46 protein-coding genes, 3 tRNA genes and 1 pseudogene are annotated in these 48,673 nt (G+C 68.2%); 7 read left to right on the top strand and 43 right to left on the bottom strand.

The window, feature by feature from the left end; all coding sequences use genetic code 11:
* Window positions 1-188 (top strand): annotated as a pseudogene (locus N801_RS21375) (IS3 family transposase); the annotation flags it as partial.
* Window positions 189-231: 43 nt separating this feature from the next.
* Window positions 232-555: a hypothetical protein gene (locus N801_RS20715; RefSeq protein WP_156996689.1), complete on the top strand. Its 324-nt coding sequence runs from the start codon at window positions 232-234 to the stop codon at window positions 553-555.
* 4 nt (window positions 556-559) lie between these two features.
* Here the strand turns inward: N801_RS20715 and N801_RS10685 are convergent, their stop codons facing one another.
* Window positions 560-925, bottom strand: a complete 366-nt coding sequence (locus tag N801_RS10685) for a hypothetical protein (RefSeq protein ID WP_035937487.1) — start codon at window positions 923-925, stop codon at window positions 560-562.
* 956 nt (window positions 926-1,881) lie between these two features.
* Between N801_RS10685 and N801_RS10680 the strand changes: the two genes are divergently transcribed.
* On the top strand, window positions 1,882-2,541 hold the full coding sequence (locus N801_RS10680) for a hypothetical protein (RefSeq protein WP_156996687.1): 660 nt from the start codon (window positions 1,882-1,884) through the stop codon (window positions 2,539-2,541).
* 328 nt (window positions 2,542-2,869) lie between these two features.
* Window positions 2,870-4,051, top strand: coding sequence for an IS110 family RNA-guided transposase (locus N801_RS10675; protein ID WP_035937483.1), 1,182 nt, complete (start codon window positions 2,870-2,872; stop codon window positions 4,049-4,051).
* 279 nt (window positions 4,052-4,330) lie between these two features.
* Here the strand turns inward: N801_RS10675 and N801_RS20710 are convergent, their stop codons facing one another.
* The 24 genes from N801_RS20710 to N801_RS21365 form a co-directional block, all read right to left on the bottom strand.
* Entirely contained in the window at window positions 4,331-6,667 is a 2,337-nt protein-coding gene (locus N801_RS20710; protein ID WP_156996685.1) for an AAA family ATPase, read from the bottom strand.
* A 260-nt stretch (window positions 6,668-6,927) separates the two neighbouring features.
* Window positions 6,928-7,572: a hypothetical protein gene (locus N801_RS10665; RefSeq protein ID WP_035937479.1), complete on the bottom strand. Its 645-nt coding sequence runs from the start codon at window positions 7,570-7,572 to the stop codon at window positions 6,928-6,930.
* Window positions 7,569-9,017 (bottom strand): type IV secretory system conjugative DNA transfer family protein, encoded by a 1,449-nt coding sequence (locus tag N801_RS10660; RefSeq protein WP_035937476.1) that lies wholly within the window; start codon window positions 9,015-9,017, stop codon window positions 7,569-7,571. The genes N801_RS10665 and N801_RS10660 overlap by 4 nt, the downstream gene beginning before the upstream one ends.
* Window positions 9,014-9,463: a hypothetical protein gene (locus N801_RS10655; protein ID WP_035937472.1), complete on the bottom strand. Its 450-nt coding sequence runs from the start codon at window positions 9,461-9,463 to the stop codon at window positions 9,014-9,016. The genes N801_RS10660 and N801_RS10655 overlap by 4 nt, the downstream gene beginning before the upstream one ends.
* 92 nt (window positions 9,464-9,555) lie before the next feature.
* Complete coding sequence (locus tag N801_RS10650) at window positions 9,556-9,978, bottom strand: hypothetical protein (protein WP_035937468.1); 423 nt, start codon at window positions 9,976-9,978, stop codon at window positions 9,556-9,558.
* A complete protein-coding gene (locus N801_RS19745; RefSeq protein ID WP_052112854.1) occupies window positions 9,975-11,522 on the bottom strand; it encodes a peptidoglycan DD-metalloendopeptidase family protein in 1,548 nt (515 codons plus the stop codon). The genes N801_RS10650 and N801_RS19745 overlap by 4 nt, the downstream gene beginning before the upstream one ends.
* Window positions 11,523-11,543: 21 nt before the next feature.
* The gene (locus N801_RS10640) at window positions 11,544-13,058 is read right to left on the bottom strand and encodes a putative type IV secretion/conjugal transfer ATPase (protein ID WP_035937500.1); all 1,515 of its coding nucleotides are present in this window, start codon (window positions 13,056-13,058) and stop codon (window positions 11,544-11,546) included.
* Window positions 13,055-13,369 (bottom strand): hypothetical protein, encoded by a 315-nt coding sequence (locus N801_RS10635; protein ID WP_035937465.1) that lies wholly within the window; start codon window positions 13,367-13,369, stop codon window positions 13,055-13,057. Before N801_RS10635 ends, N801_RS10640 begins: the two co-directional genes overlap by 4 nt.
* Complete coding sequence (locus N801_RS10630; RefSeq protein WP_035937461.1) at window positions 13,366-14,871, bottom strand: SCO6880 family protein; 1,506 nt, start codon at window positions 14,869-14,871, stop codon at window positions 13,366-13,368. The genes N801_RS10635 and N801_RS10630 overlap by 4 nt, the downstream gene beginning before the upstream one ends.
* Window positions 14,872-14,891: 20 nt before the next feature.
* Window positions 14,892-16,328 (bottom strand): TrbL/VirB6 family protein, encoded by a 1,437-nt coding sequence (locus N801_RS20705; protein ID WP_035937498.1) that lies wholly within the window; start codon window positions 16,326-16,328, stop codon window positions 14,892-14,894.
* Window positions 16,329-16,333: 5 nt separating this feature from the next.
* Entirely contained in the window at window positions 16,334-17,137 is an 804-nt protein-coding gene (locus N801_RS10620) for a hypothetical protein (protein ID WP_035937459.1), read from the bottom strand.
* The gene (locus N801_RS10615) at window positions 17,137-17,445 is read right to left on the bottom strand and encodes a hypothetical protein (protein WP_035937458.1); all 309 of its coding nucleotides are present in this window, start codon (window positions 17,443-17,445) and stop codon (window positions 17,137-17,139) included. The genes N801_RS10620 and N801_RS10615 overlap by 1 nt, the downstream gene beginning before the upstream one ends.
* Entirely contained in the window at window positions 17,442-18,239 is a 798-nt protein-coding gene (locus tag N801_RS19740; RefSeq protein ID WP_052112853.1) for a hypothetical protein, read from the bottom strand. Before N801_RS19740 ends, N801_RS10615 begins: the two co-directional genes overlap by 4 nt.
* A 211-nt stretch (window positions 18,240-18,450) precedes the next feature.
* Window positions 18,451-19,245, bottom strand: coding sequence for a hypothetical protein (locus tag N801_RS10605; protein ID WP_035937455.1), 795 nt, complete (start codon window positions 19,243-19,245; stop codon window positions 18,451-18,453).
* A gap of 507 nt (window positions 19,246-19,752) precedes the next feature.
* Window positions 19,753-22,221 carry a DEAD/DEAH box helicase gene (locus N801_RS10600; protein ID WP_084108693.1) on the bottom strand — a complete coding sequence of 823 codons (2,469 nt, stop codon included), beginning with the start codon at window positions 22,219-22,221 and terminating at the stop codon, window positions 19,753-19,755.
* Complete coding sequence (locus N801_RS10595) at window positions 22,218-24,209, bottom strand: site-specific DNA-methyltransferase (RefSeq protein WP_035937450.1); 1,992 nt, start codon at window positions 24,207-24,209, stop codon at window positions 22,218-22,220. Before N801_RS10595 ends, N801_RS10600 begins: the two co-directional genes overlap by 4 nt.
* A gap of 143 nt (window positions 24,210-24,352) precedes the next feature.
* A complete protein-coding gene (locus N801_RS10590) occupies window positions 24,353-25,171 on the bottom strand; it encodes a nuclease-related domain-containing protein (RefSeq protein ID WP_035937447.1) in 819 nt (272 codons plus the stop codon).
* A 740-nt stretch (window positions 25,172-25,911) separates the two neighbouring features.
* On the bottom strand, window positions 25,912-26,184 hold the full coding sequence (locus N801_RS21980; RefSeq protein ID WP_439330536.1) for a DUF7669 domain-containing protein: 273 nt from the start codon (window positions 26,182-26,184) through the stop codon (window positions 25,912-25,914).
* Window positions 26,185-26,204: 20 nt separating this feature from the next.
* Complete coding sequence (locus tag N801_RS10585; RefSeq protein WP_035937445.1) at window positions 26,205-26,741, bottom strand: hypothetical protein; 537 nt, start codon at window positions 26,739-26,741, stop codon at window positions 26,205-26,207.
* Window positions 26,742-26,992: 251 nt separating this feature from the next.
* On the bottom strand, window positions 26,993-28,108 hold the full coding sequence (locus N801_RS10580; protein WP_035937444.1) for a DUF4062 domain-containing protein: 1,116 nt from the start codon (window positions 28,106-28,108) through the stop codon (window positions 26,993-26,995).
* Between the two features lie 303 nt (window positions 28,109-28,411).
* Window positions 28,412-28,672, bottom strand: a complete 261-nt coding sequence (locus tag N801_RS10575) for a hypothetical protein (protein ID WP_035937441.1) — start codon at window positions 28,670-28,672, stop codon at window positions 28,412-28,414.
* Between the two features lie 371 nt (window positions 28,673-29,043).
* A complete protein-coding gene (locus tag N801_RS21820; RefSeq protein WP_342666917.1) occupies window positions 29,044-29,166 on the bottom strand; it encodes a hypothetical protein in 123 nt (40 codons plus the stop codon).
* 826 nt (window positions 29,167-29,992) lie between these two features.
* A complete protein-coding gene (locus N801_RS21815) occupies window positions 29,993-30,430 on the bottom strand; it encodes a uracil-DNA glycosylase (protein ID WP_342666918.1) in 438 nt (145 codons plus the stop codon).
* Between the two features lie 54 nt (window positions 30,431-30,484).
* Complete coding sequence (locus tag N801_RS21365) at window positions 30,485-31,168, bottom strand: uracil-DNA glycosylase (protein WP_211254711.1); 684 nt, start codon at window positions 31,166-31,168, stop codon at window positions 30,485-30,487.
* 68 nt (window positions 31,169-31,236) lie between these two features.
* On the opposite strand from N801_RS21365, the gene N801_RS10565 reads away from it, so the two are divergent.
* A complete protein-coding gene (locus N801_RS10565; protein WP_156996683.1) occupies window positions 31,237-31,608 on the top strand; it encodes a hypothetical protein in 372 nt (123 codons plus the stop codon).
* 67 nt (window positions 31,609-31,675) lie between these two features.
* Here the strand turns inward: N801_RS10565 and N801_RS21770 are convergent, their stop codons facing one another.
* The 17 genes from N801_RS21770 to N801_RS10485 all read right to left on the bottom strand — a co-directional run bounded on the left by N801_RS21770 (window position 31,676) and on the right by N801_RS10485 (window position 45,203).
* Window positions 31,676-35,053 (bottom strand): AfsR/SARP family transcriptional regulator, encoded by a 3,378-nt coding sequence (locus tag N801_RS21770; protein ID WP_035937435.1) that lies wholly within the window; start codon window positions 35,051-35,053, stop codon window positions 31,676-31,678.
* Window positions 35,050-35,484: a pilus assembly protein TadG-related protein gene (locus tag N801_RS10555; protein WP_035937432.1), complete on the bottom strand. Its 435-nt coding sequence runs from the start codon at window positions 35,482-35,484 to the stop codon at window positions 35,050-35,052. Before N801_RS10555 ends, N801_RS21770 begins: the two co-directional genes overlap by 4 nt.
* A complete protein-coding gene (locus tag N801_RS21765; RefSeq protein ID WP_035937428.1) occupies window positions 35,481-35,915 on the bottom strand; it encodes a TadE/TadG family type IV pilus assembly protein in 435 nt (144 codons plus the stop codon). Before N801_RS21765 ends, N801_RS10555 begins: the two co-directional genes overlap by 4 nt.
* Entirely contained in the window at window positions 35,912-36,235 is a 324-nt protein-coding gene (locus tag N801_RS10545; RefSeq protein ID WP_245618358.1) for a TadE/TadG family type IV pilus assembly protein, read from the bottom strand. The genes N801_RS21765 and N801_RS10545 overlap by 4 nt, the downstream gene beginning before the upstream one ends.
* Window positions 36,236-36,363: 128 nt before the next feature.
* Window positions 36,364-36,552: a hypothetical protein gene (locus tag N801_RS10540; RefSeq protein WP_035937422.1), complete on the bottom strand. Its 189-nt coding sequence runs from the start codon at window positions 36,550-36,552 to the stop codon at window positions 36,364-36,366.
* Window positions 36,553-36,650: 98 nt separating this feature from the next.
* Window positions 36,651-37,562 carry a type II secretion system F family protein gene (locus N801_RS10535; protein ID WP_035937420.1) on the bottom strand — a complete coding sequence of 304 codons (912 nt, stop codon included), beginning with the start codon at window positions 37,560-37,562 and terminating at the stop codon, window positions 36,651-36,653.
* Entirely contained in the window at window positions 37,559-38,419 is an 861-nt protein-coding gene (locus N801_RS10530) for a type II secretion system F family protein (protein ID WP_035937416.1), read from the bottom strand. Before N801_RS10530 ends, N801_RS10535 begins: the two co-directional genes overlap by 4 nt.
* The gene (locus tag N801_RS10525) at window positions 38,416-39,957 is read right to left on the bottom strand and encodes a TadA family conjugal transfer-associated ATPase (protein ID WP_211254710.1); all 1,542 of its coding nucleotides are present in this window, start codon (window positions 39,955-39,957) and stop codon (window positions 38,416-38,418) included. Before N801_RS10525 ends, N801_RS10530 begins: the two co-directional genes overlap by 4 nt.
* Window positions 39,954-40,751 (bottom strand): CpaE/TadZ family protein, encoded by a 798-nt coding sequence (locus N801_RS10520; RefSeq protein ID WP_211254709.1) that lies wholly within the window; start codon window positions 40,749-40,751, stop codon window positions 39,954-39,956. Before N801_RS10520 ends, N801_RS10525 begins: the two co-directional genes overlap by 4 nt.
* 41 nt (window positions 40,752-40,792) lie before the next feature.
* Window positions 40,793-41,476: an SAF domain-containing protein gene (locus N801_RS10515; RefSeq protein WP_084108686.1), complete on the bottom strand. Its 684-nt coding sequence runs from the start codon at window positions 41,474-41,476 to the stop codon at window positions 40,793-40,795.
* A gap of 25 nt (window positions 41,477-41,501) precedes the next feature.
* Window positions 41,502-41,960, bottom strand: a complete 459-nt coding sequence (locus N801_RS19735; protein WP_084108683.1) for a hypothetical protein — start codon at window positions 41,958-41,960, stop codon at window positions 41,502-41,504.
* Window positions 41,961-42,418: 458 nt separating this feature from the next.
* Window positions 42,419-42,967: a hypothetical protein gene (locus N801_RS10505; protein WP_156996681.1), complete on the bottom strand. Its 549-nt coding sequence runs from the start codon at window positions 42,965-42,967 to the stop codon at window positions 42,419-42,421.
* Window positions 42,968-43,227: 260 nt separating this feature from the next.
* Window positions 43,228-43,428 carry an excisionase family DNA-binding protein gene (locus tag N801_RS20205; protein WP_084108680.1) on the bottom strand — a complete coding sequence of 67 codons (201 nt, stop codon included), beginning with the start codon at window positions 43,426-43,428 and terminating at the stop codon, window positions 43,228-43,230.
* 314 nt (window positions 43,429-43,742) lie between these two features.
* Window positions 43,743-43,814, bottom strand: a tRNA-Val gene (locus tag N801_RS10500).
* 20 nt (window positions 43,815-43,834) lie between these two features.
* Window positions 43,835-43,905, bottom strand: a tRNA-Cys gene (locus tag N801_RS10495).
* A gap of 26 nt (window positions 43,906-43,931) precedes the next feature.
* Window positions 43,932-44,004: transfer RNA gene (locus N801_RS10490), tRNA-Gly, on the bottom strand.
* Window positions 44,005-44,084: 80 nt separating this feature from the next.
* On the bottom strand, window positions 44,085-45,203 hold the full coding sequence (locus N801_RS10485; protein WP_035937401.1) for a YihY/virulence factor BrkB family protein: 1,119 nt from the start codon (window positions 45,201-45,203) through the stop codon (window positions 44,085-44,087).
* Window positions 45,204-45,317: 114 nt separating this feature from the next.
* On the opposite strand from N801_RS10485, the gene N801_RS10480 reads away from it, so the two are divergent.
* Window positions 45,318-46,961 carry an acyl-CoA dehydrogenase family protein gene (locus N801_RS10480; protein ID WP_035937397.1) on the top strand — a complete coding sequence of 548 codons (1,644 nt, stop codon included), beginning with the start codon at window positions 45,318-45,320 and terminating at the stop codon, window positions 46,959-46,961.
* Between the two features lie 3 nt (window positions 46,962-46,964).
* Here the strand turns inward: N801_RS10480 and N801_RS10475 are convergent, their stop codons facing one another.
* On the bottom strand, window positions 46,965-47,834 hold the full coding sequence (locus N801_RS10475; protein ID WP_035937392.1) for a polyphosphate kinase 2 family protein: 870 nt from the start codon (window positions 47,832-47,834) through the stop codon (window positions 46,965-46,967).
* Between the two features lie 51 nt (window positions 47,835-47,885).
* Between N801_RS10475 and N801_RS10470 the strand changes: the two genes are divergently transcribed.
* Window positions 47,886-48,569 carry a dihydrofolate reductase family protein gene (locus N801_RS10470; protein ID WP_035937388.1) on the top strand — a complete coding sequence of 228 codons (684 nt, stop codon included), beginning with the start codon at window positions 47,886-47,888 and terminating at the stop codon, window positions 48,567-48,569.
* Window positions 48,570-48,673: the final 104 nt, after the last annotated feature.

Below are 48,673 nucleotides of genomic sequence, written 5' to 3'. Positions count from 1 at the left end.
TTCTTCTCCCTGCTTCAGAAGAACGTGCTTGATCGCCGCTCCTGGGCCACCCGGCAAGAGCTGCGAATCGCGATCGTCACTGGATCGAGAGGACCTACCACCGCCGCCGCAGGCAAGACGCCCTCGGCCGATTGACCCCCATCGAGTACGAGACCATCATGACCACACCAGCCACTCAGGCTGCTTGACCCAACCTGTCACCTATCGGTGCAGCAGTCCCAAGTTGCGTCAATGGCACTGGACGTGGAGGGCTCCGTCCCGACGCCGCCCACAGCCCCAAATAGACGAGGTGTCGAGTGGAAGGTCACTTATGTATCGCCCGGGCTCTACAGGCTGGTCAACTCCGGTGACGCGACTGCGGAGGACGTGAGCTGGGAAGCAATTTACAGCTCTTTCTGGGCCGACTCGCCCGCGGGAGGCAAGTCTGAGGTGGGGCCTGGCGAGAGCCTCGACCTCAACGTGAAGGAGCAGAAATTCACCGGATCTGTCAGCGTGGACTGGCGGGATAGAGGACGCGTTATTGCCGAAAAGTTGGAGGCGACGGGCCGCCCCTGAGTGGTCAGTCCATTTCGCCCCTCGCGCAAGCCATGACGGCCAAGGTGACTGCATCCGCAATGTGTCGAGACGGGTAGTCGCTTGCAGCCATGGAACCGCAACTGCACTCATAGCCCAGCACAGTCTCTCCAACGAGGCCTGTGGGCTTGACCCTGTGGTGCCTCAACACCTCCCATGTGAGGCTGTGCAGGAGGCTCGATCGCGCTTCACCAAGTAGGCGGGTAGCGACCTTGTCTTGCTCCTCTGCCTTCAAGGCGTGAAGTTCCGCTTGGTGCTCACGGGCGCGCTTTTCGGCGAACTGCCTAGCCGCCTTCTGCATGGTCAGGCTGAGCTGCAACAGATCGAAGGCCGCCTTGAGTGTGGGATCCATGGTCGGACGATAACGGTGGTCCGCTTAGCCGTTCGGTTGCAGGTCCGCGTTCACATAAGCGCTAGCGCAGTGGCTCAATGCTTTCCGCACGATGAGTCCTCACTTCCGGGTGGGCACCCGCAGTCGAAGGGTGTGACTGCAGCGACCGTCTAGAGCGAGGCGACAGGATCTCGACCTTCACCTTGGCACGCCGAGATCTTAAGTAGAAAGCCCAGGATCCTGGCGTGTGCGAAGCACTTGCTCACCGTCAGCGGAGACATTTTGCCCTCAGGGCCACCGCGCATCAGACTGAAAGAACCGCTGCACCACGACCTCGAGGACTTCGCGGCTCAGTCATCAACACGCGAGGCGGGCCATGCAATACACAGCAGAGGTTGTAGCGGCACCGCAGGTTGCCCCTGAGAGCGAGCATCTATGCCTGTGATTCTGGCCTAGCCAGCCCCGAAGGTGGGCATACAAGCTTCGAGGCCGAACTCGTCGTCGCTGAACGTCAGCGCCTCCTCTGACGTCGTGGCCCTCACCATTCCGGAGTACGTCCGTCGCCAGGCATGCCTCTTCAACGAAACTGGAGAAACTGCACCTGATGAACCGGAGTCCTCTTCCCTTTGTGCGGTAGGACTCACCCACCTCGAGTACGTGCGTTCTGCTCGAGTTGGCGGGCGGCCAAGGTGACTACAAGAGGTCCGAAGGTTGACCCAGGCTAAGTCGCCGGCCAAAAGGCTAACAGCCGTCCTTGCTTGCCGATCTGTACCCACCCGCGCGGTTCAAGTGCACCCGGACAAGGACCTGCGCGGTGTCCATGTTGACCGGTAGCGTCTGCGCTGCCGCCGTTGTCGTCGTTTCGCCGCGGCAAAACGAGGGGGAGGGTGAAGATGGGCACGCAGGAGGGGACCGGGGCTTGGCAACTCCCACGCGACCGGCTAGCGATGCGGTGGATCTTGGTAGGGGCAAGTTGCTTGGCCACCGCGATCGTGGCGTTTGCGCTCTTGATGGGGCGCGTCGGCGTTGAAGACTCCGCCGGGCCGAACAACGGGTGCGTCTCCGACGCGACCGCGATGTACGGGTCAGAAGCGGCGAACCCGGGCGACATGATGCACGAACAGTGGGTGCAGTACACATGGGCGTGCACGCGGGTGGTTGAGCAGGCCCAAGGCACCGACAGCGACAGGGACAGCGAAGCGGCGCAGTTACCCACTTCAGAACCCGTGACCGCCACGCCTGCCGCTCCGTCGGCATCGACCGAAGCCAGTCCTCAATGGACTCCCGATTTCACCACCGGCTACGCAACTGGCGAACGGGTTACAGCAGACGTTCCCCCCTTGCCGGCGCTTTGGGTGCAGGCGGCAGATGGCTCCACCGAGTTGGAGCAGTGCTTCGCGGCGATGCTTGATGGTCTCCCCCGCCTCAAGGGAGGGGAGATCTCGGGCGTTCGCAGCGACTACAAGGACGCTCCGACCTTGGTTCGGAGCATGGAGGAGACCATCGAGTTGGTGCCAGCGACAGGAGAGCACGCCACTCGAAAATGGCTAAATGCGCCCGCAGACGAGAGCGAGGCTGGTTTCGACGAACCGCGCGCACTTGTGGGACAGGTCTGCATTGGATGGCTGGGTTGGTAGCGCCAAGCTGTCCCTTTCCTGTATTTCGCTCGCACCTCAGCGTTAGCCGACCTTTGACCCAGTCTCCAGGTGGTGTCATATCGGCTGAGACACGGACACTCGGGGCTACTAGACGATTCCCTTAGGACCGGTGTCCGGCCAGACTCGGTCCAGGTGATCGGCGGGAAGCTCTCCTTGCGGCTGCCCACCCGCGATGGGTGTGGCTCATCTTCGGTTTGCGTTCCCGCGGATCACCGTGCTGGAGTGTGGCTCCAGAGGGGTCTGCCCTGCTCTCAGTAGCAATGCCCGCCCGGCGTCTTCATTTGGTCACGACGGGAAGGCGAAGCTCATGGCGAGGGTGTTCATCGGGGTCGATCCCCACAAGCTGTCGGCGACGATCGAGGTTGTCGACGACCGCGAGAACGTGTTGGCGACGGGACGGTTCGCCACGGACAAGGCCGGGTACGCCGCGATGCGCAAACACGTCGCGTCCTATCCGGAGCGGACTTGGGCGGTGGAGGGCAGCAACGGCGCCGGCCGGCCCTTGGCGCAAAGGCTGTTAGCCGACGAGGAGTACGTCGTGGACGTGCCAGCGAAGCTGTCGGCGCGGGCTCGGCTGTTCGACACCGGACACAACCGCAAGACCGACGCCCACGCCGTGGCGGTGGTCGCGGTGCGCACCCCAGCCCTGCGGGTGCTGGCCTACGACGTGCAGCTCGAGGCACTGCGGTTTCTGGTGGACCGGCGAGCTGAGCTGAGCCGGGCCCGGATCCAGTGCGTGAACCGGGTGCACCGGCTGTTGTCGGAACTCGTTCCGGGACAGTCCAAGCGGGACATCACCACCGGACAGGCCGGGAGGATCCTCGCGACGGTCAAGCCTCGCGACGTGGCCGGCAAGACCCGGCGCCGGCTCGCCGCCGAGCAGATCGCTGAGCTCGTCACGATCGAGAAAAAGATCAAGGCGCTCACCAAGGAGCTCAAGGAGATGGTCTTGGCCTCTGGCTCGACCCTGATGGAACTGCCCGGTGTCGGGCCGGTCGTGGCCGCCCGCACCCTAGCCGACACCGGCGACGTCGCCCGCTTCGCCGATCGCAACCGGTTCGCGTCTTGGACCGGCACCGCCCCCATCGAAGCTTCCTCCGGCGAGGTCATACGCCACCGGCTCTCCCGTGCGGGGAACCGGCGGATGAACCACATGATTCACATCGCCGCAGCCACCCAGATCCGCCTCGACACCGAAGGCCGGGCCTACTACCGGCGCAAGCTCGCCGCCGGCAAGTCCCGCCGCGAGGCGATGCGCTGCCTGAAGAGACGCATTTCCGACGCGCTGTACCGCCGGCTCCGCGCCGACGCCGCCGAGGCGGGCCCGGGAGGGCACAGCGGGGCGGCACTTCAGTCCAGCGCGGCCGGCTTCAACCCGCACACCGGCACTTCGGATCAGCCACTTCCCGGACCCGCACCAACGACGCTACCCGCGCCGACCACGACACGGAAGACCACGACACCAAGGGCCCTTCAACCCGCCCCTTGACATCAGAGGGGTGCCGGAGTGACGCTGATCGCAGTGGCACTGGTGAAGGGGAGTCGCGTCTTGGCGGCTCGAGCACCCGGTGCCACTCCTGGATGGCTGTGCATAACGGTCCCGCCCGTGGTCACGCGGAGGCACCAGTGCACGATCGCGATGGCATCCACGTAGTGTTCAAATCTTGGATCTCGAATTTTGCCCTGGCTGCCCACGGTGGACATACTGACTGCTACCCCTGGCTATTACCTGCTGTCGCGATGGGCGTGTTCGGCCCGAAAGGCTGGGTCATTGGGGGGTCGCGCTTCGGCCCTCGTCTAGTTGGGTTAACAGCTCACCCAGGGATGGATATTTCGGAGCTCGCCTTGACGCTTCCTCGCGTGCGTAGACGTCGTCCGGCATCGCTTTGAGCCAGTTGATGATTCGCCGTTCCGTCTTTCTGGTTGCACCAAACACCGAGGAATTGAGCACTGACGCCCGATGAGCCTTGCTCAAGTAGTAGGGGTGTTCGTTATTCGCAGTCCCAAGGCGGATCGCTCTATCGAGATGCCGATCCGCCTCTCCGACCGCTTTCCTCGCCAACTGCGTCTGCAAACTTCGGTGGAGGTATTGTGCGTTTTGACTGTGAGCGAGTCCGGCTGCAAATATAAGGCGAACGTCGTCAGCGCGGCAGTTGCGCAGACCCTCTTCAGCGGCGAACGCCATTGACGCCCACTGCCTCTGCGACTGCTCCAGCGTCGCCCAACTCTGATACATCCACGGTTCGCCAAAGCGCAAGTCCGATGCCCTCTTCCACGCCTTGACTGCATCCACGCCCCGCTTCGGCTGCATCTCTGCAAACGAACGTCCAAGAAGTGCCAGGAGCGTGGGGTCTTCGGTGCACTCTGTGAGACCTTGTTCGATCGTTCGGCGGGCTTCATCTGGCCGTTTTGCCCGAAGCAGTAATTTAGCTTGACGCTCAAAACTTCGAACTTTATGGTTGTGTGCATCGTCGAACCCGAGCCCCTGGAAGGCCTGAAGGGCATTGCGAAACTTCTTTTCATCCGTCTCATTTAATCCCCGTTTGACCAGAAGTGCCAGGTTCTGATTTACGTGGAACGTTGGGTCTCCTTCTTCGGGTCCGCTCAATACTAAGTGCATTCGTCTAAGTTCATCGATCGCTGCGACAATCGAGTGCTCGACGCGATTTGCCACCGTGGACAGCGCAGGAATCGTGAGTGGTGTGGGCGATAGAGAACAAACCGCAAGAACCTCTTGCGCTAGGTCAGTAAGCATTTCTTGTTCCCGACGCAACGCGTATTCTCTCACAGTGTCGCCTTGCGTGTCCGCCCAACTCTTCAGGGCGGAGACGGGTCCCAAGAATTTTGAAAGCCGGATCAACTCTTCAATGTATAGCGGGCTCCCCTCGCATGCTATCGCTGCCTTCCTGGCCCAAGACTTGTCCGGAACGTCTTCCTCCAGCCCGTACATCGCAAGGCGCGTCCGCACGAACTCAAGCGCTGCTTCTTCATCCAGACCCGCAACGACAGTCTTGGTGCTTCCCATACCTGCAAAGTCACGCCGACTGGTCATCAGAACCTTGCTCGCCGTCATTGCTACTTTGAGGCTGAAAAACTCGACTACATCCTCATCTTCCGTCTGTACGGAATCTAGGTCGTCGAGAATGATGAGCACTGGTAACGTGTCAAGCAGCTCAAGGAGCACATCTTGCTTCGCAGGTAAGTCCTCGCTAAGAAGCTCAGAGAAGCCGTAATTTACTAGCAGTCGATTCACGGCGCTCTCAAGGTCCACGAAGTCGGGGGAACGGAGAGCTTGAATGTCGCCCGCGACAAAACGTCGCCTCTTCGCGGAGATCCAGAAGGCTCCAGCTAGCCCGTCAGGCCGCGCGTCTCGGACCTCGACGGCGAAGCGGTAGGCCAGAGACGTCTTGCCCTTTCCGCCCTCCCCCACAAGCAGCCATCTCGGCCTGTCTGGCGACCTAAGCCAAGCCCGCAGCACCTGCAATTCGCTGTCGCGCCCCACGAAATCCGTAACGATCGTCTCAGGTTCGGGGAGTGTGTCATCGAACGGTGCAAGGTTGTTCGGAATCGGCGGTTCGGCGGCCCTCAGGACGAGTTCTGCGTGCACCTGTTCCAGACTTGCGATTAGGGACTCGGCCAATTCCAATCGCTCGCACAGACGCAGAGCACTGTCGATCACTCGCATGGCGTCACGCACGCTCATGGGCTCTTGACCAGGGTGCGCTGTGGGATCACGCACATCCTTGAGTTCTTTGATCAGAGTCAGAATCGTCCGCGTGCGCGCCTTGTCAAGAACGACCGACCCGGTGCTTGGAGCTAAAGGCACCTTGCCTTGTTCCACAAGCTTGTGAAACATCGAGATGTCGAGGAAGTCAAACAGATCCTGGCGCCCTCGCTGTACGACGCTTGTCTCCCCGCTCGACGCGACCAACTCCTCAGCACGCGCCAGCTCGGCGCCCAAGACTCCCCGGAGACGGTCAGCGGATTGCTGCCCGTGGGTGAGTTGGTAGCGGTCGCGTGCGTGGTCGACGAGCCCATGACGGAGGTCAAGGAAAAGAGCTTGATAGACGAGGGTGTCCGTGCGCATGTCGAGGCCTGTAGTCACGACCGAAGAGTACGTCGGGTCGTCACGGGACTGCGCTGTTTGCCACTGCAGAGGGTCTCGTTCGCTGTGACACCCATCGACACAGGCACCGGCTCCCTTCGTTGAGAGGTTGCTGGCTGTGACGACCTTCTGGGTGCAGTACTTCGGAGGGCCGTTTCGGTTCGCGAGGGATGCACACAGTGGGCGAAGTGACGCTTCTCAAACGTGAAGGTCCTTGCCGGCCAGTGCTACTCGTTGGGACCGCGAACACTGCGTTGTGGCTAGAGCAGTTCGCCGCTCTCGTTGTCGATCAGGTTTCCATCCACGACGCTCAGTCGCGGTGGCAGGTGAGCTGCTTGGGCCGGGCCGGGTGGTACTTGCGCGTCATCCTTGAAGGCGCGGGCGCGTCTACTGCGGTGGGGGTCGCCGCTGTGGCGGGCGTGGCGTCCGGTGGACGGCCAGCTTTGGTGGCCGTTCTCGCAGTGGGACTTGAGTCGCTGGCGCATGCGGTCGAGAAAGGCCGGGAGGGCGTAGCGGTGCCAGTCCTCGAGGGCGTCGCTGGTGTTGGCCATGCCGGCGCGGCGGCGCTGGTCGGCGAGGACGGCGAGGTCGTGGACGAGGTGGGGGTGTTCGGGCCAGCACGAGGGGATGTAACCGTCGGTGTCCCAGATGTGTTCGTGGTTGATCCACGTGACGACGTCGTCGAGCCAGACCCAGATTTCGAGGCGCAGGTCGGGGTGGGTGCAGGTGGGTGGGTCCCAGGGTTTGGGGAGTCGGCGGAGGTCGCCGAGGGCCTTAATCTGTTCGGGGGTGCCGTTGGCGGCGATGCTGAGCTCCCAGTAGGCGTGCTCGACGAGCCGCCCAGGGGGAGGAAACGGTCGGGCCAGAATTCGCCGCTCCGGGCCGGGTGTCGGTTCGGTGCTCATGGCTTACCGCTTGGGTCGGAGCCGAGTCCGTGGCGATTGGCCTCGACGAGGGCGGCGGTCGCGCGTGCCTCCGGGGCAACCTCCCGGTTCCGGGTACGGGCGAGCCGGTCCCGGGCCTGTCGTTGGGCGTCGAGCAGGGCGCGTCCGGGCTTGCCGTCGATGCAGCGGCTGAGTCTGGCGATGAGGGGCTTGCCATTCTCGGCGACAACGAGGGCGTGGCGTTCCTTCAGTTGTCGGACTTCGGCGCCGGTGAGGATGGGGATGTCCTCGCCGGTGACGGATCGGTGCGACCGTCCTGCCTGCCAGGTGGTGCGGGCGACCCGGACGGAGCCGAGGAGGTCGGAGATCTCTTGGTTGAACGCGACGTCCTTGGACCCGCCGAACAGCACCAGAGTGTTCGTCAGCCCGAGCACGGCCCGGGCCTGGTGCTCGCCGAAGATCTGGGTGAGCTGGGCGCGGGTTTGGGCGGCCCAGATGAACGAGATCCCCAGCGCGCGTTCGTTGGCCATCCGGGTCTGCAGGGTGGGCAGCGGTGCGGTGGAGGGCAGCTCGTCCAGGCAGGCAAGCATGGGCGGGCACAGCCGCCCCCACCGGGACCGGGTAGCGAGGGTCAGCGCGGTGTCGAGGACGTGTTCGGCGATCGCGGTCATGAGCGGTGATGCAGACTCGTACGGGTTCTCCCGGCCGAGCAGGTAGATCGTGCCGCCTGCGTTGATGATGTCGGCGATGTTCGTGGCGGGGCGACCCGGTCCGGGGACGCAGCGGCGGCGGATCTCCTCCTGGAAGAACAGGGCGAGGGCCTGTTGGACGGTGGTGATGGTGTTGCCGGCGGTGCGGTCGTCCCCGCGCAAAGCGCCGTGGAGCAGTCCGTGCCAGAACGGGGCTGCATGCGGGTGCTCGCGCAGTATCTCGGTCGGTTCGACGGCGGCGACGGGGTTGGCGACCCAGCGCAGCACGTCGTCGAGGCTGCGTCCGGTCAGCGCGGCGGCGTGGAAGTAGCCCTGGATGACCTTGGCGGCTTCGGCGGCGTAGAACCGGGCGGCGTCGTCACCCTGTCCGCGGGCACCGGCTCCGTTGACCGTGCCGGCGGTGAAGGCCTTGGCGCGCTTCTCGGCGACCACGGGGTCCACGCACCCGGCGACGGGGTCCCACACGAGCTCGGGCAAGCCTGGGGCGAGCCCGAACGGGTCGAGCACGACGCACGGTCGACCATTCGTGGAGCGGTGTCCGATGGACAGGAGGAGGTCGTCCGCCTTGGTGAGGGTGACCAGCGCCGCGCCGGGTGCGGCGAGCAGGGCGGGGATGAGCAGGTCCAACGTCTTGCCGGAGCCTTGGGGGCCGATGACGCCGGTGGTGCGGTCCCACGGCACCCACAGGTCGCCGCCGCGGGGTTCGTGCGCGCGTCCGAGGCGCCACCCGACCTGGCGGGGATCGCAGCGGGTCATCGCCGGGGCTCCTTGCCGTGCAGGTCGGGGCGGACCAGGGGCGCGACCCTCCGCAGGCGTCGCACGCCAAGGAGGGTGTCGGCTTCGACGCGGGTGGCCATCCCCCGCACCCGTGCCGGTCCCCACTGGCGGATTCCGGCGATGGCGGCCCAGACGATGAGCGCCACGGCGACGACCTCGACGAGAACCAAGCACGTGTAGAGCAGCCCGGGTGACGCTGCGGCGCCCGGGTCGAGGCCGGCGCGGCCGTCGCCGCCCAGGATGCCCGGGAGTGCGGTGAACAGTTCGCCCTGGGGGCTGAAGTCCCAGCCGGCGCCGGCGGCTGCGTTGGCCAGGCTTCGGGCGGTGTGCGCGGCGAGGACGAGGACGAGCCCGATCGTCAGGGTTGCGGCGAGGGGGATCTCCCAGGTGTACGGATACGGGGTGGTGCGTCGTGACTGTTGCATTGCCTTGCTCCCTCTCGAGCTTTGCTACGAAGTTGTTGGGTCGGGCCTTCCGGGCGGCGGTCTGTCCAGTTGGGGTCGTGGGGTCGGGGCCCTCACCGTGGCCTCGCGGGCGGCGGACGCGCACTGCTCGGCGGTGTCCGGTGCCAGGCATCGGCGCTTGCGTGGAGGCGCTGCGCCCCGGCGACATCCGCGTCGAGGATGGTGGGCCCGGTCGTCGGGGCTGCCAGTTCCTGGCGGCGCTCGAGCTGTGCGTGGGCGTACCTGCGGACGGCAGCGCTGACGTCACCGGGCGTCGTGGGGACGTCGAAGTGGTCGGCGAGCCGATCGTGCAGGTCAGGCCGGTGCTGCGCGACCTGGGCGAGCCGCGCCTGCAGTAGGGCGAGGGCTCGGTCGAGCAGGCCCGATGCGAAGTACGGGGAGGTCGTGCGGTCGCACGCGTCACGAACGGCCCTCCCGATCTCACTCTCGACCAGAGCGACGATGTCCGGTTCGGGCCGGGCCGGGTGCGTGGTCACCGGGTGCCTGCGATCGGGGTGCCGGGCCGCCAGATCTCGAAGATCGAGTGGCCGGTGTAGCTGTACGTGAAGGTGCCCACCCCGGCGCGGGTGCTCTTGGCCTCAACGGTGGTCCGTCGGGCCGGGTTCGCGACGATGACGACGTGCCCGATGGCGTTGGGGCCCAGGTAGCTGTCCCAGAAGATCAGGTCACCGGGGCGTTCCTGCCCGGGTGGGATCCGGGTGCCGCCTCCGGCGGCGAGCCAGTCGCGTTGGGCACCGGCGGTGCGCGGCAGGGACACTGCTGCCTGCCGGTAGGCGGCCTGGGTGAAGGACGAGCAGTCCCACGCGTCGGGGCCGTTCGCGCCGTACACGTACGGCTCACCGGCCTGCTGCCCCGCCCAAGCCAGCACCGCGGCGACCCGGTCGCCGGGCAACGGAGCCGAGTCCGGGTTGCCCTCTCCCCCATCGCAGCTGGCCGGGTCTCCCAGGACAAGCCCACCACCGTAGGCGTGGGCGTAGTGCAGGACGTCGTTGACGTACCAGGTGGCGCGGTTGTACGCGAACAACGCGGCGCGTACCCCGGCCACGCCCTTGGTGACCCCGGACCTGGTGAGGTAGTTCGCCGCCGAGAAGACGCTGTCGGCGTCGCTGGTGATGCTGGCGCGTCCGTCGCCGTCCCCGTCGACGCCGTAGGCGGCGAACGTGGCGGGCAGGAACTGCATCAAACCCCGAGCGCCAGCCGTGGAGGTTGCGGTCGTGGCGCCGTGGGCGCTCTCTTCCATCCCGATCCCGGCGAGCAGCGTCCACGGCAACTGATACCTCTCCCCCGCCGCGACATAGAGGACCTTGATGGTGGCCGGGATCGGGGCGGGCGGTGTGTGCAGGGAGTTCAGGCGGGGAGTGCCGGCCGGGGGCAGGTCGAACCCGATCCCGCCCTCCACTGCCGCCGGGACCGGGTGGGTGGGGACGGGTATGACGGCGCGTCCGTCCAGGGGGGCACCGCGCTCGGCCATGAACGGCACGGGGTCGACCGGGGTGCGCTCGCGCAGGATCTCGAAGTGCAGGTGGTTCCCAGTGGCCGTTCCGGTGGCGCCCTCGGTCCCCAGGACCTGCCCGACGGTGACAGTGGCGCCGGGGCGGATCGCAGGGTTGATCCGGGCGAGGTGGGCGTACCGGGAGACCAGGCCGGCGCGGTGGTCGACGTCGACGGCGTTGCCGTACCCGCCGCGGGGCCCGGCGGCAGTGACCGTGCCCGCCGCTGCGGCAACGACCGGTCCGGGGCCGGGCAGGGAGACCAGGTCGACCCCGGTGTGCAGCCTCCAGTGCCGGTGGATGGGGTGCAACCGCATCCCGTACACCGAGGAGCGCACATAAGCCTGCCGGAACGGTGGCCGCCAAGGCCCGCTGGCCGCCACGGTGGTGGCGCAGTCCAGGCGGTGCTGCGCGGCGACGGCCGGGGTGAGCACCGCAGCGAGGACCACCGCGGCACCGAACGGCCCAGCGAGCAGGACCAGGGCCAAGACGGCGACGACCCACCCCACCCGGCTGCTGCTGTTGCCCATCTCTGGTCCCCTCCTGGACTTCTATGCCGCGCCGGTGATGGCGTCGTTGGTGAACGTCAGGTGCGCTTCGAGGGGGTGCAGGACGGTTTGGACCTTGTACTGCTGGTCCCCGACGCACCACAGGGCGCGGCCCTTGCCCTGCATGGCCCACCGGGTGACGACGTCGCGGGCGATCGGCCCCAGGCCGAGGAGGTCCTCGAGGTCGGCGGCGACGCCGTGGTCCTGGCCGTGGAGGATCTTGACGTCGGTCAGGTGCAGCAGGTCCTTGGCGATGGTGACGGCCTGGGAGCCGGCGTCGCCGACGGAGAGCAGGTCTGCGGGTTTGTGGGCGTTGGCCCACTGGATGTCCCCTGCGGCGCGGGACAGGCGCAGGTCCTGGTCGAAGGACTTCACCGCCTCTGGGCCCAGGCGCATCTGCTTCCACACCTCGTCGCGCACGTTGATCCGCAGGTCCCCAGATCTCGCGTTCTCCCGCATCCCCCGCCCCCACGAGGACAGGCAGGTCAGGGCGATGCCGACGGCTTCGTCGCCCAACGGCATGAGCCGGGACAGTGACAACGAGGCGATGGGGGCGTCCCAGTCCATGTCGATGGTGGTGTGGGTGTCGAACAGCCCGGCCAGCGCCCCGTCGACGAGCTGCCCGAGGGCATCGCGCAGCAGCCGGCTCTCGTCGAGGAACTGCCGTGTGCTCGCGTACCGGCACTCCTCGATCAGCTGGGGTGTGGGGGTGGTCAGCTGGTGCCACAGGGCGGGGATGGTGGTCTCGACCAGGTGGGTGGCGCCGGTGGCGTACCCGGTCAGGGCCCGCAGGGCGGCCTTGACGACCTGCTCCTCCACGGGCCCGAACGGCACCGGGGTGGCGCCGACGCGTTGGGAGCCGACCAGCCCCCGGATCAGGGTGAGCCAGCGCCCGAAGACGATCCCGGCGCGGGTGTGCGCGCCCTGCCGGTCCAGGGTGTCCCACCCGCCCGCCAGGGGCCCGAACGACAGCGGGTTGATCCGGGCGGGCAGGCCGGGGCCGATCGCGATTGGGTCGACCCCGAAGAAGGCGCACAGCGGTTCGTACTCGTCCTTAGGGTCGCCCAGGACCAAGGCGCGGTACCCGAAGTCCATCATCCGCAGGAGGAACGCCTTGGTGGTGGCGGACTTGCCCCGGCCGGGTTTGCCGAAGCACATGACGTTGGGGTTGGTGACCGGGACGTCGTCGCGCAGCACCCACCCGAACGGGTCGGCGAAGAAGGACCCGCCGGACAGCACGTCGATGCCCATCTGCGCACCGGTCGGGGGCAGACCGGGGGTGGCGATCAGCGGCCACAGCACCGGCACCTGGTCCGAGGTCATCCGCCACGACGACACCGGCGCACCGGGTGAGGCCGCCCAGCCGCGCCCGGCCCGGCGTGGCCCGCGGCGCGAGGCCCGGGTAAAGAGGCGGGGCTCCTTGGCCTGTGCAGGCTCGGCGGGTGTGGCCGGCAGGTCGTGCCCGAAGTCGGCGAGCAGCCGCGCCACATCGCGGCCCGGGCCGCGCTGGCGTATCACCGCCCCCACCTCGGGACCTGGCCGTCATCGTCGAACAGGTCGTGGTCGACCAGGTCGGGGTCGAACAGGTCCGGGTCGTCCCGGTCGAGGTCGTCCCGGTCGAAGATGGACCGGTCGACCGCGCGGCCCGGCTGGCCCGGCTGGTCAAGGCGGTCGGACTGGGCGCGGGCGCGTTCGGCGGCTTCCTCGAGGTCGACGGCCTGATGGGGCAGTCCTTGGTTGCGCAGGATTGTCGCAGAGGCCACGCAGGCGGTGGCGTAGCGCTCCACGGCCCGGTCGGTGTCGCCGTACCGGTGCGGGTAAGCGGTCATGATGCCCCCTTACGGGTCAGCGAGGTTCCCAGCGGGATGCTGGACGCGGCGAACGCGGCGTCCTGGGACAGGTCCAGACGCAGTGGCGCGAACCCGGCTGAGCGGATCGCGGCGTCGAGGCGTCGGCCGTGCTCGGCGACCCGGGCGGTCGTGGGCACGGTGACGGTGCACACCGCGTAGGGGCGGGTCAGGGCGTTGCCGCGGGCGAGCTTGCGGTCCAGGCCGCGGACCTTGTCGGCCTCGTCGGCGGAGCGGGTGCGCTGCTTGACCTTGGCCTTGTCGCGCAGCCCGTCGGCCATGTCGGCCTTCCACTGCGAACTGGAACTCTGCCGGTCGGCGTCGCGGCCGGAGATGATCGGGTAGGCGACCATGAAGCAGCGCCGCTCCCCCGCCCCCGGGATCAGCACCGGCGCCAGCGCGCCCATGACCGCGCCCTTGACGGGGAGCTTGAGCGTGGCCGAGATCGAGTTCCACGCGTCATGGCGGTAGTGCCGCACCACCGCGCAGGCTCCGGACGGGCCAGCCATCGCCCACGGCACGTCGGCGTTCACACCGGGGCCGGTGGCGGCCGCGGCCAGGGCGTCGATGATCCCGACCCGGTCGCCCGGCGCGAACCCGGTGCGGCAGGCCGCCGCCAACTCCGGGGAGGTCAACCAGGACACCCCGGTCATACCGAGGCCGCCGCGCAGGTGCGCCTCCACCTCGCCGGTCAACGCGGCCAGGACGCGGGCGCGGCCCTCGAACCCGCCCCCGCACTCGCGGGCGTGTGTGGCAATGCGGGACTCGGGCACGACGACGGTGACGAACACCTCGGTACGCACCGACGCGGACGTCAGGGTGGCCTGCAGGTCGTCGTTGACGGCCCGGGCCGCTCCGGGTGCGCCCGCTCGGCGGTGCCGGACGATCCACTGGTCCCGTTCGGCGCCGTCGTCGGGGACGGTGCGGACCATGACGATGATCTCGTCGATGAGCTCGGTGCGAGCGGCGGCCTCGAGCAACGCGGACAGCCCGTCGCCGTACCGGTCGCGCTCGGCTGGCCCGGCCATCCCGATGCCGGGGTGGACCGCGGCGGCGGTGACCGCCCAGGTCCGGGCGGCGTGGTCCTGGATGAGGGCGACCCGGCGCTGCTCGGGACCGGTCGGGGGTGCGTCGTGGACCTGAACCGCTGCCAGGACCCCGGGCAGGTCAGCAACGTGCAGGTCGTCGGCGGCTCCCCGGGCGGCGCGGGCGGTGAACCGGCTCCAGCCGGTGATGCTGCCGGCGGTCTGGGCGGTCACCGCGAGCAGCCAGCCGGTGGCCGAGCGACCCCTCACCGGGGTCACCACCAATAGCGTGAGGACCACCCAAGCCAGCAGGCAGCCGCCGGCGGGCACCCACGCGCCCCGGCTGGCGTTGACCAGCACCGGCAGGCCCCCGATGGTGACGGTGGCGAGCTGCCAGGCGGTGAGGCCGAAGAAGAACCCGATCCGGGCCTTGGTGTAGTCGGCGTAGACGTGGCTCATGAGCGTGTACCTCCTGCGGCTCAGACGGGGACAATCGGGACGCCGGCGGCCGCACCAGCACCCGCAGCGGCGTCCGCGCCACCACCGGCGCCAGCAGCGGGCGGCGCCCCGGCCGCCGGGACTACCGATGGCGGGGTCGCGGTGGGTGGGCCGCCGGTGTCGCCGCGGATGTCGGGGGCGTGCTGGTCGGCCGGTCGTTGGCTGCTGCGGCGGGAGCCGCTGAAGTCGGGGACGTACGTGTTGTGGCCGACGCCCGTCAGGTTGGTCGTGTCGGCTGCGACCGCGGCGCCGGTGGTGCCGATCGCCGCCGCCGCGCCCAGGGCCGTGGAGGCGGCCGCGCCGACCGGGCCGGTGACGGCCCCGAGCAGCCCTCCGACGGAGTGGGCGAACCGGGCGCTGGTGGCGTCCTCCCCGGTGGACTCGCCGCTGGCACGGCCGGTACTGTCAGCGCTCGACGCGGCCCCACCGCCGCCACCGGACGCATCGGCTCCGCCGCCGAGGAGGCCCTGGACGCCGCCGACGGCGGCCATCCCGGACCGCATCGCGGCGCCGGAGCTGGTGCCGGGGTCGACGAACGCGAGCAGCTTGAACAGCGCCAGCGGCGCGAACGTGGAGACCAGCAGCAGCATCACCCCGGGCACCGCGGTGCCGATCGCCGCCGACAGGGACGCGGCGTCCTGCGTGACGACAGCGGTGCTGAGCTGGGTGCCGGCCCCGATGACCAGCGCCATCAACGGTGGGGTGAACGCGGCGGCGTGGGTCCAGCGCACGCTCTTCCAAAACCAGGACTGCCCGACCTCGGAGACCAGCCCGGCCGCGGCGATCGGCGCGGTCGCAGTCAGGATCACCAACGCTGCGGCCCGGGTCAGCATGACGACCAGGTGTCCGATCGCGGCGAACAGCACCACGAACCCCATCACCCCCACCACGGTGGCCAGGGTGGCGTCGCTGAGGTCCTCCACGGAGATCTTGCCCCAGGGCTGCCACGCCGACCAGGTGTCGACGCCCATCGTGGCCTGCATGAGCGCCTTGGTCAGGCCGGAGCAGGCGTACAGCAACACCAGCACGTAGGACACCCAGGCCGCCCAGACCATGACGAACTGGGCGGACCCGACCAGCAGCCGAGCCACGGAGCGGCCGTCGCGGCGAAACGCCGCCACCCCGGACTGCACCACGGTCAGAGCGACCACGAGGGTCACCGCGACCCACAACGTGGTCCGGTAGGTGCTGCCCACCGGCCCGGACTCGCGAAGGTCGGGGGTCAGGAAGGTGTCGACGAACCCCAGCACCAGCTGCAGGAACCACAGCCCGGCGTTCCAGAACGACAGCATCGCCGCCGTCCAGGCGTCGGCGGCGACCTTGCCGGCGGCGTTACCCAGCGCGGTGAACGGGTTGACCAGGTCACCCCAGCCCTCCACCGGCAACGCGACAGTGACCGGCGGGGCGGTGACGGGCATGGCGTTCACCCCTGGCCCGTCTCGGCCCAGGCCAGCCACCCCGCCGAGGCGGCGAGGTCGGTGCCCGGCCACGTCGAGGGAGCCGTCGCGGGCTGGGCACCGGGGCCGATCTGCCACCGGTCGTCGTTCCACTGCATCCGTTCGCAGTGTCCGTAGGCGATGGTGGCGGTGCGGGCGATGGTGGCGTCCACCCGCAGCAGCACGCACGCCACAACCCAGCTCGGCCCGTCCGTGCCCTTGACCTGTCCGGCCGCCGGGATCGCGACCACCGCTGGGGGCGCCCCCGCGGGTGCGGCCGGTCCGGCGGCGGCCAGGAACGCGCGCACGTTGTCGGTCATCACCCACCGCCCCACGGCCGGGGCCCCGGGAAGCGCCCACGCCCGGTGGATCTCCCGGGTGCGGTCCACGGACATGGCCGCCACGACGGTGGTGTCGATGGCGGCGAGCTGCCCGACCGCCCCGGCCGGGGTGCGCAGGAACCCGCTGGGGACCCCGGCCGGTCCCTCACGGGTCGCTGGCGGGACGGCGATCGCCGGACTCGAGGTTGCGGCCGGGGTGCCTTTTCGGCCGGCGGCCGGGTCGACCTTGAGCATCGGGGCCGCCGCGAGCTGGTCACGCCGCTCCGGCGCCGCCGCCGACACGGCCTTCAAGGAGGCCTGCACGGGAGTTGCCGTTGCTGGGCCGGTGACGGCGTCGACGAGGAGATATCCCAGCCCCGCGATCAGGGTCACGGCCAGCAGCGCGGCGCCGGTCAGTGCGGCGAGCAGCCGCCGGCGTCCCCACCTCGGGGTGTGGTCGCTGTTGGTCATCAGACGCACCCGGAGCCGGTCATCGCCCGCACGATCCCGGGGAGCACGAGGTAGCCGATGATCGCCGCGAACACCAGGACGATCCCGACGACGCCGGCCTTGGACGCATGCGGCATCGAGAACGCGCGTCCCCCGACGATGGCGGCGATACCGACGACGACCCCGAGGATGAACAGCAGGCCCACCCCCCACAGCAGGTAGCCCATCAGCTGGTCGGCGTACTTCTGCGCCCCGGGTGGGGCGACCGGGCAGATCTGTGCGGCCAGGCCCGCCACCGTGCTCGATGCGTGTGCGGCCGTCGTGGTCATGACGCGTGGTCCCTTCGGTTCAGGTCAGTGAGAGCCAGGAGCTCAGTGGCGGCGCGGAGCAGGCCTTGGGGCAGCGGGGTGGAGTCGACGCCGCACGTTCTGAGCCGGGTGTCGGCGGGGACCTCCACGACACGCCCGGCAAGGTCGTGTGACCGGGACAGGGCGGCCAGGGCGCTGGCAATGTGGCGGGGCAGGGCGCGGCGGCGCGGACCGAGCAACGCGACGACGGGGCGGGCGTGCGCGAGCAGGCCCAGGGCGGCGTCCAGCCGGCGCAACCCCGGCACGGTCGCCGGTGCCGTGAGCACGACCGGTCCCGGGCCCTCAAGGAGGTCAGTGAGCCATCCGTGCCCGGCGAGCACCGTGCCCAGCTCCCAGGCGACGTCGACCACCATCAGGCCGTTGTGCTCGCTCGGGCGCGGGTGCGGCACCTCGTGGGGCCCACCCAGGACGTCCGCAGGCCGTTCGATGAGCACGGCGTCGCGGGCGCCGCGGACCCAACCGTCCGGGTCGCGGCCGAGCTCGGCCGTTGCCGCCGCAGACAGGCCGGCCGCGGTGGGGCTGGCGCACTCGACCACCCGCGCCGTTTCGGCCGCGGTGGCCAACGCTAAGGCCAGGGTGGAGGCGCCCGTCCCGGCGCAGGCACCCACCACGGCCAGCACCGGCGCCGACGGTGTCCACCCGGGGGTCGGGCGCCGCACGCGGTGGCCGCGGCGGAACGTCCCCGCCTGCACGGCCCAGTAGGCCCGTCTCAGCTCGTCGACGCCCACCGGTCGGGACCTGGCGACCGACGTCATGACCCCTCCCTCGACAAGCGGCAGCCCGGAGCCAGCGGGGCGTGCCGAGCCGCCGGGACCTGTCGGGTGGGCTCCCGGGCCGACCTGAGGCCACCAGGACCGATGAGAACGTCATCGCGCCCGATGGCAGCCGCATGCCATTCGAGGGCGCAGGTGGTCACTGCCAGCCGTGACTGTTCAGCCAGTCGCTGACGTCGACCCCCGCCGGGGTTCATGCCGTCCCCCCGTGCAGTGAGTACGCAACGGTGAGGGCGTCGAGGCTGCGCGCGGCTCGGCGACGCACCGTCCGCTCCGCCACCCCCAGCTCCGACCCGACAGCAACCGTCACAGGATGAGCGGTCACCCCGCCACGAGAACAGCGGCGCGGGAGGACCTGACCGTCACTGGTGGAGACCAAGCGCAGCAGCAGGTGCCGGTCGGTGGTGCTGATCACCTCCTCGCGGCAGGCGCGATCCAGCAGCAGCTCCAGTTCGGCCCGGGCGCAGACGTCCTCGCCCGGCGCCGGGGTGTCCAGCCAGTCCCGCGAGGACGGGTCCACCACGTCGCACAGCGACCACAGGGTGTCCCGTGGCGGCACGCGTCCCAGGTCGCGCCGGACCTCGCGGTAGGTGTTGCGCAGGATGCGTGCCGGCAACCGCCCGGTCGTGGTGGGCGGCAGGGTTCGTGCCTCGACCCACAGCTGGGCTGCGACCAGCTCGTCGATGACCGGGGACAGCCGCCGGAGCCGGTGCGCCAACGCGGTGGCACCCGGCAACAGGACCCACAGCAGGATCCCGGCCGCGGCGCAGTCATCGCCCCCACGGGCGGACCCCAGGCGGCCCAGCACGCCGAGCAAGGCGTCGCGCTCATCCGGGGCCGAACGCCGAAGCCACGCCCGCAGCTCCTCCGGGCCGGCCGCGACCCCCAAACTCGGGTGCCGCTCAACCCACGAAGCCCAGCGCTGACGCGCCAGCACCCGCAATCCGTCGTTCGGGTCATCCAGACCCAGCTGCTCCCCGACACTCATCTCGAGCTCCTTCCACCGTGGACTCACGGCAGAAAGATCTCGATTCCTTGTATCCGGGTTCGTCCCCGGACGACCCCCATCAGCTAGGAACAAACATGGCCTGCGGGGAGGAACAAGGCCGCTGACCTGCGCAGACGCAAAGTTCCTAAGATTCTCAAGAGTTCTTCGGCGCAACCACTATCTGGGGCACATCCTTCAAGGTCGAGGCCCGCGAACGGGCCGCCTCATCGGGCTCGGCCCCGGTTACTGACCTCGCACCCGATCTCCACAGTGCTCAGGACTCACATCAGGGGATAGACGCCCGACCGTCCAGACGCGAGAGCAGGACCCCTCGGTAAGCGCACGTCGTGCTCCCAACGTGAGCCAGCGTCACAGCGCCCACTTAGTCCGCGCCGATCGGCAGATCTTGTCGCCGGCGCTCTTGAGATCCGCCGACAAGGGCGGACTTCCTCGACTGCACCGCGTGGGTGTCAGTGCCTTGACCCTTGCGCGAGCATCGAGCCTTAATCACTCCGGATCAGTGACAACCTTCAGCGCCGCCCACGAGCCAGCATGCTTGATATGGCTTTCGGTTGCGAAGACGTAATGCCAGTCGCCGTACTCCTCGGCGTCGCGGACAGCCCTCGCCCAATTTTCCGCAGCCTCTCGCTTGCGCATCACGTCGGCATCGTGGGCATTCTTGTCGCTCTTGCCCTCGATGACCCAGTGTGCGCCGGCGGCGTCGAGAGCGATGAAATCCGGAAAGTAGTTGCCGTCGACGGTGGGGATGAAGGCAGGGCCGTTCGTGTAGAGGCGAAGCCACCACTTGATGTCAGGGTCACGGTCGAGAAGATGGGCGATCGCCCACTCCGTCGAGCCAGCGTCAAAAGCGGCAACGGGCATGACGTTCCTTTGCCATCCGACGAATTGCAGACCCTTCACAAATACATCGTTATAAGCATTCTTCGCGGCGCCGTCCACCAAAACCGGTTCTACTGGCAGCATGACAGAAACAAGTTCATAAGTCATTTCCCGCTTGCGCTGGGCGTGCGCGGCCCGGATCAGGTCGCTCATGCCATGGATGGCCTGCTGACGTCGGATTTCGCCCCAATGGGCAGTCTCGGTTGCGCCTATAACCCCCGCACCTTTCAGGAACGCGCGAGTGAGACGTCGCGCAGCGGCCCGCTCCGATTTCGTCTCTGTGACCTGGCGCAGGATTGCGCTCGTGAGGTCCTCTCGGATCGTGTCAATCCCTGTCAATACCTGCTGCGCCTCGACATTGTTCTGCGGGGCAACCACGATGGCCACCTCACCCATAAGGTCACGCTCCGCTTCGAGAGCGTCCTTGGCCAAGAAGGTTGGAACTTCAGCGCTGAACCTAGCCCCTGCCGCGTGCGCGTCGCCGTCAGGTAGATCCGACAACGTGAAGGCGGCGTACGTGAGGCGCGCCTCGCGACGGGGGAACGTGATTTGCGGGGCACCGGCCACGCGCGAGAGTGGGGACGGTGCAGCTTCACTCCTACGCGCCTCAGACTCAATGAAGAACAGCGCCTCCGGCGCCTCGGATTCCCCCTCGGTCGTCCACGTCAGCGGCTCCAATCCCCCGTCCGGCTCGACGAGCTCTCCAGGCACCACCGGCGGTTCGGTCGGGGCGGCATCCTCAGTAGGCACTGACGGATCTGGGACGACAAGGTCGCCAGCGGTGGTCGCGGCGCCCTGCTCGTCAACTTCGTCCGCCTTAGGAGTGGTGTGCATCCTCTCGCGCAGCACGTCCTTTTGGGCTAGCAACTGGCGATACGAGTCGTGTGCAACCAGATCGACTTGGTCGACCATAGGCACCCCTGTGCGCGCTCCGAATGGGAGGCGGAGTCCGCGACCAAGAATTTGCTCCGTGAGGGATTGGGACGCCAGACGGCGTAGCGCGACGATTACGCCGATATTCTTGACATCCCAGCCCTCTTTCAGCTTGTTGACGCTTACGATGGCGCGAATCGCCGAGTTCGGGGACTCGACGGCAGCAAGTGCTGCGAGCGCCTCGTCCGAGGACTCGGATGTGACTTCCAGAACCGCGCGTTCGTCTCCAATAAAATCTGGACCGGCAAGAAGCTGGCCGACCTCCGTGGCGTGTTCGATACTCGCTGCTACGACGAATAGAACCGGCCTCACCGTGGGTGCGCCTGCTGTGGCGGAACAGTATTCGGAGTAGGCAGTTTCCTTTTGGCGCAGCAGCGTGCACGCGTCCTGCAGCTGAGTCTTCTCGTCCTTCGTCCCATCCTTTCGGTACACGATGACGGGAATCTTGACGTGATGGTCGGCAATAGCCTCGCCAAGCGTGTATTGAAATACTACCTTTGGCAGATCACTCTCCGCGGGGGTTGCGGTCAATCCAACAAGAGCGAAGGGACTTAGGTCGCGGATGGCTCCCGAGAATGCGGTGGCATCCTTGTGGTAAATGTGATGCTCGTCCGAGATCACAAGCAGGTCATCAGATTTCCTCAGATAGTCGTATAGCGCATCTCCCAAGTTCTCGTCGGTCTCCCTCACCTTGCGGCTGTTCTTCCGGCCGGGCGAGATTAACTGGTGGACATTGAAGACAAACACTTTGAGCACCTCTTCATCCCGAAGAGCGGTCGACACCGATGCGGATCGAAAGTTCTCCGGAGTAATGATGAACGGCTCGTGGTCTGCGCCTGCGACGAACTTTGTTGAGGCTTGGTCAAAGTTGGCTAATGTCTTGGCCTGGATGACGCTACCGGGTGTGACCACCAGCACATGCCGGACGCCTTGAGTCGCGCAGTAGTCGATGAGCGACGACATCAGGAAGGTCTTACCGACGCCGGTCGCAAGGTCGGCCACGACCTCGGGGTAGCCGTCATTGGCGTGTGCCCCTATCGCTCGAATTACAGCCTCAAGCGCCCGTCGATTAGGGTCGCGCAAATCGAATCGCGCCGCAATCTCATTTACCAGAGGTTGATCGAAGGCCAGATTTTCGATCACTTTACGGTCCTCTTCGGGAACAAGTCTCTAGGGGCCTTCTTGAGCCGCGACCCGGGTGACAAGCGTTGAAGAAGCGAGTCAGCTTCAGGCAAGACGACCTTTGCGACGATGACGGCGCGTTCCTTTACAGCGAGATTCTCCACCACGGTCCTGACCACAATTTCGTCCGCGACTCCGTCAATTACAGCAAGGCGCTGCCTTCCTCGAATCCCGCAGAACACAGGGTGATCGGGTGTCAAGGTGAACTTTAATTGAGCCGCGACCGCCTTAGACCAAATGCCATTGACGGCCGCCTCGGACAGAAGGAGATCTCCGGTATCCTCATCCACCTCGTACATCGACTTGCCTACCTTCAGGTGCGTAAATGAACCACCACCGTGCCAAATGCGAGTTCTTGCCGGCTTAGTCTTCACGGCGTCCCGGAGGGCGGACAACGTTGAAGTGTCAAGCGCGACGCCCCGCTCCCCTACATGCTCAATCACCTTCTTAAGCACCGACGTGAACTCTTGGGCAGCCTCAGGCAGCATGCCGGCCGGCAGCTCCACTTCGTCTCCCACCCGGTCGGTCCAGGGCACGCGATCAACCGCGACTGTGATGCCGCCGTCATCCTCCCCTTTGATGACCTTGTCGAGGCGGCGTAGCGTGAATTTCTCCACCGTCGTCGGGCGGATTTCAGTGGTTATCCAACGGCGGCCCGTCTTGTGAGCGACCGCCGCGGTGGTTCCTGAACCCGCGAAGCAGTCAAGGACGATGTCCCCCGGCTGCGTCGAGATGCTGATGATGCGTTGGAGAAGGCGCTCCGGCTTTGGAGTGTCAAAGGCGTGGTCGTTCGGGAAGAGCGCTTTGATCTCCGACTTCGCCGTGCGATTAGAACCCACCTCATCAAAGCGCCACCAGGTCGTGGGAACGGAGCCGCTAGTCGGAATACGCAACTTGAATCCGATCCCCCCGCGCCCACCAGAGCGCAAGAGGATATCGGGCCAGTTGCCCTCGTCGTATCGCTTTCGCGCCAGCACGGCTGCCTCCTCAAGCGGCACAGCCAGCATCACGGCTTCCACGTGCTGACGGATCTCCGTCGGGTCGATTCCACAGACGGCGGCCCTCCGCGTTGCATCGCCGATGTCACGGAACTCATAGGGGGCATACTGGCTTATTTGGTCGATGATCCAGTCGCGAGACTTCGCCCAATGGCGGCTCTTGGTCGGGTAGATTAGTTCGCCGGTGATGGGATGCTGGATGGCGTGGATATAGTCGTGGTGCTTCCGATCTCCCCGAACCGTAGTGGGTCCGTCAAACCAACGTTCTGGATCCCCGTCAGGTGACGTGTACTTTACGTCGAGGGCTGCAGCACGAACCATCCTGTTCGGCACCCACGCCTCTGTTTTCCGGTAGACGAGAAGTGAGTCGTGGGACGTTGAGAAGCCGGCGTTGTTGCTGCGCGTGTTATCGGACTTCTGCCATGCCACCTCGGCCACGAAGTTGTTGATCCCGAAGACCTCGTCTAAAACGACCCGGCAGCGGTGTGATTCGACGTGATCCAGGTGCACCCACACGCACCCGTCATTAGCTAGGAGGGGCTCGACTTGACGGAGACGGTCACGAAGCATCGTTAGCCAGATGGAGTGATCTAGAAGGTCCTCGTAGTTGTCGAAGGTTTGGCCCGTATTGAAGGGTGGGTCGATGTAGACCATCTTGACCTTGCCGACATAGCGCTCCATCCACTCAGGCGTGCGCCGCAGTGCGTCGAGTGCATGCATTGCATCGCCGGTGATCAGCAGGTTCTCGGTTGTGGGTGGAGGCAGGTCATCTGGACGCGTCGCGGGAGTTGGGACAGTGAACTCCCCCACCCGATGGAGGAGGCGGACCTCCAGGACCCTCGGGTCACGGCGGTCGGCAAACGTGTAGTCGTACTCGCCATCCCCCGACGAAAGGAGCGCCTTGTCCTTGTCAGTCCAGGTCAGTTCAAGCCGTCCGGCGTGCTTGGCCACGGTTTCCCATCTGCTCAGTTCGACCTCGGTGCGTTCATGCCCGAGGCAACATCCAACTCGTTTCCTACCCTATGGACTCGCTGTCGTGCCCACGGGATCCCGCGCGGAAGCATGGTGATCCGCTGGCTCAGCGCGAGCCATGCTCAGGAGGCCGGCAACCCGTTGGCGAGCGTTCGGTGAATCTCGGCGATTGTGTCGGCGGTGAGAGGTCCTTCTGCTTGGAGCTTGAGGTAGAGCTTCTTGGGCCACAGGGCGTACACCTCGCGGGTGGTGAAGCTGCCGCCGAGCAACGGCCAGTCTGCTTCGACGAAGCAGAGGACGCCGTGCACCGGCATGCTGGGCTCAAGGAGTGCCCGCACGACCTCGACCTGTTTGAGTACCCCGTCGACGAGCCTGGTGCAGTCGCGCGACCCGACGAGCAGCCGCTCGGCGCGTGGCCGGAAGAGCCCACCGTCGATCTTGACGTCCGGCCGGCCGCGGTACTTCTTGGCGTCGATGACGTAGATACCGGTGGCTGTCACTGCCAAGTGATCGATGTTCGCCCTGCTCCGGGGCATCCGACGGTCGTGCAGCAACCGGATAGTCTCCGACGCGAGGTGGTCCAGGCCCCCGCCAAGCTTCTCCTCGCCCAGCGCGCCCGTCTTCCAGGCCGTCGTGGACTGCGGGTCGTCAGAGATGGCGAGGATCAGACCCCCGAGCTTGGGGTGCTTGTTCCGGATACGCGCTTCACGCGCAGCCTTGCGCCTTTCGAACTCGCGACGCGCTGACGCACCTGCGGTTCCAAGGTCAACCGTCTGAGGAACAGAGATTTCGGGCTCTTCCCCGGCTGGAAGCGCACCGTGCGCATACAACTCATGGCTGACACATCGCACCGTTCTGGTCGCCTGTTCGTAGATCGCCTCGGCTTTCGCCGGCAGCTCTGACCCACACACCCGGCACGTCCCGGCAAAGCGCAGGCGCATGCGCTTCTCCTCAGTTCCCCCATCCACGCCGCCACCGTAAAGGGCCTCGGCGCTCGTTGGACGTGGTTGCGCCATTTCGCCGCCAAGACCTCCGGCATCTACACACTGTGTAGGGCGCCCAACCGGTCGATCCACCACACCTCGATTAGTGCCGCAGCGAGCGAACCCGCTGTTTGGCTGTGGAGCTCGCGGTAACGCGGGAAATCCGGAAGCACGATCACGCTGCGCCAGGTTGGCTGTTTGCTTCGCAGCCGCGCAGCCGCGTTGCCGCGAGCACGGCTTGGGCATACCAGTGACCAGCCTGTGTGCTGGGTGTCGTGCGCTTCGTCTCGGTGGCACGAGCAGGGTCTGCATAGCGCCTGCTCGGGAACCCCTTCACCTCGACACCCACGGTCTGGCCGTCGCGAACCGCAACCACGTCGACGCCGTGCTCCTTGGTTGCTGTGTTCGCCACCGACAGAATCCGCCATCCCTCAGTTACCAGGGCCGCGACCAAGGCGGACTGAAGCTGGGCCTCGGTGTGCCACTCGGATGGGTCCTCGGACTTCGACGGTCGAGCAGCCGCTGCCGGGAGCCCTTGCACCGGGAAGGTGGACGTGTCTTTGGAGACCGGTTGCCCGCCAACACTCTGTGACTTGGGCTTCGGACTTGTCTCACGTTGTCTGTCCGCGCGCCACCGCTCGAGCTCCTCGTCGGTCGCTCGACGGAACAGGCCTCGATCGACACGGGCAAGGAATGGTTCACGCTGGGTGAACTGCGATCTGTCTCCCACATTTCCAGCACGCCCCCCGAAGGTGGGTTCGCACCGTTCTATCGTTCGCCTTTGACGGCGCATGGCGTCTGAACCACGACAGCGCCTCCTGCGAGGTGAAGGGACCGGACTGCGTCGCCGAGTACTGCTGCAGCAACTCCCAGACCGTCAACGTCTCGCTAGTGGGTACAGTGATGACACTGCCAGATGCGACTGACGGCGACTCAGGAACAGGGGCGTGACCTTGAGCAGGCACCTGCATCTGCCCGCATCACAACGCCGCTAGGCCAGTAGATCTTCGCGCAGTGCTGGCAGCAGAAGGAGGAGGTCGCCGGAGTCGCCTCCACCGAGCCCGAACTTCGTGCCGTCTCGATACGTAAGGTCGATGGACGTTCGGTAACGCCAGGTTCCGCTGACCTCGCTGCTCCACGCCTCATCGCGGTTGTCGTAGCCACGGGCGACCGGAACTTCCATCCGCGTTAGGTCTGACCTTCGGATCAGCCTGACGTCAACCGTGCCCTCATCGTTGTGAAAACCGGCCCACTGACGCTCTTGAACGTTCTGCAGCGTTGCCACGGCAAGCAGTCGCTGGCCAAAGACAGCGAGCGCGCCCACAAGGCCCTCACCCTCGTCATTCTTGGCGTAACGGACCGTTGACTCGACCCAATCGATCGGGGCCTCGTCACCAATCAGCGCGGCGATTCTCTCGAGAACGTGCGTGGGGACGCTTGGGCGAAGTCCACGCGGGCCGCGGACCTTGTCGTTCAGAGCCCGCAGCCACAATCCGTGAGGATCCTGCGCATCTGCATCTTGAGTCATTCGACTCCTCCCTCTGTCTGCCCAGCATCGTGAAGCCCTTCTCTCACAGTCTGCTCTTGGTCACTGACACTGCAGGAATGGGCCCCGGCGGCGTCCTTCTCGAAGGGAGGACTGTGGTAAGGCCGACTCTTAGACACGCCGCATCTGTTCGGCGAAGGGACTACTGCCAGCAGTTTGCTAGACGTGGCGGCCGGTGTCGTGCGGACGAGGGCCTTCCGGTGCGGCCTGGAACTGGTCAGCGAGATCCGCCGTCAGCCTGATTGGAATGTAGCCACAAGGGCGGTAGCCAACTCTCGACCGAACTCGTCCGCACCGTTGTCGAACGCAGCCGCCGGGACGCTCTCGTCTGGGACCACCCTGATCGGCCGATCTCCCAAGACTCCGAAGCTGGTGCTCGTCCTGCTCGAGCTGGGGAGAGATCCATCGACCACGGTAAGAAGAGATCCTGTGACGCCAATCGCAACGACGTACCTACCAGCGTCGGAAATCGCAACGGAGCCCGCCAACCTGAGGGCCCGAGTGCATGCTTCGGCCAGGTCGTCCAACTGCAACATGCCGCCCATGCCGTCGCTCGGCAGAGACCACGAGACTGATACTTGGCCCGTGGGCGTCACTCGCACGCTGCGAAGCGCACCAGGCGCCACGGTGCCCATCGACCCACGAGCCCCGAGCGGAACGTCAACTGCGGCGCCCCCGGCATCGACCTTCGGGTCCAAGCCGGCATGGGCCGGTACTGAGCCGCTCGCTCTGAGCGCCCCGATAAGCCGATCCGGCATGGCTCGCATGAGGCGACCTGAGACAACGGCGGGACTGAGCGGTGCAACGTGTAGCTCGACCACCCCGCCCTCTCGAACACCGGCTCGATGGTCGGGCCAGTCCGAAAGCCACACGAACTGCACGGGGTCTGTAAGAGACTGATAGTCAAGCTGCCCAGGACGGGCGGACAACTCGCGAAGAGCGTCAGCCACCTGAGTCTGCAGCTCACCGACCCCCTCGAACGTCGCCCAGAACGAGCCCGTGCCGTAGTCACCGATGGCGTCCGCGAGGGCTCGCTGCTCGGGTTCCATCTCGACGCCAGCCTTCACGAACACAAGGCGTGGAATGCCTCTCTGACGCGCCCGCTCATATTCGTCGCGGGTGGCGGACTGTCCCGTCTCAGGGAAGGTGTGGCCATAGAACTCGCCCAGCAACAGAACGTACACATCGGCTGCGTCGACGCCATCCATGCAAGCCTGACGGCTGGGCACCGCCTGAGCAGTGAACTGTTCGAACGCTATCGGTTCATGACCGATTGCCTTGACAAGACCAGGCAGCGCGTCCCGCTCGGCCTCCAGGCCCTGCCGCACGCTACTGATGAACACCTTCATGGCGTCCAGTCTGCCGGTTCCCGGAGACACAGCCACAACTGCATCGGCATCCATGGTGCCGGCACATGGCAAGCGTCGCTTGCGGCGCTTCGCCACGTGCAGGCGCGGCTCGATCGAGCGGGGCGCCCCACCGTCCGCTCGCCCACCTAGACGAGCCGCGTGTACGCACAGGCCCCGCGCCGCCAAGCAGCAAGAGCGCGGTGGTTTCCAACTTCACGCCACGCGAGACTGGCAAGATCCACAGGGCCAGCGGATCAGGTGATGATCGCCCCTCACCTCCGCGTCGTCAACGGTCCTACTCGCTCAAGACTTCGACGGGACGAACGTGAGGCTGAAGTACTCGTCGCTAAGCACCGACACGTCTCTAGCCATCACTACTACCCATGAGCCGTCCGGAATCCGAAGCTCGAGATCACCCCAAATGCGTAGTTCCTCGACGCCCTGAGCGTTGCTGTAACTGAGCCGGCGACCAGTCGCCGCAATCAGTTCAATAACCTCAGACTCGTTGAGCCGAAATGTGTATCGCACCGCCTTTGCTGGCTGGCGGAGCTGGAAGTGGGTCACGGCTCCAAGCATGCACCCTTAGGCCTCCACCGCACAGGCATGTTGCAGTGTGCGCCGGCCTACATCAGCTCATCGGCCGGTCCAGACGATCGACCTGCGTCTCGTCGCGCTTGCACGGCACCGGGGTTGGTAGCAGAAACAGGCATGCTGGTCTCGTGACTCACGACGCGGCGGCGATAGTCGCCCACACGATGATGTACGAAGATGCCGCCTGGGCAGCCGACATTATCTACTCCGCCCAAAAGGCCTCCGAGCGCGTCGCGGCGCTGCTTCCCACGCTGCTCATCGGAACATGGTCGCGCATCATCTACGAGGGCTCCATCGCGCTGAAGTCACGCAACGCAAGCATCGCTGTACCGGTCCTGGCCGACCTACTCGAACACCAGCATCGCGATGTCCTCGCTCGCGCTCGGCACTCCACCAAACTCCTCGACGACACTAAGAAGGGCTACGAGGAGGTCCTTGACGACCTCACTGCCTATCACGCCGCCCACCAGGCGCAGTTCACCGGCAATGCGGTCCCCTTCGCCCGATGGTTCGAGTGCGACCTAGGCCTGACCACGCTCGATGGACACCTGGTCGGCACCACCATCACCACTCACATCCACCTCGGGCAGCCCCCGACGCTGATCAGCGACACCGACGCGATGGGCGCTGCCATAACCGCCGCATCCATCGAGCAAGGCAGCGCGCTGGCCGTCCTCCTCGGACTGGGCGGTCAATTCGAGCCACGCCCCACGCTCGATTTGTCCGCCTTGAACAAACTCAAGGTACGAGACCGGGCTTCCGCGCGCTACCTGCGAAATCGATACGACCCCTCGTTCCCTCCAGCGCTCAAGTTGCTACTTGTGGGCATCGAAGCCGACCTCGGTACGTGCCAGCACGTGCTCCCTGTCCTCGAACCCGGGCACGCGGACACCGTGTTCCGGGCCCGCGTTGCCACGCTATTTCACGCCCTCAACGCGCTGCGCGAAATCGCCACGCGGCATGCCCGTCCCGACGGCAGCTCGCACCCTGCCTTGGCGAGCGTCGTGAACGACACTGCCGTGCAGCGCCTTGCGACCGCGCCGGCACGCACTGTCCGCAACCGATGCGTGCACTACGAGATCCGCAGACCCATTGCCGGCCAACGCCCGCGCCACCGTCGACCGTCGACCGTCCGATCCCCTAATCCCGCGCGACCTGACGCTGCGGATTACCGTCCGCGACCAGCCGCCGCACCAACGCCCAATCCTCCACTGAGATCACCCATCCAATCTGTCTGGGTGGCCTCGTTTTCGACCGTCGCTATGGCCTCGTTTTCAAGCGTCGTCGACATCTCTACCGAGTGGCCCGGAAGGCCGCCCAGTCGATTTCGCCGCGGCCAGCTTCAGCGAGCGCTTGGTTCGCCTTCGAGAACGGCTGCGTCCCGAAGAACCCGCCTTGGTTTGCTCCTTGAGGCGAGGGGTGGGTGCCCTTAAGGATCACGTGGCGGGTCTCGTCAATCAATGGTTCCTTGGCCTTTGCGTCTACTCCCCACAGGATGAAGACGACCTGCTCCTGCTTGGCACTGACCGCTGAAATCACCGCGTCAGTGAAGGTCTGCCAGCCCTTGCCATTCCACCTCCACTTTCGGTGGACATCCTTCGCGTCACTGCCCGCGCGTACCGTCAGCGCGGTGTTAAGGAGCAACACGCCCTGCTGCGCCCAGCCTTCGAGGTTCCCCTGAGGAGGTGGGGGGACGTCGAGATCGGACTCCAGCTCTTTGAAGATGTTCACCAAGGACCGAGGAATGCCGACGCCGTTTGGAACCGAGAACGCGAGACCATGTGCCTAACCTGGGGTCGGGTACGGGTCCTGACCCAGAATCACGACCTTGACATCCTCGTACGAAGTGAAGTCGAAAGCGGAGAAGGTCTGGCTCGCAGGCGGAAAGACTTCGTATTCTTCGCGCTCGGCGGCGACGAATGTGAGGAGCTGTGACCAGTAGTCCTGCTCGAGCTCACCTTTGAGATGCTTGCTCCAGCTTGCAGGTAGCAGGTCTTCGCCCAGATCAGACCTCCACTTCTCGGTGCCTTCGCGCCTCTGCTGTTGATCGGCCGCCCACGCCGCAAGCCCTTCGGCCTCCGTTGGGTCGCTGTCCGCCAGGAGCGCCAAGCCCTCGCCCTCCCGTGCCCACGCTTCTGCCAAGGGATCGATAGGAAGCCGCCCCAGTTCGCCCATAAGCTCCTCCAAAGAGCCTGGCGCGGAACCCAGGTGATCCGCCACTCCGTCCTCAGTGACAACGAGCGCGCCGCCCACAAGCGGCTGCTCGGGCTCTTGCGGATCGACGTAGCTGATGACCCAAACGCGGAATCGTCGATTTAGCGTGGCGCGCGACACCACCCATGGCGAACCCTCGAGTTGCAGAAATTCAGCCGCACGCCTCTTGGCCTCCTGTGCCTTGATCACAGTGCTCCCTTCGGCGAAGTCGGAATCCCAGTCCTTCTCATCATGGCCGACCGCATCGGCATGCACCGCGCTTCCGCAGCTGTTGGACCTGCGTCTCTTCGCCGCGTGTCGACCGGGTTCAGAGGCTGATGTGGGTGCGTCGTGGCGCGGAGGGCAACGAAGCGCTCGCAGGCGAGGATCAGGCCGAGATCGCACGCGTCATGTTGTCTTTGCTGACATGCGCAGTTGCGGTTCAGGCCAAGCTCACGGGCCATCAGGTTGCTCTTCCAATGGGACTCAATCTGCTGATGGTGACGTCAGGGGGTGTTCTCCCCGTCCACTTCGAGCACTGGTGCCTGGGGGTTCCGGCTCCATCCCTCGCTGCCACCTTTGAGCGCCGCGTCTCCACCATCACCGTCGGCGACGTTCTTGTAAAGCTCGAACATGCCTGCCATCGTGCCTCCTTCCTCAGGAAGTGGTGCCGCTTCGAACAGGAGGCGGCTGCCGCGGCTGCCTGCTCGTGGTGACGCGCCGCCCCGAGGGCGGGGCCCTGCCCACCGGTCACGCCGTCGAGAGCTTCGCTGGCTGGCGGGCCTATTGGGTGCCGGTGCGAGGGTCCACTCTCGCCTGGGCAGGGCTTTCGGGTGGTGGGTGGAGCGTCGTTGCGCCGGACGCTTGGTCATGTCCGGTCCAGGCGCGGGCGTTCAGGATGGTTTGGGTGCGCGCTGGGAGGTCCATGGGGGGGCCTTCGTCGTCGGTGCGGTTGGCGACCTGGTCGCGCAGGATCCGCTTCGCTCGATCCGGGTGGCCCTCGGCGCGGGTGACGGCGGCGAGGTCGAGGTGGGGGATCTCCTCGGCGGGGGCGGCCAGCAGGGCGGTCTCGGTCGCGGTGCGCGCGGTGCGGGTGTCGCCGTGGCGCAGGGCGTGGGTGGTGACGAGGTGGGCGACGTCGACGACAGCGCAGCTCAGGTGGTGGTCGAGGCGGTCCCCTTCGTAGAGCCAAGCCCAGGCGTCACCGCTGAGCTGGCTGAACGGGGGGCCTTGGACGAAGTCGAGGGCCTGGGTGAGGTCGGTGATGCCGTGCTGGCCGCAGGCTTGGCCGCGGGCACGCAGGCGGCGGAAGAGGTCGGCGTCGACGAGCAGGTCCTGGACCTGGTAGATCGCGACGCCGCGGCTCTTGGCTTCGGGGGTGCGACGGGCGTCGGGCAGGTGCGGTTGGCCGGTGCGGGGGTTGGTGCCCAGCCAGTCGCGCACGGTCTTGGCGTAGCCGCGAGCCTTGGCGGGGGTGATGCTCAGCGCGTCGGCGAGCTCGTCGGGGGTGGCGCCGTGGGATCGGGTGCTCAGGTAGGTCAGGACGCCGGTCATGTACGCCTTGCGCACGGCCAGGGGGGTGCCGCGGGTGCGGGCCCGCACCGGCCCGAGCAGAGTCAGGCGGGGCAGGGGGCAGTCGTCGGCGAACCAGGCGGCGACGTCCGCGTCGAGGGTGGGGTCTGCGTCGTGCAGGGCGTCGCGCACGGTGGTGGGGACCTTGGGGGCGAGGGCGGCGAGGTCCTCGGTGGTGGTGGCCGCGGTGGCGACGTAGTCCTGGTCGGGGTCGGGCAGGACTGACGTGGTCGCGACGAGGATGTGCTTGTCGGGGGTCTGCCGGGGAACCGTGTGCTGCCGGCGCAGGGCGCCGGCAGCGTCGGTGTAGGAGCGCCACCCGGTCGTGGCGGTCTCCTCGATGGGGACGGGAGTGTCGTCGAAGTCGGCGCCGGCGGCGAGCAGGGCTGCGCAGCCTTGGGCTTCGTCGCGGGTCAGGCCGACGGCGACCAGGTCGAGCCCGGCGTGCGGGAGCCGGACCCGGCCGGTGCTGGTGAGCTCGACGACGACAGCGCCGGGGGTGTCGAGGGCGCCGCCGTAGACGACGCTGGTGCCGGTGGCGCTGCGGTGCTGGTCGACCAGGTGCAGGAGCTGGGTCAGGGCCGGCGTGGGCTCGGCGGTGGCGTCCAGGAGCAGCATGCGGGGGGCCCAGCTGTCGGCGCCGGCCAGGTGCGCGCGGGCGGTCGCGACGTCGTTGTGGTGGTCGTGGGCGCGGTCGATGGTGTTGACGGCGTGCGCGAGGACCTCTGCGGCAGGGTCGGTGCCGGTGGTGTGCGGGCGGATCCGGTCGGGGTTGAGCGCGGCGACCTCGGCCGCGATGCCAACGCAGTCCAGGGTGACCCACGCGGACCAGGGGTTGCACGCGATCTCGGCGGCGAGGTAGCGGGCGAAGTCGTCGCGGTAGGTGGCCTCCCCGGTGAGGGTGATCGTGAGGTCCTCGCAGTTGAGCAGCCACACGTGCCCGCTGTCGCTAGTGCCGATCGTGACCAGCAGCGGGTAAGGGGCGGGCTGGTCGGGGGTGAGGTCCCCGAGGTCGGCCGGGTCGGTGCCGGACGGAAGCGACCAGCGGGCCTGGTTCCCGAGGTCGGTCCACGGAGAAGCGAGCTGTGCGGGGGCGTCGAGGTGCAGGGTCAGGTCGTGTCGGCCGATCTCGACGGCGGCCACGCACGGCATGGGCAGCCCGGCGTGCGCCCGGGCGGAGGCGAGGCGGCGCAGGACCGCGTCAACGAACTCGACGGTGGGCTGCGTGGTGGAGGCGATCGTGGCCAGGGTCTTCTCGACCGGGGCCAGGACCGGTGGTGGGGTGGCGATGGTGCGGCCGGGGCGCCGGTGGCGGAGCTGGACGGCGCGGCGTTGCCGCAGCAGCATCCACATCGACCCGGCCAGGACCGGGCCGCCGACCAGGCCGGCAAGCACCCACGGAGCCGCAGTCTGGGTGCCCTCGTCAGGGGCGGTCCGTGTGGCTGTGTCGCTCGGGTCGCCCGCCGGGGGGTGCGTGCGGCTGGATGCGGCGGAGGCCGAGGGTGCGGGTGCGCCGGGGCCGTTCACGCTGGGGATGCTGCGGCTGCCGGGAGCCGCGGAGGCCAGCGGGCTGGGGTCCGCGGGCTTGGCTCCGGTCCCCGGCGTGCCGGTCTGCGGGGCGTCGGGGACGCCGAGCGGGGGCGTTTCCGTCGCCGTCCGCGCGGGTGCAGCGGGCGCCCCTGCGCTGGTGCCGGGGATGGTCAGGTGCCACCCGGGGTAGATCCGGTCGGGGTCGCGCAGGTGCCGACCGTCGGTTTGGCGGGTGTGCCGGGATGCCTCGACGATGTCGGGGTACCGGTCGGGGTCGCCGAGCCGGTCCTGGGCGATGTGGCTGAGGGTGTCCCCGGTCTGGACGGTGTATGTCTGCGCGTTCGTGGGTGACGCCGTGGTTCCCGCCGCGTTCTGTGTGTGCGGAGGTAGGTGCAGGACGGTGCCGGGGTGGATGACCCAGTCCGGTCCGTTGACGCCGGGGTTGAGGTCGGCGACCTCAGCCCACCGATGCCCGTCACTGAGCTCGGTGGTGGCGATCGACCAAAGCGACTCGCCGCGGGAGACGGTGTGGGTCCTGCCCGGGTCGGCTTGCGCCCTGGCCACCGTGCTTCTGGCCGGGTGGGGTGTCGCCTCCTGATGCAGGTTGGCGGTGCTGGGGTGGGTTGCGGCGGGTGAGGCGGTCCATGCGGGGGCCGCCGCGGCGGCCGGTGCGGCCGTCACTGTGGGCAGGCCGACGGTGGGGCCAGCGACGAAGAGCAGGACGGCGGCGCCGACCAGGCCCCGGGCGGCGGTTTGGGGCAGGGTGAGGCCGGGCAGGTGTGGGGCGGTGACGCCGCGCACCCGGGAGAGCAGTTCGAGGGCAAGGGTGGCGGCGAGGAACGCCCACGCGAGCCAGGCGACGACGGTCAGGACCTGCAGGGTCAGGGTGCCGTCGTCACGGGAGGTCAGGGCGGTGACGGCCTCGTCGAGGGTGGGGACGTGGTCGGGGACGGGGTTGGCGCCGATCGCGACCAGGGTGGCGGGGATGCCGATCAGGACGGCCAGAATGGTGAGGGTGGCGGTTAGGCCGAGCAGGCGGGCGCGGATGGTGTGGGTCATTGCTCGACGCCTCCGACGGATCGGGTGATGCGGGCTTGGCCGTGGCCGGTGACGGTCATTGAGGTGATGCCGATGATGCCGAGGAACGTGGTTGGGTAGGTGTCGCGGACGTTCACGGTGACGGTGGTTCCGGCGGTGACCGTGACGGTTCCGGTCAGCCCGGATGCGGTCAGGTACGCGGTGGCGGCGTGGCGGGCGAGGTGGGTGTCGGTGACTGCCCCTTGGCCGCGGACCGCCGCCGACGCGTCGAGCTGTTGGCCGCCGGTGCGCGCGGCCTGGTCGGCGACGGCGCGGGCGTGCTGCTGCGCGTGGACCTGCCCACCGAGGTCGACGGCGAGGCCGACGAGGACGATCATCGCGAAGCCGGTGGTGACCAGCCAGATGCTGATCGACCCCCGCTCCTCCCGCTGGGCTCGTCGGTGGCCGGTCATCGGCGTTCCCGGTAGGTGTCGATCGGGGAGCTGGCGGTTGCGGTGACCGTCCTGGTGCCGGGGACCCCGGGCACGGCCAGGTCAGCGAGGTTGACCACGCACCGCACGGTCGCGGTCACGGTGGCAGGGGTACCGGCCGTGGCTGTGAATCCGGCGGTGTCGACCGTCACCGCGGTGGAGACGCAGTTGACCTTCTGGCTGGCCAGGCTCGAGGTGGCCGCGGAGCCGGCGGTGCTGGAGGCGTCGGTGGGGGTGCGGGCGATGGAGGCGGTGCGGGCTGCCTGGGTGGCGGCGGAGTCCACGGCCTGGGTGGCGATGGCGACCCGCCCGGCAAAGATGATCAGGCCGACGAACAGCAGGAAGGCCGGCAGGCCGATGGCGGCCTCGAGCGCGGCCGAGCCCGCCTCGCTGCGTCGCCGGGGCGCTGTCACCGGGTGATCCTCTCCACGGGCATGCTGGCGGACTGGGTGATCGTCGGCTGCCACCCGGGGATGACGCTCAGGGCCACCCCGCGCACCGTGACGGTCGCGGTGTTGGCGGTGCGGGCACCGGTGACCGTGGCAGAGGTGAGGGCGTCTCCGGCGGTGTCGGCCACATACTGTCGGGCGGTGCTGATCGCGGCGCTGGTGGTGCCGTTCTCGGCGCAGGCGGCGCGGGCGCCTTCCTGCGCGGCGGCGATGGCCAGGGTGCGGGCGTGGTAGGTCAGCGCGGCCTGCATTCCCAGGAACATCACGGCCAACAGAGCCGGCATAAGGATGACCATCTGGATTGAGGTCGACCCCCGCTCTGAGCGGCCCCGGTGCTGCCACGACCACGGACGCCGGGCACGGTCGCGCGCGGGCCGGTCGGGCAGGCGAGGGAGGGTCACGGGGTGGGCCTTCAGGTGATCTTGGCGGCTTCGCGGGTGACGTAGCTCGTGATCGCGAGCACCACGATTCCGACGATGGCGATGACGGCCACGGCCCACAGGACCTGCTCCATGGTCACCGACCCCCGTTCGGGGAGTTTCGAGGCTCGGTGGCGCAGGCGGATGCCGAGGGTGTGCAGGGCGGCGGCGAGGTGGTGCATTACGGATGTTCCCTTCGGTGTGCTGCTCCCGGCCGGGCGGCGCGGGTGCGAGGTGCTGACTGGGATGCGTGCTGGTGGGTCTGGGGTGGGCGTGGCCATCACGGGGCGCCGCCCATGACGCGCAGCAGGGCGGGGGCGACGAGGATGGCCAGGAAGATGACGCCGAGCAGGCTCATCGGGATGGACATCCGTTCACCGATCTCGTTGGCCTTGGCCTTCTCGGTGGTGAGCATCGCGGTGCGGATCCCGGTGGAGCGGGCCCGCAGTGAGGCGTATACCTGGGCGCCTTCCTCCCCGGACAGGCGCATGATGTCGGCCAGGTCGTCCAGCTCGGGCAGGCCGAGCTCGTCGCTGAGGGCCCGCAGCGCCTCCCACGGGGTCAGGCCGGACCAGCGGGTGCGGGCCAGCTCCTCGCTCAGGCGACGGAACACCCACGAGTCGCCGACCGCGGCGGCCGCCTCCATCGCCTGCCGGGGTCCGGAGCCGTTGTGCCGTTCGAGGGCGACGAGGTCGATGTAGGCGCCCAAGGCGCGGGTGAACTCGGCCCGGGCCTTCTTCGCGTCGTCGCGGGCGTTGTGGTCCGGGACCATGAACAGCACCGCCGCCAGGGCGAGGCTGCCGGCGAGCGGGACGTAGAACGGCAGGCCGGCGCCGAGGACGTTGAATAGCACGGTCAGCAGGGGCGGGATCGCCAGCCCGAGCAGCGCGAAGCTGACTTTCTCCCCGTAGAACCGTGACACCGGTGTGCGCAGGATCGCCAGTTCCCGGGTGGGGGTGCGGCCCCACAACGCCGGTGGCAGGACCCGCATCCCCCACGCCCCGAGGCGCTGTGTGGAGTCCCGCTCCTGCGCCGGTACCGGGTGGCGGCGGGCATGCTCCGGTGAGAGTCGTTCGAGGGCGTCGCGGAGGTCCGGCTGCGCCGGCACGAGCCGCCACAGCAGCAGGGCGACCCCGAGCCCGATCAGGGTGCCGGCGGTGACGGCGAGCTGGAGGCTGGTCGGGGCGGTCATGAGGCGCCCTGCCCGGCGTTACCCATGAACCGGGGCAGCGCGGCGCCGGTGGCCATGCGCCGCATCCACACGAGCGTCGCCACGTACAACCCGAGCAGGCTCGCAAGCAGGATCTGCCCGAACGGGGACCCGTAGGGGGCGACGTACTGACCGGTCAGGGCGAGAAAGGCCAGGACGCTGACGGTGATGACGGTGACCCACCGGGCAGTGGCGCGCGGCTTGGCCCGGTCAGCCTCGATCTCGCGGCGGGCCCGCACGTCGGCCGCCACGGACTCGGCCAGCGCGTCCAGGACGCTGGCCAGGCCGGAGCCGCGGCGGCGGGCGCCGAGGATCAGGTTGGCGGCGACGACGTCACCGGTGGCGTCGTCCAGGTCGTCCGCGAACGCCCGCAGCGCGTCCTCGGTGGCCCACCGCGCCCGCAGCCGCGACGCCAGGCGGGTCACTTCGGGCCGGATCGGGGCCGGGGTGGAGCGCAGCGTGGACAGCAGCGCCTGCTCCAACCCGACACCGACGGTGAGGACCCCGGACAGGGCCCGGGTCCACTCCTCCATCGCCTCGAGCCGGTCGATCCGAGCGGTCGAGGCTGGTGCGGACAGCAGCACCGGCAGCCCGGCCACAGCCGCAGGCAGGACGAGGACGGCAACCCACCACCCGGTCAGGACAGACACCATCACCCCGGCCGTGAGCCCGGCCAGCAGCAGCGCCCGGGTCCTCGGGGTCAGCGCGCTGGGCCGGGTCAGCGGGTGGGAGCGTCGCGGTGACGGGGGTCGGGGCGGGGTCGGTCGCAGCCCGACGACCAGGCCGATGAGCCCGGCGACGACCAGTGCCCCGGCGACGGCGGGCACCAACGGGGTCATCGGGCGGCGCCTGGGGTCGCGGCGACGAAGCCGTCGAGGTTGAACCCGTATCTGGCCAGGTCCCGGTAGGAATCGTCCAGGACGTGCGGGGTCGCGGCCTGCTCGCCAGGGACGGTGCGGAACACGCGCTGGGTCGCGTATCCCTTGTCCTTCTCCCCCGGGGCGACGGTGATGATCTCGGCGACCCACCGGCGCCGCTGCCACACCCCGTCCCGGGTGGGAGCGGTCTCGAGGTGGACGTAGACGACGACGTCGATCGCGGCAGCGATCGCCCGCACCGCGTAGTCGTGGGTCACGTGCGCGCCGGCCTCCATCGCGCAGGTGACCAGCTTGGCGATCGCTCCTTCCGCGGAGGGGGCGTGGGTGGTGGAGATTGACCCCGCCCCGGACTCCATCGCCTTCAGCATCGCCAGGATCTCGTGTCCGCGAACCTCCCCGACGATCTGCCGGGACAGGTTAAACCGGAACGAGTCGAACAAGGCCTCGGACAGGGTGAACTCCCCCGCCTGCCGCCCGTCCGGGCCACGCTCCCCGGAGCCGGGGCGGGCCTCCCACGCCACCACGATCGGGTGCTGATCCTTCAGCTCGTGCAGGTGCAGCTCGTACTCGGTCTCGAAGGTGCCGATCGCTTCATGCGGGGGGATCTCAGCGCAGAGCGCCCGCACCAGGGTCGTCTTGCCGGCCCCTTGGGCACCGGCGACCACGATTGACCTGCGGGCCTTGACCGCCGCCGACAGAAACGACGCGGCGACGTCGGTCAGGGTGCCCATGCCGACCAGGTCCTCCAACCTGACGCGCCGCAACCGGTGCCGGCGGATCACCACGCACGGGCGCGGGGTCACCCACGCGGCGGCGGCCAACCGGGCGCCGCCGTCCAGGCGCAGATGCAGCCGAGGTTGCGCCTGAGAGAAGGGGCGGGCGTTGACCTCGCTGCGGGAGGCCAGGAAGACCAGGAAGTCGATGAGCTCGGCGTCGGAGTCGGCGACGGCCGGGCCGGGGACGAGCTGTCCGTCGGTCAGCTCGAGGGTGACCTGGTCGTGGCCGGTGATGATGATGTTCTCCACCGTGTCGTCGTCTACCAACGGCTGGAGCCGGCCCAGCCCGAACAGGGCGTTGTCGACCGCGGTGGCCATCGCGGCCTCCTCCGCCGGGGACCAGGTGGGGGCACCCACGTCAATCCGTTCGGCCGCCTCGCCTTCGAGCAGCTCAACGATGATCGCCCGCCCCCGGCCCCGCTGCTCGGCGGCGGTTGTCCGGGCGCGGTCCTCACCCAGGGCGGCGGAGAGCCGATCCGAGGCCTGCTGCCTCAACGCCGCCACCGACGGCCAGTCCAGCTCGCCCGCGAACGATCGAGGCAACCGCCGCGTCACCGGCCCCGCGTGGGAGATCCCGTCGCCGTTCGGTGCGGGCGCCGACGTGGTCGGGGTCATCGAGAACGAGCCACGCACCCGACCCGGACGTTGAGGGAGCGCAGTCGCGAACAGGGGCAGGTCGCTGGGGTCCGGGTTCGCCGTGGTGTCGATGCTGTCGGTACTCATGCCGTCCTGCCCGCCCGCCGCTTCCAGCCCGCTCTGACCTCGCCAAGAGCAGGCGACGCTTCCGTGGTGCTGCTGAGCTGCTTGGTGGTGCGGCTGATCTGGGAGAGCACCCCGTCCTGCGTCGAGCGCAGCGACCGCGATAGTGGCGACCGGTCGAACCCGCGCGGTGCAGTGCCGCCGTGGGAGAACACGGTCGCTGAGTCCGTATCCCACGCCAGTGATGCCAGGACCGGGAGCTCGAGGACCTTGCTCACTTCCTTGGCCTGGTAGGGGCGGCCCGCCCCCACCGTGAGCAGCGCCACCGCCGAGCTGCCGCCCTGCTGCTCGAACCCTTCGCGCACGCTCTGCGCCCACGATCGTGCCCCGGCCAGGGCGACCAGGTCGGTGCGGGTCACCAGAAGGCACAGGTCCGCTGCGTACATCAACGGTTCCGGGGCGCCGACCAGCCCCAGTCGACCCGCATCAACGATCACGTCCTGCCCCATCGCGTCCAGGCTCTTCAGCGTTGCCGCCAGTGGTTCCCATAGCGACTCCAGTGACCGGGCCTGACCGTGGGCCGTGGTGCCGGCGATCATCGTCACGTTCGTGTCCGGGACCTGCATCGCCACCCACGGGATTGCCTCGGCCAGTCCGCCGGCGCGGTGCGCGAACGCCAGGTCGATCAGGGACTGCGCCGGGCTGGTCTGCCCACGGAAGTAGCCGGCCAGCAGCGCCGACCCCCCGGTCGGGTCGGCCTCGACGAGCAGGACCGGGCGGCGCCACGTCAGGGCCAGGCCGAGCGCGGTCGTGGTCACGCCCGGGGACCCGGACGCGGACGTCAGCACGATCAGGGCCATCAGCGCTCCCGGGAGTCCAGGACCAGGGCCACATTTCCGGTCGCTGCACGTGCGGCCAGCTCGGCCGCGTTCTGCTGCGCGACCTGGACGCTGACCACGTTCTGGCCGTTCTCGTCGTTCATGCGCACCCCGACGACGGTCGCGGCGATCGTCACCTGCTTCCCGGCGATCACCTCACCTGACTGGCCAGGTGTCGCCACGACCCGCACCATGTCCCCAACCAGGAGGGGTTCGCCGGGCATCTGGGACGCCGGCAGTCCCACACCCACGATCGACATTCCCGCTGGGGGCAGGACCGCGTCGCTGACCTGTTCCAAGGTCACGAGGGTGCCAGCGGCCATGTCAGTCGCGGCACGCTGGCCGACGACCGCGGATGACTGTGACGCCGGTATCGGGTGCAGGGCCGGGTCCGCACTGACCTGCACGCTCATCACGTCCTGCGCCGAGACTAAAGCGCCGCGCTCGACCGCGACCCGCATGGCCAGCACCGACTGGGTGTTGCTGGTCGAGGTCCACGCGAACGCCGCCACCAGCCCCCCGAGGCAGATCGCCGCGACCGAGGCCGCGATCAGTGCCGGGCGGCGACGCAGCTTGGGCGCAGGCGCGACCCGCACGTCCGCCTCCGCGGAGGACGCCGCGACACCATTCACCTTGGCTCCGTTGTGGTTCGTGGTGGTCGTCATCTGAATTCCTTTTTTCGCGGACCGGTTACTGAGTGAGCACTTGCGCCTCACCCACGGTGATGCGCACCGAGTTGGCGAACTGCAACGGGATCGACCCGCTCTGCCCGAGGCCGGACCACTGCACGCTCCAGTAGGAGCGGGCCCACACCCGGTACACGCCTTGGCGGGTGTAGGTGTACCCACAGTCCGGGCTGTCCTGTCTGCCGAACGAGTCCTCGTACGGGGTGCCCGGCGTGCGGCAGACCACGACCTCGCCGTCGCCCATCGACCACACCACCTTGGTGGCCTTGGCTGTAGCAGTCACTGTGTACGCCCCGGCCGAGGCGGTCTTGGTGTTCGGACCCCAGGTCGACGGGCCGGGGTTGGTGTCCCACATCCACACCGGCATCCCCACCAGGCCGACGCGCCCTGGTGTCGGCTCCGGGACGATGCCGATCGAGACCGCCTTGAGGTTCATCGTCGTGATCGCCTGCCGTGCCAGCACTTGCGGGTCCGGTGGAGCACCCGCCGGTGGCTGCGCCAACCAGATCTGGAAGACCACCGCAGCGACCGCACCCACATTGACCGGGCGAATGCACTCGTAGATCTGCCCCTCACTCCGACCACCCCACACCGCGTCGCTCGACGGCGGCTGCGGTGAGGCCGCCCTGCAGTACGCCTGCTGAGACTGCGACCACCAGCCACCGTCACTCGAACACGGCACATCCTTCGGGTTCCCAAGCAGGGTGTAGGTGCATGTCCTCTGTAGTGCGGGAGGCGAGCTCCCGCCCCCACCAGGACCTTGAGGGTCCCCACCCCCCGGGTCCCTGACAGTGATGATGCAGATTCCTCCCCGGGGATCAGGTTCTGATCCCGGCGGGCAAACGATTGGGTCCGCCCAAGCTGTTGATGCATCCCCTGCAATTAGGGCGACAGCAACCAGTGCGACCCTCGCTATTCGCCTCAGCATGACGTGCCCTTGAGCGTGTCCTCAGTGACGAAGAACCCCTCGGTCGCCCTTACGACCTTGTAGCTGTAGCGCTGCTCGTCCGGCCGATTCGGATTTACCTGCGAGGCGCCCGTTTCGTCGACCAAGTCAACGGTGCTCACGTCAACGCACACCATCACCGTGAAGACCTTGCCGTCCTTGGTCGTGGCCTTTACGTCACTGAGGGAAGAGTTTCCCTTCTGCACTAACCCCTTGGCCACGTAGGTGCCCAGAACTGTCTGCATCTGGGCTCTGGCCTGGTCACGGGCCACCGGGTCAAGCAGGTTGAGACTCTTCGTCGGATTGGCCGCAAGATCGTCGACAACCCCCCAGTACTTCACCACGGCGTCACCGGCCAGCCGAGCGTCCCGCTCAGCCGGGGTCTCGATCTTGGTCTCCGACGCGGACGGGGACGGGGACGGGGTCGGCGTAGTCGTCGACGTCGTCACCGAGGGCCGCGACGAGGTCGCTGTCCGGTCGGGTGTACCAGCGCCGTTGCAGGCCGGGACCAGCAGGACGGCCATGCCGGCAATCACAGCGGCCGCCGGGAACCGCCTCAGTGCGTCTGCTACCCGACCGCGCATGAGAACCTCCGAAACGGATTCCATCAACCCGCCATGCACACGGGCTACAACTACGGTGCCACGCGTCTCGGAATACTTCTCGTAAAGAGCGACATTGTGGAAAACCCGAGAGCTGCCTGTTGGCCTGTGGACGGGCCGCTCGCCCGGCCCCCATGGACCAAGGCGCGGCCTGCGGTCCGAACTGCCCAAACCTGCGGCCTTCACAGCCGGGAGAAGCCGGTGGGGATGGGAACCAGCAGCTGGTCGACGTCTCCGGGAACAACGCGAATTAGCCGCCCGGTCCGGTAGGCCGCCAGCTGCCCACACGCGATCCGTCGACGTAGTGTTCGGATGCTGACACCTGTGCGGTCAGCGGCGTGGGCAAGGGACTCGTACGAGCGGTGCTGGGCTGTCGGGTTCATGAGGCACCTCCTACGTCCCTACGCAGGTGGGCCTGCCCTTGGGGGCCACGTACAGCTCGACAACTTCGGAGACCCGGACTGATGTCGAACCGCAAACCTGCTGCCCTCGCCAGATGGCTCCCAGCTCCACGGACACCTCGGAGCCGTAAGCGAAATGACACAACAACGAGCGTTCGCGGTCACACGGCGGCAAGGGGTCCCGTAGCCCGATCGGCCTGAGAAGACGTTCTCATCCGACACGTATCCGACACGCTGCGGAACATGCAACAACCCCTGAGCAGCATATTCGCAGGTCAGGGGCTGTTTTTGACTTGTGGGCGATACTGGGATCGAACCAGTGACCTCTTCCGTGTCAGGGAAGCGCGCTACCGCTGCGCCAATCGCCCCCGTGAGGGGTTCGTACTCGAGGTGGAGACGGGATTTGAACCCGTGTAAACGGCTTTGCAGGCCGCTGCCTCGCCTCTCGGCCACTCCACCAGAATTGAGGGGCGGCTTGCCCTCCGAGCGGATGACCGGGTTCGAACCGGCGACCTCAACCTTGGCAAGGTTGCGCTCTACCAACTGAGCTACATCCGCACTTCGCTCCACTCGGTTCCCCTTGTGGCGTGCGGAGAGACATTAACTGATGGGGCGCGTGAACTCCAAATACGCTGTCCTCAGCGCCCGGAGCCGACCCGGATCCGCGGGATGACGAGGGTCTCGTCGTCGCTGATCGGGGTGAGCGGACGGCGTGCGGCGTCGCGTATGCCGTCCAGGTCGAGGTCGTCGTCGGTGGCAGGTCCGGTGTCCTCACCGTCGTCCCCGTCGGCTCCGTCGTCCGTCGCGCCCGCCGTCGGCCCAGACGTCGCGGGGCGGAGCCAGAAGGCGAACCGTTCCCGCAGCCCACGCTGCTCCGAGGACGGCCAGAGGTTGCGGATGCCGGCGTTGAGCGCGGCGCCGATGAGCACCGCGATCGCGAGCATGTAGAGCCAGATGAGCAGCACGATCGGTGCACTGAGCGGGCCGTAGATCGAGGTCCCGCCCAGCGAGGCGGCGATGGTCCCACGCACCGCGAACGACGCCACCACCCAGATGCCCAGGGTGACGCAGGCCCCCGGGAGGTCCCGGGTCCAGGGGCTCCGGCGCGGCGTGGACACGTGGTAGAGGCTGGTGAAGGCGGCAATGACGAGCAGCGACACGACGGGCCAGTAGAGCGCCGTGAGGAAGTCCCAGCCCTCCGGGAGGAACTGTCCGAGGAGCGTGGGTCCGATGAGCACCAGCGGGATCATCACGACCCCGACGAGCAGCGCGACGACGTAGAGCGAGAAGCTCAGCGCCCGGGTCGGCACGATGCCCCTGAGCCCCGACTGGCCGTACATGATCGAGACCGTGTCGACGAGGACGTTGAGCGCCCGGGACCCGGACCACAGCGACAGCAGGAAGCCCACCGAGATGAGGTCGAAGCGGCCGTCGGTGAAGACGTCGTCGACGGTCGGCGAGAGCGTCGTCGAGATGACGTCCTCGGTGAGGAAGCGGGCGGCATACTCACTGACGGCGACCCGCACCTGCTCGACGGTGTCCTGCCCCAGCCAGCGACCCACGTAGCCGACCCCGCCGAAGAGTCCCAGGACGAGCGGTGGCAGCGAGAGCAGCGCGAAGAAGCCCGCCTCGGACGCCAGCCCGGTCACCCGGTAGCGCAGGCAGATCCGGATCGTCTCGACCGTGAGGCGCGCGAGGGCCAGCAGCGCGGGGAACCGCGCCAGCCAGCCACGGAGGCGTCGCTTCGCATCGGTCACCCGGCCACGCTATCTGCCGTCCCCCGGCGGGCCGAGCGGTGACACGGCGGCCCACCGACACGAGCCGATCACAACCGGCTCCCCGAGGGTCGCTCTGGGACTACCGTTCGGCGCGTGCACACCGATGACGTGGTCAACCAGGTGCCCGACCTCGTCGGCCACGACCTCTTCTCCACCGACGCCGTCGCCGTCGAGGCGATGGCGCGCTGGGGCCGCCCCGAGGACGTCCCGGCCCTCGCCGACCTCGGCCGCCGCGCCGGCAGCGCCGAGGTGCAGGCCTGGGCCGACGACGCGCACCGCAACCCGCCCCGCCTGCGCACCCACGACCGCACCGGTCGCCGCGTCGACGAGGTCGACTACGACCGGGGGTACCACGACCTCCTGCGCACCGCCGTCGGCCACGGCCTGACCGCGGAGCCGTGGACCCGGCCCGCCGGCACCGGAGCCCACCTGCGGCGAGCGGTCGGCTTCGTCACGTGGTCGCGCGCCGAGGCGGGGCACCTCTGCCCCGTGTCGATGACCTATGCCGCCGCCCCCGCCCTGCGCTCCTCCCCCGCGCTCGCGGCCCGCTGGGTCCCACGTCTCGCCTCCCGCGAGTACGACCGGGCGCTGGCGCCCGTCGCGCAGAAGCGGTCGGCCATCGCCGGCATGGGCATGACCGAGAAGCAGGGCGGGTCCGACGTGCGTGCCACCCTCACGCGTGGCGTGGCGACGCCCGGTGGCCCTGTCGATGGCGGTGAGACCTTCCGCCTCACGGGGCACAAGTGGTTCTTCTCGGCACCGATGAGCGACCTCTTCCTCGTCCTCGCGACCACCCCGGCCGGGGTGACCTGCTTCCTCGTGCCACGAGTCCTCGACGACGGCAGTCGCAACGCCCTGCGGCTGCAGCGGCTCAAGGACAAGCTCGGCAACCGGTCCAACGCGTCGTCCGAGGTCGAGCTCGAGCAGGCCTGGGCCGTGCGGGTCGGCGAGGACGGGCGGGGCATCCGCACCATCATCGACATGGTGTCGTCGACGCGGCTGGACTGCATCCTCGGGTCCTCGGCGACGATGCGGGAGGCCGTCGTCCGCGCCGTGCACCACGCCCGCCACCGCTCGGCGTTCGGCGCCCGGCTCGTCGACCAGCCACTCATGCGCAACGTCCTCGCCGACCTCGCCATCGAGGCGGAGGCCGCCGAGCTGCTGGGACTGCGGATGGCGCACGCCGTCGACGCCGGGGAGGGCGAGCTCGCTCGCCTCGGCGTCGCGCTCGGCAAGTTCTGGGTGTGCAAGCGGACCGCGCCGATGGTCGCCGAGGCGCTCGAGTGCCTCGGGGGCGGCGGCTACGTCGAGGAGAACGGCCTGGCCCGCCTCTACCGCGAGGCCCCGCTCAACTCCATCTGGGAGGGCTCGGGCAACGTCGGAGCCCTCGACGTGCTCCGGGCCACGACCCGGGAGCCGGCCAGTGTCGCGGCGCTCGACAAGGAGCTGTCGGCGGCACGGGGCCACGACCCCCGGCTCGACCGTGCCATCGACGAGGTCCCCGCGCTCGTCGCCCAGGCGGCCACCGACGACGGCCCGTGGCAGGCGAGACGGATCGTCGAGCACCTGGCCGTGACCCTCCAGGCGACGCTGCTGGTGCAGCACTCCCCCGCCGCCGTCAGCGACACCTTCATCGCCGGCCGTCTCGACCGGTCCGGCCACGGCGCGACGTTCGGCACTCTGGCCGACCACGGGACGGCCCGGGTCACCGAGATCCTCGACCGCACCTTCGCCTGAGGATCAGGGCATCTCGGCGAGCCGGCGCTTCTCGACCTCCACGTCGAAGTCGGCCTTCGGCCACTGCGGGTCGAGGCGCTCGAGGTGCTCGAGGACGAGGTTGGTGACGGCGAGCCGGGCGTACCACTTGCGGTCGGCGGGGACGACGAACCACGGGGCCACCTCGGTCGAGCACTGGTCGACCGCGGCCTGGTAGGCCTCCTGGTAGTCGCCCCAGTAGGCCCGCTCGTCGAGGTCACCGGGGTTGAACTTCCAGTGCTTCTCCGGCCGCTCCAGCCGCTCCGACAGGCGCGCCTTCTGCTCGTCGCTCGAGATGTGCAACATGACCTTGATGACCGTCGTCCCGGAATCGACGACCTTCTGCTCGAACGCGTTGATCTGGGAGTAGCGACGCGACCACTGCCCGCGCGGCACGAGGTCGTGGACGCGGACGATGAGCACGTCCTCGTAGTGCGACCGGTCGAAGACACCGATGTCTCCCGCACGCGGGAGGGCGTTGCGGATCCGCCACAGGAAGGGATGGCGCTTCTCCTCGGCGGTGGGCGCCTTGAACGACGTGATCTCGACGCCCTGCGGGTCGAACGCACCGACGACGTGGCGCATGATGCCGCCCTTCCCGGACGTGTCCATGCCCTGGATGATGAGCAGGACCGAGCGGGTGCCGCCCGCCTTCGACTCCGCGTAGAGGCGCTCCTGGAGGTCGGCGAGCCGGTCCCCCAGACCCGCGAGCGCCTCCTCCCCCGCGGCCTTGTCACCGTCGAAGCCGGGGGTCGACCGCGCGTCGAGCGCGAGCAGGTCGAAGCCCTCACCCGCGCGCAGCGCCTCGGTGAACGCCGTCGGGGCCGTCTCGCTCGCGCTCTTCGTCTTCGCCATCTCGGCATCCTGTCAGCCGCAGCGTGGTCCGTGGGGTGTCAGACTCGCCCGATGCGCCTCCTCCTCGACACGCGTTCGCGGCAGCAGCCCACCGGGGCCCTGGCCGACGACGACCTCGCCCGGCTCTATGCCTGGCCGGACGGCGGCGGCGTCCGCGCCAACTTCGTGTCGACCCTCGACGGCTCCGGAGTCGGAGGGGACGGCCGCAGCGGGTCGATCAACACCGACGCCGACGGGCGGGTCTTCCACCTCCAGCGCGACCTCGCCGACTGCGTCCTCGTGGGCGCGGGGACGGCCCGTGCTGAGGGCTACCGGCGTGGACCCACGCCGATCGTCGTCGTGAGTCGCAGCGGCCGCCTGCCCGAGTCGCTGGCGACCGGCGCCGGGGACGTCCTGCTCGTGACCTGCGCGTCCTCGGGCCGGGTCGAGGGGCCCGAGGTGTGGGTGGAGGGCGACGACCTGGTCGACCTCCAGGCCGTGGTGGCACGGCTGCGGGAGGCCGGCATGCCCTGCGTCCTCACCGAGGGTGGTCCCCGGCTCTTCCATGACCTCCTCGACGCCGACGTGGTCGACGAGCTGGCCCTGACCCTCGCCCCGCGGATCGTCGGCGGGGACCACACGAGGGTGGTGGCCGGAGACTCGCTGGGCGGGACCTCAGGGCTCGACGTCGAGCTCGTCCACCTCGTCGAGGAGGACGGCTCCGTCCTCGGCCTCTGGCGCCTCCCCCGCGCTTAACTCGCCAATTCCTCCCCTCCGGCCCGCGACACACACGGCGTGTCCGGACCTACGGGGAGGAATTGGCGAGTTAGGGGACGGGGTGGGGTGGGGGTGGGGTGGGG

The organism is Knoellia aerolata DSM 18566 (assembly GCF_000768695.1).
Classification (GTDB): Bacteria; Actinomycetota; Actinomycetes; order Actinomycetales; family Dermatophilaceae; genus Knoellia; species Knoellia aerolata.
The sequence above is the reverse complement of the archived record's forward strand: the minus strand, read 5'-3'. Positions and strand labels throughout refer to the sequence as shown.

Excerpts from the sequence above, each read along its gene's own strand:
- N801_RS20715 (WP_156996689.1), top strand. The coding sequence starts at position 232 with ATGGCACTGGACGTGGAGGGCTCCGTCCCGACGCCGCCCACAGCCCCA.
- N801_RS10685 (WP_035937487.1), bottom strand. The coding sequence starts at position 925 with ATGGATCCCACACTCAAGGCGGCCTTCGATCTGTTGCAGCTCAGCCTG.
- N801_RS10675 (WP_035937483.1), top strand. The coding sequence starts at position 2,870 with ATGGCGAGGGTGTTCATCGGGGTCGATCCCCACAAGCTGTCGGCGACG.
- N801_RS10665 (WP_035937479.1), bottom strand. The coding sequence starts at position 7,572 with ATGAGCACCGAACCGACACCCGGCCCGGAGCGGCGAATTCTGGCCCGA.
- N801_RS10660 (WP_035937476.1), bottom strand. The coding sequence starts at position 9,017 with ATGACCCGCTGCGATCCCCGCCAGGTCGGGTGGCGCCTCGGACGCGCG.
- N801_RS10655 (WP_035937472.1), bottom strand. The coding sequence starts at position 9,463 with ATGCAACAGTCACGACGCACCACCCCGTATCCGTACACCTGGGAGATC.
- N801_RS19745 (WP_052112854.1), bottom strand. The coding sequence starts at position 11,522 with ATGGGCAACAGCAGCAGCCGGGTGGGGTGGGTCGTCGCCGTCTTGGCC.
- N801_RS10635 (WP_035937465.1), bottom strand. The coding sequence starts at position 13,369 with ATGACCGCTTACCCGCACCGGTACGGCGACACCGACCGGGCCGTGGAG.
- N801_RS10630 (WP_035937461.1), bottom strand. The coding sequence starts at position 14,871 with ATGAGCCACGTCTACGCCGACTACACCAAGGCCCGGATCGGGTTCTTC.
- N801_RS20705 (WP_035937498.1), bottom strand. The coding sequence starts at position 16,328 with ATGCCCGTCACCGCCCCGCCGGTCACTGTCGCGTTGCCGGTGGAGGGC.
- N801_RS10620 (WP_035937459.1), bottom strand. The coding sequence starts at position 17,137 with ATGACCAACAGCGACCACACCCCGAGGTGGGGACGCCGGCGGCTGCTC.
- N801_RS10615 (WP_035937458.1), bottom strand. The coding sequence starts at position 17,445 with ATGACCACGACGGCCGCACACGCATCGAGCACGGTGGCGGGCCTGGCC.
- N801_RS19740 (WP_052112853.1), bottom strand. The coding sequence starts at position 18,239 with ATGACGTCGGTCGCCAGGTCCCGACCGGTGGGCGTCGACGAGCTGAGA.
- N801_RS10605 (WP_035937455.1), bottom strand. The coding sequence starts at position 19,245 with ATGAGTGTCGGGGAGCAGCTGGGTCTGGATGACCCGAACGACGGATTG.
- N801_RS10590 (WP_035937447.1), bottom strand. The coding sequence starts at position 25,171 with ATGCGCCTGCGCTTTGCCGGGACGTGCCGGGTGTGTGGGTCAGAGCTG.
- N801_RS21980 (WP_439330536.1), bottom strand. The coding sequence starts at position 26,184 with ATGCAGGTGCCTGCTCAAGGTCACGCCCCTGTTCCTGAGTCGCCGTCA.
- N801_RS10585 (WP_035937445.1), bottom strand. The coding sequence starts at position 26,741 with ATGACTCAAGATGCAGATGCGCAGGATCCTCACGGATTGTGGCTGCGG.
- N801_RS10580 (WP_035937444.1), bottom strand. The coding sequence starts at position 28,108 with ATGAAGGTGTTCATCAGTAGCGTGCGGCAGGGCCTGGAGGCCGAGCGG.
- N801_RS21770 (WP_035937435.1), bottom strand. The coding sequence starts at position 35,053 with ATGACCCACACCATCCGCGCCCGCCTGCTCGGCCTAACCGCCACCCTC.
- N801_RS10555 (WP_035937432.1), bottom strand. The coding sequence starts at position 35,484 with ATGACCGGCCACCGACGAGCCCAGCGGGAGGAGCGGGGGTCGATCAGC.
- N801_RS10545 (WP_245618358.1), bottom strand. The coding sequence starts at position 36,235 with ATGCCGGCTCTGTTGGCCGTGATGTTCCTGGGAATGCAGGCCGCGCTG.
- N801_RS10540 (WP_035937422.1), bottom strand. The coding sequence starts at position 36,552 with ATGCACCACCTCGCCGCCGCCCTGCACACCCTCGGCATCCGCCTGCGC.
- N801_RS10535 (WP_035937420.1), bottom strand. The coding sequence starts at position 37,562 with ATGACCGCCCCGACCAGCCTCCAGCTCGCCGTCACCGCCGGCACCCTG.
- N801_RS10530 (WP_035937416.1), bottom strand. The coding sequence starts at position 38,419 with ATGACCCCGTTGGTGCCCGCCGTCGCCGGGGCACTGGTCGTCGCCGGG.
- N801_RS10525 (WP_211254710.1), bottom strand. The coding sequence starts at position 39,957 with ATGAGTACCGACAGCATCGACACCACGGCGAACCCGGACCCCAGCGAC.
- N801_RS10515 (WP_084108686.1), bottom strand. The coding sequence starts at position 41,476 with ATGACGACCACCACGAACCACAACGGAGCCAAGGTGAATGGTGTCGCG.
- N801_RS10505 (WP_156996681.1), bottom strand. The coding sequence starts at position 42,967 with ATGGCCGTCCTGCTGGTCCCGGCCTGCAACGGCGCTGGTACACCCGAC.
- N801_RS20205 (WP_084108680.1), bottom strand. The coding sequence starts at position 43,428 with ATGAACCCGACAGCCCAGCACCGCTCGTACGAGTCCCTTGCCCACGCC.
- N801_RS10475 (WP_035937392.1), bottom strand. The coding sequence starts at position 47,834 with ATGGCGAAGACGAAGAGCGCGAGCGAGACGGCCCCGACGGCGTTCACC.
- N801_RS10470 (WP_035937388.1), top strand. The coding sequence starts at position 47,886 with ATGCGCCTCCTCCTCGACACGCGTTCGCGGCAGCAGCCCACCGGGGCC.